Annotated in this window: 55 protein-coding genes and 2 pseudogenes (1 of these 57 cut by a window edge); 24 read left to right on the top strand and 33 right to left on the bottom strand. The window is 73.8% G+C overall.

Annotated elements, in window-relative coordinates; all coding sequences use genetic code 11:
• From QFZ62_RS14905 to QFZ62_RS14940, 8 genes are all read right to left on the bottom strand, one after another.
• A protein-coding gene (locus QFZ62_RS14905) for a phosphotransferase (protein WP_307507307.1) crosses the window boundary here: on the bottom strand, window positions 1-289 show its 5' end (the start). The gene continues 1,181 nt to the left of window position 1, outside the view; 289 of the gene's 1,470 nt are visible here — the first part of the coding sequence; it begins with the start codon at window positions 287-289; its stop codon lies off the left edge, out of view.
• A gap of 3 nt (window positions 290-292) precedes the next feature.
• On the bottom strand, window positions 293-562 hold the full coding sequence (locus QFZ62_RS14910) for a mycoredoxin (protein ID WP_307507310.1): 270 nt from the start codon (window positions 560-562) through the stop codon (window positions 293-295).
• 112 nt (window positions 563-674) lie between these two features.
• A complete protein-coding gene (locus QFZ62_RS14915) occupies window positions 675-1,961 on the bottom strand; it encodes a D-arabinono-1,4-lactone oxidase (protein ID WP_307507313.1) in 1,287 nt (428 codons plus the stop codon).
• A gap of 110 nt (window positions 1,962-2,071) precedes the next feature.
• Window positions 2,072-5,140 (bottom strand): glycoside hydrolase family 2 TIM barrel-domain containing protein, encoded by a 3,069-nt coding sequence (locus QFZ62_RS14920; protein WP_307507315.1) that lies wholly within the window; start codon window positions 5,138-5,140, stop codon window positions 2,072-2,074.
• Between the two features lie 137 nt (window positions 5,141-5,277).
• Complete coding sequence (locus QFZ62_RS14925) at window positions 5,278-6,246, bottom strand: carbohydrate ABC transporter permease (protein ID WP_307507317.1); 969 nt, start codon at window positions 6,244-6,246, stop codon at window positions 5,278-5,280.
• Window positions 6,243-7,262, bottom strand: coding sequence for a carbohydrate ABC transporter permease (locus QFZ62_RS14930; RefSeq protein ID WP_307507320.1), 1,020 nt, complete (start codon window positions 7,260-7,262; stop codon window positions 6,243-6,245). Before QFZ62_RS14930 ends, QFZ62_RS14925 begins: the two co-directional genes overlap by 4 nt.
• On the bottom strand, window positions 7,259-8,611 hold the full coding sequence (locus QFZ62_RS14935) for an ABC transporter substrate-binding protein (protein ID WP_307507325.1): 1,353 nt from the start codon (window positions 8,609-8,611) through the stop codon (window positions 7,259-7,261). The genes QFZ62_RS14930 and QFZ62_RS14935 overlap by 4 nt, the downstream gene beginning before the upstream one ends.
• Window positions 8,612-8,715: 104 nt before the next feature.
• Complete coding sequence (locus QFZ62_RS14940; protein WP_307507327.1) at window positions 8,716-8,976, bottom strand: zinc-ribbon domain-containing protein; 261 nt, start codon at window positions 8,974-8,976, stop codon at window positions 8,716-8,718.
• Between the two features lie 185 nt (window positions 8,977-9,161).
• Between QFZ62_RS14940 and QFZ62_RS14945 the strand changes: the two genes are divergently transcribed.
• The 4 genes and pseudogenes from QFZ62_RS14945 (at window position 9,162) to QFZ62_RS14960 (ending at window position 12,386) form a co-directional block, all read left to right on the top strand.
• Window positions 9,162-9,644, top strand: coding sequence for an NfeD family protein (locus QFZ62_RS14945; RefSeq protein ID WP_307507329.1), 483 nt, complete (start codon window positions 9,162-9,164; stop codon window positions 9,642-9,644).
• Between the two features lie 130 nt (window positions 9,645-9,774).
• Window positions 9,775-10,278, top strand: a pseudogene (locus QFZ62_RS14950) (flotillin family protein); the annotation flags it as partial.
• Between the two features lie 475 nt (window positions 10,279-10,753).
• Window positions 10,754-11,137 carry a flotillin domain-containing protein gene (locus tag QFZ62_RS14955; RefSeq protein WP_307507842.1) on the top strand — a complete coding sequence of 128 codons (384 nt, stop codon included), beginning with the start codon at window positions 10,754-10,756 and terminating at the stop codon, window positions 11,135-11,137.
• A gap of 49 nt (window positions 11,138-11,186) precedes the next feature.
• The gene (locus tag QFZ62_RS14960) at window positions 11,187-12,386 is read left to right on the top strand and encodes an MFS transporter (protein WP_307507333.1); all 1,200 of its coding nucleotides are present in this window, start codon (window positions 11,187-11,189) and stop codon (window positions 12,384-12,386) included.
• Here QFZ62_RS14960 and QFZ62_RS14965 read toward each other — a convergent pair.
• The 9 genes from QFZ62_RS14965 to QFZ62_RS15005 all read right to left on the bottom strand — a co-directional run bounded on the left by QFZ62_RS14965 (window position 12,383) and on the right by QFZ62_RS15005 (window position 17,402).
• On the bottom strand, window positions 12,383-13,264 hold the full coding sequence (locus tag QFZ62_RS14965; protein ID WP_307507335.1) for a Rieske 2Fe-2S domain-containing protein: 882 nt from the start codon (window positions 13,262-13,264) through the stop codon (window positions 12,383-12,385). The genes QFZ62_RS14960 and QFZ62_RS14965 overlap by 4 nt on opposite strands.
• Window positions 13,265-13,386: 122 nt before the next feature.
• A complete protein-coding gene (locus QFZ62_RS14970) occupies window positions 13,387-14,118 on the bottom strand; it encodes a hypothetical protein (protein ID WP_307507338.1) in 732 nt (243 codons plus the stop codon).
• 148 nt (window positions 14,119-14,266) lie between these two features.
• A complete protein-coding gene (locus QFZ62_RS14975) occupies window positions 14,267-15,163 on the bottom strand; it encodes a glucose 1-dehydrogenase (RefSeq protein WP_307507341.1) in 897 nt (298 codons plus the stop codon).
• 58 nt (window positions 15,164-15,221) lie between these two features.
• On the bottom strand, window positions 15,222-15,515 hold the full coding sequence (locus QFZ62_RS14980; protein ID WP_307507343.1) for a hypothetical protein: 294 nt from the start codon (window positions 15,513-15,515) through the stop codon (window positions 15,222-15,224).
• Between the two features lie 4 nt (window positions 15,516-15,519).
• Window positions 15,520-15,795 carry a hypothetical protein gene (locus QFZ62_RS14985; RefSeq protein ID WP_307507346.1) on the bottom strand — a complete coding sequence of 92 codons (276 nt, stop codon included), beginning with the start codon at window positions 15,793-15,795 and terminating at the stop codon, window positions 15,520-15,522.
• Window positions 15,796-15,896: 101 nt separating this feature from the next.
• The gene (locus QFZ62_RS14990) at window positions 15,897-16,052 is read right to left on the bottom strand and encodes a hypothetical protein (protein ID WP_307507349.1); all 156 of its coding nucleotides are present in this window, start codon (window positions 16,050-16,052) and stop codon (window positions 15,897-15,899) included.
• A 1-nt stretch (window position 16,053) separates the two neighbouring features.
• Window positions 16,054-16,371 carry a hypothetical protein gene (locus QFZ62_RS14995; protein ID WP_307507354.1) on the bottom strand — a complete coding sequence of 106 codons (318 nt, stop codon included), beginning with the start codon at window positions 16,369-16,371 and terminating at the stop codon, window positions 16,054-16,056.
• 99 nt (window positions 16,372-16,470) lie between these two features.
• Entirely contained in the window at window positions 16,471-16,929 is a 459-nt protein-coding gene (locus QFZ62_RS15000; RefSeq protein WP_307507357.1) for an Hsp20/alpha crystallin family protein, read from the bottom strand.
• A 122-nt stretch (window positions 16,930-17,051) separates the two neighbouring features.
• Complete coding sequence (locus tag QFZ62_RS15005) at window positions 17,052-17,402, bottom strand: hypothetical protein (protein WP_307507360.1); 351 nt, start codon at window positions 17,400-17,402, stop codon at window positions 17,052-17,054.
• A 163-nt stretch (window positions 17,403-17,565) separates the two neighbouring features.
• Between QFZ62_RS15005 and QFZ62_RS15010 the strand changes: the two genes are divergently transcribed.
• Entirely contained in the window at window positions 17,566-18,258 is a 693-nt protein-coding gene (locus QFZ62_RS15010) for an SDR family oxidoreductase (protein WP_307507363.1), read from the top strand.
• A gap of 18 nt (window positions 18,259-18,276) precedes the next feature.
• Here QFZ62_RS15010 and QFZ62_RS15015 read toward each other — a convergent pair whose 3' ends face one another.
• Entirely contained in the window at window positions 18,277-19,500 is a 1,224-nt protein-coding gene (locus tag QFZ62_RS15015; protein WP_307507366.1) for an epoxide hydrolase family protein, read from the bottom strand.
• A gap of 38 nt (window positions 19,501-19,538) precedes the next feature.
• Between QFZ62_RS15015 and QFZ62_RS15020 the strand changes: the two genes are divergently transcribed.
• From QFZ62_RS15020 to QFZ62_RS15030, 3 genes are all read left to right on the top strand, one after another.
• Entirely contained in the window at window positions 19,539-20,144 is a 606-nt protein-coding gene (locus tag QFZ62_RS15020; RefSeq protein ID WP_307507369.1) for a MarR family winged helix-turn-helix transcriptional regulator, read from the top strand.
• Complete coding sequence (locus QFZ62_RS15025) at window positions 20,141-21,100, top strand: NmrA family NAD(P)-binding protein (RefSeq protein WP_307507372.1); 960 nt, start codon at window positions 20,141-20,143, stop codon at window positions 21,098-21,100. Before QFZ62_RS15020 ends, QFZ62_RS15025 begins: the two co-directional genes overlap by 4 nt.
• 181 nt (window positions 21,101-21,281) lie before the next feature.
• Window positions 21,282-22,301 carry an NADP-dependent oxidoreductase gene (locus tag QFZ62_RS15030; RefSeq protein ID WP_307507374.1) on the top strand — a complete coding sequence of 340 codons (1,020 nt, stop codon included), beginning with the start codon at window positions 21,282-21,284 and terminating at the stop codon, window positions 22,299-22,301.
• On the opposite strand, the gene QFZ62_RS15035 is transcribed toward QFZ62_RS15030, so the two are convergent.
• Window positions 22,246-23,433 carry a YihY/virulence factor BrkB family protein gene (locus QFZ62_RS15035; RefSeq protein ID WP_307507378.1) on the bottom strand — a complete coding sequence of 396 codons (1,188 nt, stop codon included), beginning with the start codon at window positions 23,431-23,433 and terminating at the stop codon, window positions 22,246-22,248. The genes QFZ62_RS15030 and QFZ62_RS15035 overlap by 56 nt on opposite strands.
• 103 nt (window positions 23,434-23,536) lie before the next feature.
• Here QFZ62_RS15035 and QFZ62_RS15040 point away from each other — a divergent pair, with 103 nt between their 5' ends.
• From QFZ62_RS15040 to QFZ62_RS15065, 6 genes are all read left to right on the top strand, one after another.
• Window positions 23,537-25,120 (top strand): CYTH and CHAD domain-containing protein, encoded by a 1,584-nt coding sequence (locus QFZ62_RS15040; protein WP_307507381.1) that lies wholly within the window; start codon window positions 23,537-23,539, stop codon window positions 25,118-25,120.
• Window positions 25,121-25,142: 22 nt separating this feature from the next.
• Window positions 25,143-26,876: a carboxylesterase/lipase family protein gene (locus tag QFZ62_RS15045; protein ID WP_307507385.1), complete on the top strand. Its 1,734-nt coding sequence runs from the start codon at window positions 25,143-25,145 to the stop codon at window positions 26,874-26,876.
• A 117-nt stretch (window positions 26,877-26,993) separates the two neighbouring features.
• Entirely contained in the window at window positions 26,994-28,175 is a 1,182-nt protein-coding gene (locus tag QFZ62_RS15050; protein ID WP_307507388.1) for an inorganic phosphate transporter, read from the top strand.
• Window positions 28,172-28,423, top strand: coding sequence for a hypothetical protein (locus tag QFZ62_RS15055; protein WP_307507391.1), 252 nt, complete (start codon window positions 28,172-28,174; stop codon window positions 28,421-28,423). The genes QFZ62_RS15050 and QFZ62_RS15055 overlap by 4 nt, the downstream gene beginning before the upstream one ends.
• A 122-nt stretch (window positions 28,424-28,545) precedes the next feature.
• Window positions 28,546-30,021: an NCS2 family permease gene (locus QFZ62_RS15060; protein WP_307507394.1), complete on the top strand. Its 1,476-nt coding sequence runs from the start codon at window positions 28,546-28,548 to the stop codon at window positions 30,019-30,021.
• A 94-nt stretch (window positions 30,022-30,115) separates the two neighbouring features.
• Window positions 30,116-31,393, top strand: coding sequence for an Nramp family divalent metal transporter (locus tag QFZ62_RS15065; RefSeq protein ID WP_307507396.1), 1,278 nt, complete (start codon window positions 30,116-30,118; stop codon window positions 31,391-31,393).
• Between the two features lie 35 nt (window positions 31,394-31,428).
• Here QFZ62_RS15065 and QFZ62_RS15070 read toward each other — a convergent pair whose 3' ends face one another.
• Window positions 31,429-31,944: a GtrA family protein gene (locus tag QFZ62_RS15070; protein ID WP_307507397.1), complete on the bottom strand. Its 516-nt coding sequence runs from the start codon at window positions 31,942-31,944 to the stop codon at window positions 31,429-31,431.
• A gap of 192 nt (window positions 31,945-32,136) precedes the next feature.
• On the opposite strand from QFZ62_RS15070, the gene QFZ62_RS15075 reads away from it, so the two are divergent.
• Complete coding sequence (locus QFZ62_RS15075; RefSeq protein ID WP_307507400.1) at window positions 32,137-32,883, top strand: polyprenol monophosphomannose synthase; 747 nt, start codon at window positions 32,137-32,139, stop codon at window positions 32,881-32,883.
• 59 nt (window positions 32,884-32,942) lie between these two features.
• Here QFZ62_RS15075 and QFZ62_RS15080 read toward each other — a convergent pair whose 3' ends face one another.
• Complete coding sequence (locus QFZ62_RS15080; protein ID WP_307507402.1) at window positions 32,943-33,794, bottom strand: DUF429 domain-containing protein; 852 nt, start codon at window positions 33,792-33,794, stop codon at window positions 32,943-32,945.
• 106 nt (window positions 33,795-33,900) lie between these two features.
• Here QFZ62_RS15080 and QFZ62_RS15085 point away from each other — a divergent pair, with 106 nt between their 5' ends.
• Window positions 33,901-35,418, top strand: a complete 1,518-nt coding sequence (locus QFZ62_RS15085) for an aspartate ammonia-lyase (RefSeq protein WP_307507404.1) — start codon at window positions 33,901-33,903, stop codon at window positions 35,416-35,418.
• 73 nt (window positions 35,419-35,491) lie between these two features.
• On the opposite strand, the gene QFZ62_RS15090 is transcribed toward QFZ62_RS15085, so the two are convergent.
• From QFZ62_RS15090 to QFZ62_RS15105, 4 genes are all read right to left on the bottom strand, one after another.
• The gene (locus QFZ62_RS15090) at window positions 35,492-36,550 is read right to left on the bottom strand and encodes a hypothetical protein (protein ID WP_307507406.1); all 1,059 of its coding nucleotides are present in this window, start codon (window positions 36,548-36,550) and stop codon (window positions 35,492-35,494) included.
• A gap of 43 nt (window positions 36,551-36,593) precedes the next feature.
• Window positions 36,594-36,731, bottom strand: a complete 138-nt coding sequence (locus QFZ62_RS15095) for a hypothetical protein (protein ID WP_307507409.1) — start codon at window positions 36,729-36,731, stop codon at window positions 36,594-36,596.
• Window positions 36,732-36,772: 41 nt separating this feature from the next.
• The gene (locus tag QFZ62_RS15100; RefSeq protein WP_307507412.1) at window positions 36,773-37,651 is read right to left on the bottom strand and encodes a fumarylacetoacetate hydrolase family protein; all 879 of its coding nucleotides are present in this window, start codon (window positions 37,649-37,651) and stop codon (window positions 36,773-36,775) included.
• A gap of 110 nt (window positions 37,652-37,761) precedes the next feature.
• Complete coding sequence (locus tag QFZ62_RS15105) at window positions 37,762-40,284, bottom strand: ATP-dependent DNA ligase (RefSeq protein WP_307507416.1); 2,523 nt, start codon at window positions 40,282-40,284, stop codon at window positions 37,762-37,764.
• 37 nt (window positions 40,285-40,321) lie between these two features.
• Here QFZ62_RS15105 and QFZ62_RS15110 point away from each other — a divergent pair, with 37 nt between their 5' ends.
• Window positions 40,322-41,386, top strand: a complete 1,065-nt coding sequence (locus tag QFZ62_RS15110) for a Ku protein (RefSeq protein WP_307507419.1) — start codon at window positions 40,322-40,324, stop codon at window positions 41,384-41,386.
• A gap of 66 nt (window positions 41,387-41,452) precedes the next feature.
• Here QFZ62_RS15110 and QFZ62_RS15115 read toward each other — a convergent pair whose 3' ends face one another.
• The 3 genes and pseudogenes from QFZ62_RS15115 to QFZ62_RS15120 all read right to left on the bottom strand — a co-directional run bounded on the left by QFZ62_RS15115 (window position 41,453) and on the right by QFZ62_RS15120 (window position 43,553).
• Window positions 41,453-41,653 (bottom strand): hypothetical protein, encoded by a 201-nt coding sequence (locus tag QFZ62_RS15115; RefSeq protein ID WP_307507422.1) that lies wholly within the window; start codon window positions 41,651-41,653, stop codon window positions 41,453-41,455.
• A gap of 327 nt (window positions 41,654-41,980) precedes the next feature.
• Window positions 41,981-42,502 (bottom strand): annotated as a pseudogene (locus QFZ62_RS15645) (exodeoxyribonuclease VII large subunit); the annotation flags it as partial.
• 85 nt (window positions 42,503-42,587) lie between these two features.
• Window positions 42,588-43,553, bottom strand: a complete 966-nt coding sequence (locus QFZ62_RS15120) for a DNA-3-methyladenine glycosylase (RefSeq protein WP_307507425.1) — start codon at window positions 43,551-43,553, stop codon at window positions 42,588-42,590.
• A 58-nt stretch (window positions 43,554-43,611) separates the two neighbouring features.
• Here QFZ62_RS15120 and QFZ62_RS15125 point away from each other — a divergent pair, with 58 nt between their 5' ends.
• The 5 genes from QFZ62_RS15125 (at window position 43,612) to QFZ62_RS15145 (ending at window position 48,952) form a co-directional block, all read left to right on the top strand.
• Window positions 43,612-45,039: an FAD-binding oxidoreductase gene (locus QFZ62_RS15125; protein ID WP_307507427.1), complete on the top strand. Its 1,428-nt coding sequence runs from the start codon at window positions 43,612-43,614 to the stop codon at window positions 45,037-45,039.
• Between the two features lie 103 nt (window positions 45,040-45,142).
• Window positions 45,143-46,348 (top strand): PrsW family intramembrane metalloprotease, encoded by a 1,206-nt coding sequence (locus QFZ62_RS15130; protein ID WP_307507430.1) that lies wholly within the window; start codon window positions 45,143-45,145, stop codon window positions 46,346-46,348.
• A 101-nt stretch (window positions 46,349-46,449) separates the two neighbouring features.
• Window positions 46,450-46,728, top strand: coding sequence for a DUF3072 domain-containing protein (locus QFZ62_RS15135; RefSeq protein ID WP_307507432.1), 279 nt, complete (start codon window positions 46,450-46,452; stop codon window positions 46,726-46,728).
• Window positions 46,729-46,817: 89 nt separating this feature from the next.
• Window positions 46,818-47,435, top strand: coding sequence for a recombinase family protein (locus QFZ62_RS15140; RefSeq protein ID WP_307507435.1), 618 nt, complete (start codon window positions 46,818-46,820; stop codon window positions 47,433-47,435).
• Window positions 47,436-47,563: 128 nt separating this feature from the next.
• The gene (locus tag QFZ62_RS15145; protein WP_307507437.1) at window positions 47,564-48,952 is read left to right on the top strand and encodes a D-alanyl-D-alanine carboxypeptidase/D-alanyl-D-alanine-endopeptidase; all 1,389 of its coding nucleotides are present in this window, start codon (window positions 47,564-47,566) and stop codon (window positions 48,950-48,952) included.
• An 8-nt stretch (window positions 48,953-48,960) separates the two neighbouring features.
• On the opposite strand, the gene QFZ62_RS15150 is transcribed toward QFZ62_RS15145, so the two are convergent.
• From QFZ62_RS15150 to QFZ62_RS15170, 5 genes are all read right to left on the bottom strand, one after another.
• Complete coding sequence (locus QFZ62_RS15150; RefSeq protein ID WP_307507438.1) at window positions 48,961-49,623, bottom strand: response regulator transcription factor; 663 nt, start codon at window positions 49,621-49,623, stop codon at window positions 48,961-48,963.
• Window positions 49,620-50,861 (bottom strand): sensor histidine kinase, encoded by a 1,242-nt coding sequence (locus QFZ62_RS15155; protein WP_307507440.1) that lies wholly within the window; start codon window positions 50,859-50,861, stop codon window positions 49,620-49,622. Before QFZ62_RS15155 ends, QFZ62_RS15150 begins: the two co-directional genes overlap by 4 nt.
• A gap of 81 nt (window positions 50,862-50,942) precedes the next feature.
• A complete protein-coding gene (locus tag QFZ62_RS15160) occupies window positions 50,943-51,152 on the bottom strand; it encodes a DUF2945 domain-containing protein (protein ID WP_307507442.1) in 210 nt (69 codons plus the stop codon).
• Window positions 51,152-51,952, bottom strand: a complete 801-nt coding sequence (locus tag QFZ62_RS15165) for an SDR family NAD(P)-dependent oxidoreductase (RefSeq protein WP_307507445.1) — start codon at window positions 51,950-51,952, stop codon at window positions 51,152-51,154. The genes QFZ62_RS15160 and QFZ62_RS15165 overlap by 1 nt, the downstream gene beginning before the upstream one ends.
• Before the next feature lie 114 nt (window positions 51,953-52,066).
• A complete protein-coding gene (locus tag QFZ62_RS15170; RefSeq protein WP_307507448.1) occupies window positions 52,067-52,627 on the bottom strand; it encodes a Dps family protein in 561 nt (186 codons plus the stop codon).
• 244 nt (window positions 52,628-52,871) lie between these two features.
• Here QFZ62_RS15170 and QFZ62_RS15175 point away from each other — a divergent pair, with 244 nt between their 5' ends.
• Window positions 52,872-53,774, top strand: a complete 903-nt coding sequence (locus QFZ62_RS15175; RefSeq protein ID WP_307507450.1) for an SMP-30/gluconolactonase/LRE family protein — start codon at window positions 52,872-52,874, stop codon at window positions 53,772-53,774.
• A 53-nt stretch (window positions 53,775-53,827) separates the two neighbouring features.
• Window positions 53,828-54,394, top strand: coding sequence for a type 1 glutamine amidotransferase domain-containing protein (locus QFZ62_RS15180; RefSeq protein ID WP_307507452.1), 567 nt, complete (start codon window positions 53,828-53,830; stop codon window positions 54,392-54,394).
• Window positions 54,395-54,413: the final 19 nt, after the last annotated feature.

Below are 54,413 nucleotides of genomic sequence, written 5' to 3' on the forward strand. Positions count from 1 at the left end.
CGTGCAGCTCGACGCCGTCGTCCTCGACGATCGAGCCGATGTGGAAGGGCTTCAGCTCCTCCAACGGCGCCTGCCGGTAGGTGAGCGGCACCTGATAGAGGACGGGCTTCGCGCTGCCGTGGTCGATGATCAGGTGCGTCTCGATGCGGGCGAACCAGCCCTCGTCGCTGAAGCTCCAGCCGCCGATGCGCTCGAGGCGCGGCTCGGTGCCCTTCGAGGCGAACCAGCGCTGCTCGCGCATCCACGCGGCGAGGAAGTCGGGGATGACGCTGAGGTCGTGGTGCTGCATGGCTCAGGCCACCTTCGCGGTCACGTCGGCGAGCGACGGGTTGGTGGCGGACGAGCCGTCGGGGAAGAGGACGGTCGGGACGGTCTGGTTGCCGCCGTTGATGGCGGCCACGAGCTCCGCGGTGCCGGGCACCTGCTCGATGTCCACCTCGTCGTAGCCGATGCCCGCTCGATCGAGCTGCGACTTCAGCCGGCGGCAGTAGCCGCACCAGGTGGTGGAGAACATCGTGATCCGCCCGGGGGCGGGCACGTAGGAGGAGGTCTCGGGCGCCATGGTGCTCACCCTACGCGCCGAGCGCGACGCCGACCCGTGATTCCCGCGGCCGGGGGAGAAGCCTCGGCGCGTCGGGATCGCGGGTGCGGTGCCGGTCAGCGGCGGATGCGGCTCAGCCGCGGAGCGAGCGCTCGAACCAGGCGTTGCGGAACTTGCCCGCCGGGTCCAGGCGCTCGGCGAGGGCGAGGAAGTCGCCCGCGCGCGGGTACAGCGGGACGATGTCGGCCGCCGTGGCCGTGAAGACCTTGCCCCAGTGCGGGCGCGCGCCGAACGGGCGGATCGCCGCCTCGAGCTCGACGAGCAGCGCCTCCACGGCCTCCTGCTCGCGCTTCCACGTGAAGTGCAGGCCGATCGTGGCCTGCCCGTGCTGCGGGCTCAGCCACAGCTCGTCGGCGGCGACGGCGCGGAGCTCGCAGACGAGGAGGATCGGACGGATCCGGTCGCCCATCGCGCGGAGCGCCTGCACGGCCTCGACGGCGCGGTCGAGCGGCACGTGGAACTCCGACTGGATCTCCTCGCCGTCGCTCGGCGTGAAGCCCATCTTGAAGTGCGAGAGGCGGTCGGACCAGAGGCCGACGACCCCGAGCTGGGAGGTGCTGTTCACCGGGTCGATCCCGAGGATCGGGTGGCGCTCCTCGGTGGCGGCGGGCGCCCCGAAGTACTCCTCCATGACGACCTCGTCCTCGGGCTGGCCGTCGACGCCCAGCTGCACGCGGCTCTTCAGCCACACCTGGTCGGTGGCCTCGCCGAAGCGCGTGAAGACGCTCACGCTGTAGGCGGCGCTGAAGACGTCCTCGAGGTTCCGGTCGAACGCGTCCCAGGAGAGCCCCTCGAAGACGCGCTGGCGCACGAGGTAGGAGGGCTCGACGTCGAGGGTCACGCGCGTGACCACGCCGAGCGCGCCGAGGCCCACCACGACGCCGTCGAAGTCGTCGTCTCCGCGGCGGTACGTGACCGTCTCGCCGTCAGCCGTGATCAGCTCGAGGGCCGCGACGGCCGTGCCGAGGTTGCCGTTGCCGATGCCGGATCCGTGGGTCGCCGTCGCGATCGCGCCCGCCACCGAGATGTGCGGCAGCGACGCGAGGTTGTGGATCGCGAGGCCCTCCTCGCCGAGGAGCTCCGCGAGCTTCCCGTAGGCGAGGCCCGCGGAGAAGGTGGCGGTGCTCGCGTCGCGGTCGATCACGAGGTCGGCCGGGAGCTCGGCGAGCGAGACCAGCTCCTCGGAGTCGGCGATGTCGTTGAACGAGTGGCGGGATCCCAGCACGCGGATCCTCGACGCGTCGCGGACGATGGTCCGCAGCCCCTCGATGCTCGTCGGTGCGTGCACGGTCCGTGCCCGGTAGGCGTAGTTGCCGGCCCAGTTGGTGCCCGCGGTGCCCTGCTCGATGGTGTCGGTCATGCGTCCTCCTCGCGCCCGCCATCGGACGCCGTCGTCTCCAGCTTGCCCGCCCTCCGGCCGGAGGGCGAGCGACGGGCCGCCGGTGGGGCGGCCCGTCACGTGCTCCGCCGTCAGCGGCTGCGGATGGTGAGCTCCAGCGTCCGGGCCGACGGCCACAGCTGGTGCTCGGGCAGCACGTCGAGGCCGCACGCGCGCGAGCCCAGCCCGTGCTGCGCGGCGTCGATGTAAAGGTGCACCGCCTCGCTCGCGGGCAGCTCGTGCGGGTGCGCCGCGCGGTCGAGCTCCTGCGGCGTGTGGCGCGAGGCCGTGAAGCCGGGGCGGCGGCCCGCGATGTCGGGCAGCGCCTGGATCACGATGCCGCCCTCGCCGTCGAACGTGCCGAGCTCGAGCTCCCGCAGATCGCTGCGGTGCCCGGTCTCCTGCGGCCGCGAGTACACGGCGCCCAGGTCGTCGACGAGGGAGGAGAACCGGCCGACGAGCGCGGCGCGACGCGAGTCCGGGTACGACTCGAGCGGCCCGGTGCCGAACCACTCCGCGTTCGTGACGCTCGCGGGGAGGTCGATGCGGATCCCGACGCGCGGCCAGGTGATCGCCCACCCGGCGCTCGGCACGATGTCGACGCGGAGGCCCAGGTCGCCGTCGGCGCCCTCGGTCCAGCAGTACGTCGTGTCGACCGAGTCGAAGGACTGCGCGGCGCTCGTGCGCACGACGACGGTGAGCGAGCCGGAGCCGGCCTTCACCGAGCGGACCCGGTGCGTCAGCCGGTCGAGGCCCGCCCCGCGCCAGCGCGCCTCGCTCGACGGCCCGGGCACGCCCCTGCCGAAGGTGAGGCGCGGGTCGGCCAGCTCGTAGGAGCCGCTGCTGTCGCTGCGGTCGTTGTCGGTGGGCGCGCGCCACAGCTCGAGGCGCGGGCCGTCGACGTCGAGGCCGCCGAGGCGGACGAGCCGGCCCGTGGCGAGGTCGAACTCGCCGTCGCCCAGGGTGAGGCGCGTGGCGCCGGCGTCCGGGTACGCCTCCTCGTCGGCGTCGACCCAGCGCGCGGGCACGGCGGGGCGGGGCGCGGCCGTGAGGTCGAACTGCTCGACGGCGACCACGTGGCCCGCCTCGGCCCACGGCTCGTCGTCGCGGAGGATCGCCTGCACGGTGAGCCACACCTCGGGCGCGGGGCCGCGCTCGCGGTCGGCCGCAAGGTCGCCCGCGTCGAGCGCGTCGGCGGGCAGCGGGATCCGCACGGTGTCGCCGGCCGCGACGGGCTCGGCGTCGAGGACGCCGGTCGCGATGTCGTCGCCGTCGACCGCGAGCACCCACGCGAGGCTCGTGTGCGCGGTGGAGACGGAGTGGTACCGGCTCTCCACGACGAGGGACGCGGATCCGCCGTCGCGCTCGAGCCGGAACGCGATGGGCTGCACGACGGCCTTGTACTCGGCGAGGCCGGGCGTGGGGGTGTCGTCGGGCAGGACCATGCCGTCCATCACGAAGTTGCCGTCGTGCACGACCTCGCCGAAGTCGCCGCCGTACGCGTAGAAGGCCTCGCCGTCCGCGGTCTCGGTGAGGATCCCGTGGTCGCGCCACTCCCACACGAAGCCGCCGTGGAGGCGCGGGTAGCGGAGCACGAGGTCCTCGTACTCGCCGATCTGGCCGGGGCCGTTGCCCATCGCGTGCACGTACTCGCAGAGGATGAAGGGCTTGGTGCGCTGGCGCATGCCCTCGGCGGGCGAGCAGCCGAGCAGGTCGCCCGGGATCACGTCGCTGCCGATGGACTCGGTCTCCTGCAGGTTCGAGTACATGCGCGAGTAGACGTCCGTGTACTCGCCCGTGTAGTCGCCCTCGTAGTGCACGGGGCGTCCCGGGTCGCGGCGGTGGACCCAGGCCGACATGGCGGCGAGGTTGCGTCCCGTGCCCGCCTCGTTGCCGAGGGACCACATGACGATCGAGGGGTGGTTCTTGTCGCGCTCGACGGTGCGCTCGATGCGGTCGAGGTAGTGGTCGGCGAAGCGCGGGTCGTCGCTGGGGTTGCCGACCCAGCCGCCGAACTCGAAGCCGTGGGTCTCGAGGTCGCACTCGTCGATGACCCAGAAGCCGAGCTCGTCGGCGAGGTCGAGGACGCGGGGGTGCGGCGGGTAGTGGCTCGTGCGGATCGCGTTGACGTTGTGCTGCTTCATCAGCAGCATGTCGGCGCGCGCGTGGTCCTCGTCGAAGACGCGGCCGCGCTCCGGGTGGGCCTCGTGCCGGTTGACGCCGTGGAAGACGACGCGGCGGCCGTTGACGAGGAACCGGTCGCCCTCGATGCGCACGGTGCGGAAGCCGAGGCGGATGGAGAGCGCCTCCACGTTGGTGCGGAGGAAGCCCTGGTACTGCGTGGGGCTCTCGGCGCTCCACGGCTCGACGTGCGCGACGTGGACGGGCGCGACGTCCTCGGGGGTGTCCCAGGTGACGTGGATCCCGAGGTCCTCGACCTCGAGCGTGACGGGGAACGCGGCGGGCTCCGCGTCGACCTCGACGTGCACGGTGCCCGCGCCCGTCACGTGGTCGTACTCCGCGCGGGTCCACGCGTCGTCGATGCCGCCCTCGGGACGGCCGAGGAGGGTGACGTCGCGGAAGATTCCGGGCATCCACCACTGGTCCTGGTCCTCGAGGTAGCTGCCGATCGACCACTGGTGCACGCGCACCGCGAGCACGTTGGCGCCGGGGCGGAGGAACTCGGTGACGTCGAACTCGTGCGAGAGGCGCGACCCCATCGCGGTGCCGACCGCATGGCCGTTCAGCCACACCGCGAACGCCGACTCGACGCCCTCGAAGCGGAGCACGACGCGCTCGAGCGACTGCCAGTCGGTGGGCACGTCAATCTCGACGCGGTAGTCGCCGGTCGGGTTCTCGTCGGGCACGAAGGGCGGCTCGACGGGGAACGGGTACTGCACGTTCGTGTACGCGGGGAGGCCGAAGCGGCCGTCCTGGCCGAGCACCCAGTGGCTCGGCACGGGGATCTCGTCCCAGCCGGAGTCGTCGAACGCCGGGTCGGCCATCTCGTCGGAGAGGCCGCGGGCCGTGGGGGAGAGGCGGAAACGCCAGTCGCCGTTCAGCACGATGCGCGGGGCATCCGAGTGCAGGCAGGAACGGGGGCGGCGGGCCGGGCCCGTCGTGGGGGCGAAGTCCTCGAAGAAGGGGAGGGCGTGCGTCATGGGCTTCCTTGCGCGTGGGCGGGCGCGGCGACGTGCCGCGCTCCCATCATCGTGGGTCGGGGGGCGACGCGCCGAATGCGCGGACGGCCGGGCAGGTCGCCCTGCCCGGCCGTCCGGGTCGTCGCGGAGCGCCCGGGTCAGCCCTTCACCGCGCCGTCGGTGAGGCCCCCGCGCCAGAACCGCTGCAGCACGATCATCGCCGCGATGAGCGGGATGATCGAGACGAGCACGCCGCCCGTGGTCAGCTGGTAGAACTCCGGCAGCCGGTCGACCTGGCTCCGCCAGTTGTTGAGGCCGAGCGTGATCGGGTACAGCTTCGAGTCGGCCAGCATGATCAGCGGCAGGAAGTAGTTGTTCCAGATGCCGACCAGCTGGAAGAGGAACACCGTCACGAGCGCGGGCGTCATCGAGCGGAGCGCGAGCGTGTGGAAGATCCGCAGCTCGCTCGCCCCGTCGATGCGGCCCGACTCGATCACCGCGTCCTCCACCGACGCCTGCGCGTAGATCCGGCAGAGGAACAGGCCGAACGGCGAGACGAGCGACGGGATGAGCACCGACCAGTAGGTGTTCGCGAGCCCCATGCTGCTGAACAGCAGGAACAGCGGCAGCGCGGTCGCCGTGCCGGGCACGAGCACGCCTCCGAGGATGGTGCCGAATACGATGTTCGATCCCCGGAAGCGGTACTTCGCGAGCGCGTAGCCGCCGGCCGCCGCGAAGTACGTGGCGATGAGCGCGCCCACGCCGGCGTAGAGCACCGAGTTGAGGAACCAGCGCACGAAGATGCCGTCGTCGTAGGTGAACACCATCGTGAGGTTCTGCCAGAGGTTCATCTGCGCGAACAGGAACCCGTTGGTGCTGAACAGGTCGGCCGTCGTCTTCGTGGCCGCGACCACGACGTAGTAGACGGGGACGAGGAAGTACAGCGCGACGACCGCGAGGATCGCCGTGACGATGATCCGGGTCGCCGGCTTCGTGCCCGCGCCCGGCGTGCTCCCGGCCCTCGACGGCCGACTCACCTTCGCCTCGGCGGCCTGTGCGGCGCGCTTGTGCTCCGCCTTGTCGGCGGCGGACTCGTCCGTGGTCGGTCTGGCCTCTGTGGCGGTCATGCGCGCGCCCCCTTCTTCCCGGCGGCGGCTTCCCGCTCCTCCTTGGGCTTCCTGTTGGTGATCGCGAGGAAGACGAACGACAGCGCGAACGCGGCCAGGGCGATGATGACCGCCTGCGCCGCGGCGACGCCGTAGTCGTTGTACGCGAACGCGGTGGTGTACGCCGAGAGGTTCGGCGTGTACTGCGAGTCGATCGCGGGGGCGGAGGTGGCGAGCACCTGCGGCTCCGCGAACAGCTGCAGCGTCCCGATGATCGAGAAGACGGTCGCGAGCACGAGCGCCGGGCGGATGAGCGGCAGCTGGATCGACCGGGCCGTCCGCCACGCGCCGGCGCCGTCGATGCGCGCGGCCTCGTAGACGTCGCCGGGGATCGACTTCAGCTGGGCGATGATGATGAGCATGTTGTAGCCCGTGTAGGTCCAGGTCACGATGTTCGCGATGGACCAGAGCACGGTGCCGGCGCCGAGGAAGTCGAGCTGGATGCCGAGCATCTCGCCGATGTCGATGATCGGGGACAGGCCCGGGATGTAGAGGAAGCCCCAGAGGATCGTCGCGATCACGCCCGGCACGCCGTACGGCATGAAGTAGGCCGCCCGGAAGAACTGGGGCCACTTCGCCGACGCCGACTCGAGCAGCAGCGCGAGGATCGTGCAGAGGATGATCATCACCGGCACCTGCACGATGCCGAAGAGCAGCACCCGGCCGATGGAGGCCGTGAAGGCGCCGTTCGCGAGCGCCAGCGCGTAGTTCTCGAACCCGGCGAACGCGGTGGTCACGCCCTGCTCGCCGAACAGGCCCTCCCGTCGCACGGTCGTGAACGACTGGAACACGGCGTAGACGATCGGCAGGACGAAGGTCAGCACGAACACCGCGAGGAACGGCGCGAGCAGCACCCACGGCGCGATGGTCTGCGACCTCTTCAGCTGTCCCTTGCGGACGCCGGAGCGCTCCACGCGGGCGGGGCGGGGCGCGGAGCCGCCGCGGTGCGCGCCCGCGGGCTTCGTGACGGCGCTCATGCGGACGCCGCCTCGACGCGCAGGCCCTTGTTGCGGAAGGCCTCGATCACGGCCTCCTGCGCGATCGGCAGGGACTCGACGAGGGTCTGGCCGCTCGTGAGCTTGCGGCGGAACTCGTCCTGCAGCGTGTTGAGCGTGTACTGCGTGAGCGGCGACCACGTCCACTCGAGGTTCTGCTCCCTCGCGGCCGGCACGAAGACCTCCTCGTTGTAGGACTGGCCGCTGAAGAACGCGCTGGGCTCCTGGCGGGGCGCGCCGATGTAGTCGGGCGAGGGGGACCAGCCGATGCCGGAGTTCGCGATCATCGCGTCGATGCCCTCGGGCGACGTCGTCATCCAGGTCATGAACTTGAGCGCCTCCACGGGGTGCTTGCTGTTCGCGAGCACGGCCGCGGTGGATCCGCCCAGGTAGCTCGACCCGTACGACCCGTCGAAGGACCACGTCTGCATGGGCGCGACGCGCCACTTGCCCTCGCCGCCGGAGACGGACTGGATGAGGGCGTCCCCCCAGCTCGCGCTCGTGCAGCCGAAGATCTTCGCGTCCGCGGCCGCCGCGTACCAGGGCGGCGAGTAGGCGCTGAAGGAGGTGTTCACGATGTCGTCGTCGACCGCCCTGTCGAAGAACGCGGCGACCTCCATCGTGCGGTCGTCGAGCATGTCGATCACCCAGCGCTCGCCGTCCACCTGGAACCAGTTCGCGCCGGCCTGGGTGGCGTACGCGGTGAAGACGCTGGCGTCGGCGACGGGGAAGCAATCGAGGTAGTTGCCCGCGCCCGTCTTCCGCACCTCGGCGCTGAGGGCGGCCCAGTCGTCCCAGGTCGCCGGCGGCTGGCCGCCGACCTGGTCGAGGAGGGCGGGCTGGTAGTAGAAGGCCATGGGGCCCGAGTCCTGCGGGATCCCGAAGACGCCGTCCTGGAAGCTCACCTGCTTCCACAGCGCCTCGTCGTAGCGGTCCCGGTACTCCTCGACGCCGTAGCGGGTGAGGTCGACGAGGCCGTTGGCGAGGAGGAACTCGGGCAGCTGCCGCAGCTCGACCTGGCCGATGTCGGGTCCGCCGCCCGCGGTGATCGCGGAGTACATCTTCTGGTAGCCGCCGGCGTTGCCGCCGGGGATCCAGACGGCCTCGACCTGGATGTCGGGGTTCTCGGCGTTCCAGACGTCGGCGACCTTCTGCAGGTCCTTCAGCCACGCCCAGTACGTGAGCGTGACCTTCTCGCCCGGTGCGGCGGCGGGGAGGACCGGATCGGAGTTGACCAGCCTCCCGCCCGGTGCCGAGCAGGACGCGAGGGCCAGCGTCCCCGCGGCGGCGGCCCCCACCCCCAGCGCCTGTCTCCTGCTGATCGAATGCATCGTCGCATCCCTCCCGTCGTCGTTGATGGCAGTCGGCGCGTGGCGCCGTCTCCACTCTAGACGTCGAGCGAAAATTATCCCGACCTCTGGTCGGGATCACAGGATCAGGGGCGCGCGCCCCGGTTCCGCACGGCCCACTCGAGGCCGTGCATGGCCTGGTCCTTCGTGAGCCGCGTCTCGGCCCCACAGTTCGAGCACTCGACGCGGTAGGTGGAGCGGAGCGGGATGAGCGGGACGAAGAACAGCGTGAAGCGGACGGTGCGGTGCAGGACGCGCTGCGGGGCGGTCACCCCGCACACGAGGCAGGCGAACGTGACGACGACGAGGAGGGCGTCGCGCGCACGCGTGCCGAAGAGGAGGATCACCTCCCGAACCTACGCCGGTCGGCGCGGAGCATACGGGCTCCCGCGGCCCCCGGACGAGGAGGCGACGGGAAGCGGATGACCCGGTACCTTCGGGAGGACACGCACGCGGCAGGGGGCATCCGCATGACCACGCACCACGACGGCGCGCACGTCAGCGCGGTCCCAGCCTGCCCGGGAGGCGCCGCGTGACCGTCTTCGTGATCGTGGGGGCCGTCGGCCTCCTGCTCCTCCTCGCCAGCATCCTGCTCGGCGACCTCCTCGACGCCATCGGCGGCGGCGACGGCCTCGTCTCGGGCGTCGCGCTCGGCGCGGCCCTCGCCATCTACGGCGTCGGCGGCGTGCTCGCCGACCAGGCCGGCATCGGGTCGGGTGGCGCCATCGCGATCGCCGTGGCCCTCGCGCTCGTCGCGCTCGTGGTCGTGCAGCTCGCCGTCCGCTTCGTCGCGAGGCAGGAGAGCGGCGGCTCGTACTCGCCCGTCGGGATGGTGGGCGTCGTCACGTCGCCCACATCGCCCACGGGCGGCGAGGTGCGGCTCGAGCACGTCCGCGAGCTCGAGCGGCGCCTCGCCGTGAGCGACGCGCCCCTCAGCATCGGCACGCGCATCCGCGTCGTGTCGGAGGACGGGTTCCGGGTGCGCGTCGAACCGCAGCCCGGCGATCCGGCCTAGCACCACCCGTCCCAACGAGAGGAACCCTTCCGTGGATCTCATATCCGGCGGCGCGAGCGCGATCGCCGTCATCGTCGTCATCGTCATCCTGGTGGCGCTGGTCGCGTTCATCGCGTCCCGCGTGCGCCGCGTGCCGCCGAACCAGGCGCTCGTCATCGTCGGCCGCAACGCCGAGAAGAGCGAGAGCGGCGCCGGGTTCTCCAGCCCGCAGAAGGTCATCATCGGCGGCCGGACCTTCATCTGGCCGATCTTCCAGGAGGGCTTCACGCTCTCCCTGGAGCAGTACCAGACGAGCGTCACGGCCGAGGCGCGCGACGCGAACTTCATCAACACCGCGGTCGTCGCGACCGTCAACTTCAAGGTCACGGGCACCGAGGACGGCGTGCGCCGCGCCGTGCAGCGCTACCTGCTGCAGCAGGACGCGCTCCCGGAGATCGTGCGGCAGTCGCTCGAGGGCGCCATCCGCGGCCTCATCGGCGACCGGCCCGTGGACGAGCTCGTGAAGAGCTTCTCCGTCGTGGCGCAGGAGGCCGTGAACCAGACGAAGAACGACCTCGCGGAGCTCGGCCTCCAGATCGAGACGCTCAACGTCCGCGAGATCACGACCCCCGGCAGCTCCTACCTCGACGACCGGGCGCGCTCGAACGCCGCCCGCGCCCGCCAGGTGGCCGAGGTCGCGGAGGCCGAGAACAAGCGGATCTCCGCGCTCGCCGCGATCGAGAACGACCAGCAGACCGCCGAGCGCCAGCTCGAGCTCGACCTGCGCCGCGCGGCCATCAAGGCCGACACCGACCGGGCCAACGCCACCGCGCTCGCGGCCGGCGAGCTCGCGAAGGCCGAGCAGGACCGCCTCGTCGCCGACCAGGAGCGCACCGCCGTGGCCGCGCAGGCCGAGGTGTCGAAGGAGCGCCTCCGCATCGACGTGGAGCTCCCCGCCGAGGCGCGCAAGTACGCGACCGTCCAGGACGCGCAGGCCGCGCGCGACGCCGAGAAGGCGAAGGTCGACGTGGAGGTCTACCAGCGCACGCAGAACGCCGAGGCGGCGAAGACCGCGGCCGTGAACGAGGCCGCGTCCATCACCGCGCTCGGGAAGGCGAACCGCCGACGCGATCCAGGCCCGCGGCCAGGCGGAGGCCCAGGCGGCCGCCGCGCTCGCCGAGGCGCAGAACAAGCTGTCGCGCGAGGCCCTGCAGGCGCGCATCATCGCGTCCATGCCGGAGATCGCGCGCGAGATGGCGGCGCCGCTCGCGAACGTGGACAACATGACGATCATCTCGGCGGACGGCGCCAACGCGCTCAACCGCTCGGTGGCCGAGAACATGGCGACGCTGCCGAAGCTGCTGAAGGACACCACGGGCATCGACGTCGCCACGGCGCTGAGCTCGTTCCTCGGCTCGACGGCCGCGGGCACGTCCGCCGGCGGATCCGCGTCCGGTGCGACCGCCACGGACGTGGGCCCGAGGACGGCCGCGTCCGAGGGCGCCGGGATCTGATCCCGGTGCCGGTGCCCGTCGGGACGCGCGGCGTCCCGACGGGCCCGGTGTGAGATCCCCGAGCCCGTTCGCGGCGCTGTGGGGCGCGAACGCGCTCTCCAACCTCGCGGACGGGCTCGTCTTCGTGGCCGTGCCGCTCGTGGCGGCGGACCTCACCGACGACCCGCGCGCGGTGGCGGGGCTCGCCACGACGTACGCGCTCGTGCGGCTGCTGGTCGCGCTGCCCGTGGGCGTCCACGTCGACCGGCTCGACCGGCGCACGCTGCTGGTGGTCGCGAACCTCCTCCGCGGTGCCGCGCTCGTGGCGCTGGCCGCGGCGATCCACGCGGGCGTCGCCTCGCTCGTCCTCCTCTACGCGGTGATGGCCGTGGTCGGCGTGCTCGAGAGCGCGGCCGACGGCGCCGCGGTGGCCGTGCTGCCGTCGCTCGTGCCGCGCGACCGGCTCGACCGGGCCAACGCGCGGATCGCCGGCACGCAGCTCGTCGCCGACGAGTTCGTGGGCCCGCCGCTCGGCGGGATCCTCTTCGCGGTCGCCGCCGCCGTGCCCCTCTACGCGACGGGCGGGCTCTGGGGCGCGGCCGGCGCCGTGGCCCTCGCGCTGCCGCGGCGACCGCCCGCCGCGGACCTCGCGGACGCGCCGCGCGCCTCCGTCGTGCGCGAGGCCGCGGAGGGCGTGCGCTGGCTGGCGGGCCACCGCGTGGTCGGCGCGCTCGCGCTCCTCGGCGGCCTCGCGAGCGTCGGGTACATGCTGCCGTTCTCGGTGCTCGTGCTCTTCGCGCGCGACCGGCTGGGACTCGACGCCGCGGGCTACGGCGTGCTCCTCGCGGCCTCCGCGCTCGGCGGCCTCGCCGGATCCGCGATCGCCGCGCCCCTCCGCGCCCGCCTCGGCGCCCGGTGGACGATCGTCTGCGCCCTCGCGCTCGGCGCCGTGAGCCTCGCGGGGCTGGCCGTCACCCGGGATCCGGTCGTCGCCGGGGTCCTGCTCGCTCTCTACATCCTGCACGCGGTCGTCTGGGGCGTCTGCGCGACTTCGCTCCGGCAGCGCCTGGTGCCGGATCCGCTGCTCGGCCGCGTGGGCGCCGCCGGCCGGGTGCTCAGCCTGCTCGGCCTCGCGGTCGGCTCGGCGCTCGGCGGTGCGCTCGCGACCGTCGGCATCGCGGTGCCGACGATCGCGGGCGCGGCCGTGTTCGCGGGCTGCGCGGTGCTGGCGGTGCTCCGCCTCCACGGGTCCGACGCCGTCGCGGACTAGCCCGCGTTCGGCAGCCGCACCTCCACGAGGCCGGCCGTGACGCGGGTCTCGAAGCGCGGCTGGGGCGCCGTCGCGGGGCCGTGGATGACCTCGCCCGTCTTCAGGCTGAAGACGCTCTGGTGCCACGGGCAGGTGACGCAGGCCTCGCCGGTCTTCGGGTCCTTCCCGAGCTCGCCCTCGTCGAGCGGCGCGGAGAGGTGGCTGCAGGTGTTGCTGAGCGCGTCCACCGTCATGCCGTGGCGGCGGACGAGGACCGGCAGGCCCGCGACGTCGCGCTTCGCGAGGCGGCCGTCGGGCAGGTCGTCGAGCTGGCCGAGCTCCTGCCAGCCGGCGGGGAAGCGGTGCGGCACGTCCTCGGCGTGGTTCGCGCCCGACGCCTGGCGGTACGCGAGGTGACCGCCGAGGAAGCCGCCGGCGGAGACGAGGCCGAGGCCCGCGAGGCCGAGGATCTTGCCGCTCGTCTGCTTGCCGCGGGCGCGCTGGATCCACGACAGCCCGTAGAGGCCGGTGGCGAGCGCGTTGGCGGCGGAGTGCACGATGCCCACCCGGAGCTGCTGCTCGTGCAGCTGCGACCAGTCGGCGTAGCCGGAGACGATCGACGGCGCGGCACTGAGGATCCCGACGCCCACGAGCGCCTGGCTGGCTTTCTCGTTGCCGGGCAGGAGGTCGAGGACCGCGGACGAGATCCACGCGCCCGACGGGATCAGCACGGCGACGGGGTGCAGCGGGTGCCCGAACGGCACGCCGTGCAGCAGGTCGGCCAGCGCACGCGGCTTGAGCAGGGCGACCACGGTGCCGCGCACCTTGGCGACGATCGGGTCGAGCACCTCGGCGTCCTCGATCTTCGTGATGGCCGAGACGAGCTTCAGCTCCCTCATGGGATCTCCGTTCTTCATCGGCGCCGGCGTCGACGCTCTTCCCCCAGGCAACGCCCCTCGGGGCGCGACGGCAAGGCCGGGCGGCCTGATGGCCAGTGCCGCGTAACCGGGAGGGCTCCGGATCAGGCGTCGGGATCGCGCGCCGGGTGCCGCGAGGAGACGGGCGCGCCGTGCCGCGCGTCCCGGTAGGCGGGGGCGCGGAGGCGGCGCGCCCAGGCGTACGTCGTGTCGCCGGGCGGGGCCGCGAGCACCGGGTCGACGCGCGTGGCGGTGTCGAGCGGGCCGGTGGCGTCGTGGGTCAGCTCGATGCGCGCGGCCACGTGCCACAGTCCGCGCGGCGTCGCGTGGACGAGCCGGAGCCCGAGCCGTCGGGTGGCGAGGGCGCGGCCGAGGTCCTCCGCGCCGGCGGGCAGCGGCGGATCCTGGTCCACCAGCACGCCGAGGAGCACCGGCCCGGTGGATCCGCGGTACGGCATCAGCGTCGTCATGCGGGCGCCGGAGAGGGAGCGCCTGGGCTGGAGCAGGAAGCGGCCGGGGAACCCGATGCCGGTCGTGGAGACGAGCACGTCGACGGTCGTGTCGCCGCCGTCGGGGATCCGCAGCGCGAGCCCGAGCACGTCGGGGAGCGCGGCGGGGGTCCCGGCTCCGCGCGAGAAGCGGGCGGTGATCGCGAGCGGCGCGTCGAGCCCGTCGAGCCAGGCGAGGCCGGAGGCCGCGCGACCGGCGACGGGCGTCAGCGTGCCGGCGAGGGCGACCCCGGCCGGGTGGATAGGACGGGGGCGGCGGACCAGCCGCACGGCGCGGATGAGGGCGGCGAGGACGTTCCCGCCGACGCGGGCCGGGATGTCGGTCATCGCTCGACCCTATTCCGATGCGCCTCCGGCGTCCCGGCCGCGGTCGAGGAGGCGCAGACGGCGGGGGACGCGACGACGCCCGGGTCGACCGTGCGGTCGACCCGGGCGTCGGGCGTGCGGGGCGTGCGGCGCCGGGAGGCGCGGTCCGCTACGGCGTGGGCATGCCGCCGTTGACGTGCAGCGTCTCGCCGATGACGTAGCTCGACTCGGGCGAGGCGAGGAACACGAACGCCGGGGCGAGCTCGGCGGGCTGGCCGGGGCGGCCGAGGGGGGTGTCCTCGCCGAACGACGGCAGCGCCTCGGCGGGCTGGCCGCCGGCGGTCTGCAGCGGGGTCCACACGGGGCCGGGCGCGACGACGTTCACGCGGATGCCCTTGGGCGCGAGCTGCTGCGCGAGGCCCTTCGAGAACGCGTTGATCGACGCCTTGGTGGTCGCGTAGTGGATGAGGTTCGGCGACGGCTGGTACGCCTGGATCGACGACGTGTTGATGATCGTGGAGCCGGGCTTCAGGTGCGCGAGGGCCGCCTTCGTGATCCAGAACATCGCGTAGACGTTGGTCTTGAAGGTGACGTCGAACTCCTCGTCCGAGATCTCCTCGAGCGTGTCGAAGTTCTGCTGCTTGCCCGCGTTGTTCACGAGGATGTCGAGGCCGCCGAGGCCCTCGACGGCCTTCGCGACGAGCTCGCGGCTGAACTCGGCCGTGGAGATGTCGCCGGGGATGGTGACGGCCTTCCGGCCGGCCTCCTCGATGAGGGCGACGACCTGCTTCGCGTCCTCCTCCTCCTCGGGGAGGTAGGAGAGGGCGATGTCCGCGCCCTCGCGGGCGAAGGCGATGGCGACGGCCGCGCCGATGCCCGAGTCGGCGCCCGTGATGAGGGCCTTGCGTCCCTCGAGGCGGCCGGATCCGCGGTAGCTCTTCTCGCCGCGGTCCGCGGTCTCCTGGAGGTCGGCGTCGAGGCCGGGTCCGTCCTGCTCCTGGGCGGTCGTGTCGATGCCGCTGTACATCGCGGCGGGGTCCTGGAAGGTGTACTGGTCGTCGCTCATGGGGTCTCCTCGTGCTGGATCTGCGTGGGTGCGTGCGGATGCGGTGCGGGTGCCGGCGTCAGCTCGGCGGGGTGTCGTCCAGGTCGATGTCCTGGCCGGCGAGGTCGTTGGGGGCGAGCGCGGGCTCGGCCTCGCCGTCGACGCCGAGGGAGTCGGCCTCGGGCTCGGCGTTCGCGCCCATCACGGCGTCGTCGTCGTCGACCTGCTCGACGGGCTCGTCCGTGTCGGGGAGGACGGTCTCGCCGGCGACGGCGTCGTTGACGACCGTCTCCTTGTCGATGCCGACCACGTCGAGCGCGGTGTCGTCGCCGGTCGAGTCGTCACCGGGGGTGGTGGAGGTGGCGTCGGTCATCGGGTCACTCACCGGCCTCGGGCTTGGGGTGGCCGGGGATCGAGTCGCCGCTGAGGTTGAGCTCGTCGGGGTCGACGTCGATCTCGCCGACGTCGTCGGGGCCGCCGGAGCCGGGGAGCACCTGCACGTCGTCCTCGGCGTCGGGGGCGTCCGGCGAGACGGCGTCGCTCTCGGAGATCTGCTGCTCCTGCAGCACCTTGGTGTCGTCCTCGCTGGGCGAGGTGAAGTCCCTGTCCGGGAGCGTGTCGGAGGGCTCGAGGTGCGGGTAGTCGGTGTCCATGCGCTCGACGCTACGCTCGCCCTCCAAGGGCGTGGGGTGGCATCCGGCAAACGCCCATGAACGGTCCGCGGACGCCGCCGACCCGCTTCCCGAGGGCCGCGCTACTGGTCGTCCGGGCCCTCGCCGAACGGGTCGGGCTCGTCCTCGCGGGCGTCCTCCTCCTCTGCCTCCGCGCGGGTGGCGACCGAGTCCGCGTCGATCGGCTCGGGCTCGGCGAGCGGGGTCGGGGTGTGCTCGCGCGCGCCGGGATCCGTCACGTCAGCGGCCCTCGGGGTCGACGTGGCCCGCGGCGTCGTCCGCCGGCGCGCCCATGTGCGAGTCGGCGGCGGTGACCGCCCGGTTGTCGGGGACGGCGGGGTACTCGGCGTCGGCGGGATCCGCGTCCTCGACCTCGAGGGTGTCCTCCTCCGCGTGCCCGTACGTCGTGCCGTCGGGTTCGCGGACGGCGTCGCCGGTGCCCGCGGGGGCGTCGTCGCCGGCGGGGGAGACCACGTCGTCCACGGTCACCAGCCCGTCGGGATCGCCGGGGCCGCGCCCGGTGCGGATGCCGTCTGCCTGGTCTTCTCGGTCGCTCATGCTCCCACCCTACGAGCGACCCGTGCACGCGGAGGAGCCGCCGCCCGCTTCCGCGGACGACGGCTCCTCGTCGTGGGGTGCCGGCGGGCACCGGGTGGGTCAGCTCGCGGCGGGCGCGCCCTGCTCCACCGTCAGCGTGCGCGCCTCCTGGCCCTGGGGCTCCTCGGACGTCACCGCGATCTTGCGCGGCTTCGCCCGCTCGCTCACCGGGATGGTGACGCTGAGCACGCCGTTGGCGTAGTGCGCGGAGATGCGCTCGGTGTCGATGCCCTGGCCGAGCGTGAGCTGGCGGAGGAACGTGCCGGCCACGCGCTCGCGGGTGAGCCAGCGGACGCCGGGGTCGCCGGCGAGCGTGCGCTCCGCGCGGATGGTCAGCAGCTGACCGTCCACGTCGATGTCGACGGAGCCCGGGTCGATGCCCGGCAGGTCGGCGGCCAGCACGTAGGTGTCGCCCTCGCGGTGCAGGTCGATGGGCATCGGACGGTTGGCCTGGCGGGTCTCGGCCAGCGCGCCCATGGCGCGGTCCAGCTCGCGGAACGGATCGAAGGTCATGTTCATGCTCGACTCCTCTGATGATCTGTGGGGTTGAGCCCACTCGGCTCAACTACGTCGACATTAGCACTCCGAGCAGGCGAGTGCCAAGCCGTTCGCCGAGGGCGAATGTCACTCTCATCACCGGTTCAGGCGCGTCGACGGAGGTCGCGCTCCATGCGGCCGATGAGGGTCCATACCGCGCGCGAGAGGTCCGGGTGCTCCAGCGCGATCCCGCGCAGCAGCCGGTACTCGAAGCGCGCGACGACGCCCGGCGCGGTCGACGGATGGCGCACGCGCGCGAGCTCCTCCGCCAGCCCCGCGGCCTCGAGCGCGTCCTGGCGGAGGGTCGCCACCACGTGCTCGTCCACGGTGGGCAGCTCGGGGATGACCTCCCACGGGTCGTCCCCGTTCCGGCAGCGGTGCTCGATCACGGCGTCCAGCTCGTCGCGGGCCTCCTGGCGCAGCACCTCGAGGCTGGCGGGGAAGCGGGCGTGCACGGGCGGATCCTCTCGGGCGGTCGGGGTGGGGGACCCCGGCCTCGCGACCGGGTCCCCTTCACGCTACGTCATGCCCCGGACCGCCCCGGACCGCCTCGGACCGCCCCGGACGGGGAGGCGGGACGCCGTGGGTAGCCTGGAGGCCCGGCCACCAGGAGGACCCATGACCGACACCGCCCGCCCCGTCGCCCTCGTCACCGGGGCCACCCGCGGCATCGGCCGGGCGATCGCCGAGGACCTCGGCCGCACCCATCGCGTCATCGTGCACGGGCGCGACCGGGACGCCGTCGACGCGCTCGCCGCCTCCCTCCCGGACGCCGTCGGCTGGGCGGCCGACCTCGCCGCGGGCGGGCTGGACGCATTCGTCCCCGCGCTCGACCGGCTCGACGTCCTCGTGCACTCGGCCGGCGTGATCGGCGGCGACGCCGTCGACCGCACGCCCGTCGAGGAGTGGCGGCGCGTGTTCGAGGTCAACGTCTTCGCGGTCGCCGAGGTCACGCGGATCCTCCTGCCCGCGCTCCGGGCGGCCGGCGGGCAGGTCGTGCTCGTCAACTCCGGATCCGGCTTCACGGCGAACCCCACGGGCGGCGTCTACGCGGGATCCAAGTTCGCCCTCCGCGCGCTCGGCGACGCCCTCCGCGAGGAGGAGCGTCCGCACGGCGTGCGCGTCTCGAGCGTGCACCCGGGCCGCGTCGCCACCGACATGCAGCGCGAGCTCCGCGCCAAGGAGGGCGGCGAGTACGACGCGGCGCGCTACCTCGAGCCCGCGTCCGTCGCGCGCGCCGTGCGCCTGGTCGTCGACCAGACCCGCGACGGCACGCTCGAGTCGGTGTCGCTGCGGCCGTTCGGGGGCTGACCCGCCGGGCCGCGCCGATCAGCGCCCGCGGAACGTCGCCCGGATGTCGTCGACGACGAGCCCCGGCTGCTCGAGCAGCGCGAAGTGCCCGCCGCGCGCGACCTCGCTGAACAGCACGAGGTCGGTGTACCGGCGCTCCGCCCAGCGGCGCGAGCGGCGCACGTACTCGCCCGGCATGATGCTGAGCCCCGTCGGGATGGTGATCGGCGCGTCGATCGTGCCCGGCGTCGCCCAGCCGACCTGCGCCGACTCCCAGTAGAAGCGCGCCGCGGAGGCCGCCGTGCCGGGCAGCCAGTACAGCATCACGTCGTCGATCATCTCGTCGAGCGCGAAGAGCGCCTCGGCGTCGCCGTGCTCGTCGTGGGACCCGCCGACGTCCTGGAACATCGCGTAGATCCACGCGGCGAGACCCGCGGGGGAGTCCTGCAGGCCGTACCCGACGGTCTGCGGCCGGGTCGACATCATCTGCGAGTAGCCGGACAGCTGCTGCCAGTAGTGCCCGGTCTCCGCCATCATCCGCCGCTCCTCGTCGGTGGCGTCGCGCATCTCGTCGTCCGTCGGCATGAAGGGCGCCATGTTGAGGTGGATCGCCCGGAGCCCGATCCCCTCCGCGGCCTCGAGGGCCGCGAGCTCGGACGTGACGGACGCTCCCAGGTCGCCGCCCTGCGCGTACCAGGCGTCGTAGCCGAGGCGGTGCATGAGCTCGGCCCACGCGCGGGCGGTGCGCCCGGCGCCCCAGCCCGTGCCCGTCGGCTTCCCGGAGAAGCCGAATCCGGGGAGGCTCGGGATCACGACGTGGAAGGCGTCCTCCGCGGAGCCGCCGTGCGCCACCGGGTCGGTGAGCGGGCCGATGGCGTGCCGGAACTCCAGCACCGACCCCGGCCAGCCGTGGGTCAGCAGCAGCGGCCGCGCGCCGGGCTCGGGGGAGCGGACGTGCAGGAAGTGGATCCCCAGGCCGTCCACCTCGGTGATGTGCTGGCCCCAGCCGTTCAGCAGCGCCTCGGTCGGGCGCCAGTCGTAGCCGTCGGCCCAGCGCTCGACGAAGCGCCGCATGCGCGCGAGCTGCGGGCCCTGCCCGGTGTCGCCGACGGTCTCGGGCTCGGGCCAGCGGGTGGCGAGGAGGCGGCGGCGGAGGTCGTCGAGGTCGGCCTCGGGGACGTCGAGGCGGAAGGGGGTGATGGCGGACATGCGCGGCTCCGATCGGGTGCTGATGCGCAGCAGGTGCGTGCGCTCAGAGATCATCTTCACATAAGACGATCTGGGCGGGATACGATCTCCCCATGACCTCCTCCGCCGCCCCCGCCCCCCGGGCCGACGACCGCGCCGCCGACGACGCCACCGGCATCGACTGGGGATCGGGCGGCATCGAGACGCAGTTCGGCTGGTCCATCCAGGCCGTCTACCAGGGCTTCGCGCGCACGGCGCAGACCGCCGTGGCCGACGTGCCGGGCGGGCCGCGCGGCTACCAGGTGCTCGTCGCGATCACGACGGAGGAGGCCACCTCGCAGCTCGCGCTGGCGCAGCGCCTCGGCATCGACAAGACGCAGATGACCTACGTCATCGACGCGCTCGCCGACGGCGGCCTCGTCGAGCGGCAGCCGCACCCGCGGGACCGGCGCATCCGCCAGGTCGTGCCCACCGACGCCGGACGCGCCCTGCTCGAGACGGCCCGCGTGGCCCTCGGGGACGTCGAGGACGCCCTCATGCGCGACCTCGACCCCGACGAGCGCACGGCGCTCCGGCGGCTCCTCGCGCGCGTCGCCCTCGGCGCCGGCGACGCCGCCGCCTGCCTCCCCGACGGGCAGCCGATGGAGCAGCCCGTCGCCGCCCCCCACCGCTCGCGCCGACCGGCGCGCCGCACCCCCCGAGACGGAGACCACTCGTGAGCATCCCCACCCCCACCACCCCCGCATCCGGATCCCCGTCCGGCCCCGTCGTCGTCGCCGGCGCCACCGGCGACCTCGGCCGCCGCATCGTCCGCGAGCTCCTCGCCGCGGGCGCCCGCGTCCGCGTGCTCACCCGCCCGGGCAGCTCGGCCGCGGCGGAGGCGTGGGGCGAGGATCCCCGCGTCGAGGTCGTCGAGGCCGCCTACACGGACCGCGCCGCGCTCATCCGCGCGGTCGCCGGCGCCCGCGTCGTCGTCTCCGCCGTGAGCGGCGCCCGCTCCGTGATCGTCGGGGCCCAGCGCGCGCTCCTCGCCGCGACCGTCGCGGCCGGCGTCCCGCGCTTCATCCCGTCCGACTACTCCTCGGACTACCGCCGCGTCACCCCCGGCAGCAACCGCAACTTCGAGCTGCGCCGCGAGTTCGCCGCCGACCTCGACGCCGCTCCCGTGCGCGTCACCTCCGTGCTCAACGGCGCGTTCGCCGACATGCTCACCGGCCAGGCCCCCATCGTCCTGTTCGACCGGCACCGGGTCCTCTACTGGTCGTCCGCCGACCAGGTGCTCGACTTCACGACCAAGGACGACACCGCGCGCGTCACGGCGCTCGTCGCCCTCGACGACGACGCGCCCCGCGTGGTGGAGGTCGCCGGGGACCGGGTCACGGCGCGCGACCTCGCGCGGATCATGACGGAGATCACCGGCACGCCGTTCCAGCTGCAGTGGGCCGGCACCACGGGCGTCCTCGCCGCGGCGAGCAAGGCCATGCGCCGCGTCGCGCGGGACGAGCAGGAGACCTTCCCCGCCTGGCAGGGGATGCAGTACCTCGTGAGCATGTACAGCGGCGAGGCGGAGCTGCGGCACGTCGACCGCGAGCGGTTCGGCGACCTGTCGTGGACGGGCGTGCGCGACGTGCTCGCCGCCCACGTCGCCGAGCGGGGGACCGCGCCGGCCGCGTAGGCGTCGCCGGGGCAGGGAGGGGAAGCGGCCGGGGGTCGCGGACGCGCGACGCGCCCGGCCGCCCCGTCCCGAGGCCACGGCTCGCTGGGTGCCGCGTCCAGGCGGCGGTGGTCGGATGGCTCCGCGCCACGAGCGCCGCGGGCGGCCGTCCGACCGCCCGCACCCCGAGCGAAGGAGACCCATGACCGCACGCAGCATCCAGTGGCAGCTGGCGAGGCGCCCCACCGGCGAGCCGACCCCCGACGACGTCCGCCGCGTCGAGGTCGACCTCCCCGACCTGCGGGACGGCGAGGTCCGGGTCGAGAACGAGTACATCTCCGTCGACCCCTACATGCGCGGCCGCATGAACGACGTCCCCTCCTACATCCCGCCCTTCGGCCTCGACGAGGCCATGACCGGATCCGCGGTGGGCCGCGTCGTCGAGTCCCGCTCCGACGACCTCGCCGTCGGCACGCTCGTCAGCCACAGCCTCGGCTGGCGCGACGTCGCCCAGGGCCAGGCGGGCGCGTTCCGCCCCGTCCCCGAGATCCCCGGCGTGGCGTCGTCTGCCCACCTCGGCGTGCTGGGCCTCACGGGCCTCACCGCCTACGTCGGCCTCGCCCGCATCGCCTCCATCCGCGAGGGCGACGTCGTGTTCGTCTCCGGCGCGGCCGGGGCCGTGGGGTCCATGGTCGGCCAGATCGCCCGGCTCCTCGGCGCCTCGCGCGTCGTCGGCAGCGCCGGATCCGCGGAGAAGGTCGAGCGCCTCACGTCGCACCTCGGCTTCGACGCCGCGTTCGACTACCACGGCGGCGACCTCGAGGGGAAGCTCGCGGAGGCGGCGCCCGACGGCATCGACCTCTACTTCGACAACGTCGGCGGCGACCACCTCTCGGCCGCGCTCGGCGCCCTGCGCGACGGCGGCCGCGTCGCCAACTGCGGCTCGATCTCGACCTACAACTCCACGGGCGAGGAGGTCGCGATCCGCAACACGGGCCGCATCGTCACGCGCGGCCTCACGCTCCGCGGCTTCACCCTCGGCAACCACCAGGACCTCGCGCCGGAGTTCGCCGCGAAGATGGGCCCGTGGCTCGCCGAGGGCCGCATCAGGGCCGACGAGACCGTGATCGACGGCATCGACCGCGCGTTCGACGCCTTCACGGGCCTCATGCGCGGCGAGAACGTCGGGAAGATGGTCGTGCGGACCCGCGCCTCCGCCTGACCCGCACCTCCCGCGCGTCGTCCTCGGGGAGCGTCGGCGGCGCGTCCGCCCGGCGCTCCTCGCGGGCGTCGTCCGCGCTCCCGACCCGCGCCTCGCGCAGCCGCCGCCCCTCGTCCTCGAGGAGGGCCCGGCGGCGCGCGAGCCGCTCGGCCCGCGTCGTGTCGCGCACCGGCAGCCGCAGCGCCTGCTCCGCGGCGATGCCCGCCTGCAGCTGCCGGGCGCGGAGGATCTCCACGTCGAGCTCGCCGCCGAGGACGAGCGACAGGTTCCCGATGTAGAGCCAGAGCAGCAGCACGATCACCGCGCCGAGGACCCCGTAGGTCGACTCGTAGCTCGCGATGGTGGTCACGTACGCGACGAACCCGGCGGTGCCGAGCCCCCACGCGACGATGGCCACGAGGCTGCCCCAGGTGAGCAGGTCCACGCGACGGCGCCGCAGGTTCGGGGTCGCGGCGTACAGGACGCCGATGATCCCCGTGAGCAGCACCACGAGCAGCGGCCACTTGACGACGGCCCACACCACGAGGGTCGTGTCCCCGAGCCCGAGGTGCTGGCCGAGCGCCCGGGCCCCCTCGTCCGTGAGCAGCAGCATGCCCACCATCACGACGCTGACGACGAGCAGCGCGATCGTCACCAGGAGCATCAGCGCCCGGTACTTCACGAGCGGCCGGCCCTCCTCGGTCTCCTGGACGCGGTTCATGGCGCGCCCGAACGCGGTGACGTAGGCGGCCGACGTCCACAGGGCGCCGAGCGCGCTGATGCCGAACGCGAGCCCGGAGCGCGGCCCGTCGGCGAGCTGCTCGACCGGGTCGCGGATCACGTCGACCGCGGGGTCGCCGAGCACGGCCGTGAGGACCCGGAACACGCCCTCGACGCCGGCGCGCGTGTCGCCGACCAGGCCGATGAGGCTGAGCACCGCGACCGCGGCGGGGATGAGCGAGAGCGTGGAGTAGAAGGTGAGGCTCGCGGCCGCGTCGATGCCGCGGTGCTTCATGAAGCCGTAGACCGCGCGTCGACAGGCGTACCAGCCGAGCTCCCGGCCGATGGGCTGGCGCCGGTGGAGGGCCGCCTCGACGAGCGCGTCCTGCGGGTCCGCGTCGTCGGGGTCGGAGCGGGTCGCGCGGTGGGGCATGCCCGCCAGTCTGACCCACGCCCACCGCCCGGCCGCCCCGGCGGCGAGGCGCGCCCGCCCCGACGGCTAGGCGCACCCGCCCGGGTGCGCTACACAGGGAGGCATGGTGCACACGGAGTCCGTCGAGATCGAGCGCAAGTACGACGTCCCCGAGGGGGTGCCCGTCCCGGCCTTCGCCGGCATCGAGGGGATCGCCGAGGCGCGGCCCGCGGAGCCCGTCACCCTGGTGGCCGTGTACCTCGACACCGCGGACCACGCGCTCGCCGCCCGCCGCATGATCCTCCGCCGCCGCGAGGGCGGGCACGACGCGGGCTGGCACGTGAAGCTCCCGGCCGACGGCGGCGAGGGCCGCACGGAGCTCGGCTGGCCCCTCGCGGACGGCGACGACGGCGACGGCGCCGTGCCGCCCGCCGTGCTCGACGCGGTGGCCGTGCACGTGCGCGGCCGCGAGCTCACGCCGCTCGCGCGCCTCGAGACCGTGCGCACCGTCGTCACGCTGCACGACGCGGACGGCCGCGCGGTCGCGGAGTTCGCGGACGACCGGGTCACCGGATCCGACGTGCGCGGCGGCATCGTGCGCGCCTGGCACGAGTGGGAGGTGGAGCTGCTGCCCGACGCGCCCGCGAAGCGCAAGCAGCGCACCGCGCTCCTCGACCGGATCGAGCAGCACGTCCTCGACGCGGGCGGCCGCCCCTCCGACAGCGCGTCCAAGCTCGCCCGCGCGCTCGGTGCCGACGCGCTCGGCCGGCAGGCGCCCGCGGGTCCCGCGCTGCCGGATCCCGCCGCGCTCACGAAGGACGGCCCCGCCTCCGACGTCGCCCGGGCGGTCCTCGCCCGCGGCGTCCGCGACCTCGTCGCCGCCGACCCGCACGTCCGCGCGGACGAGCACGACTCCGTCCACCGGATGCGCGTCGCCGTCCGCCGGCTCCGCAGCGCCCTGCGCACCCACCAGGACGTCATCGACCCCGCGGCCACGGCCCCGATCCGCGCCGAGCTCACGGCGCTCGGCACCGTGCTCGGCGAGGCCCGCGACATGGAGGTGCTGCGCGACCGCGTCGTCTGGTCGGTCGTCGAGCACGACACGGCGACCGTGCCCGACCACGTGGGCGACGCCCTGCACGACGTCCTCGACGAGCGCTACCACCAGGCCCGCGAGCGCGTCGTCCGGGCGCTCTCGTCCGCGCGCTACGTCCAGCTGCTCGACTCCCTCGACGCCCTGGTGCAGGATCCGCCGCTCACGCACGACGCCAGCGCCCCCGCGGGTCCCGCCCTGCACCGCGCGCTCCGCCGCGACGCCGAGCGCGTCGGCCGCCGCGCCGCCATCGCGCAGGAGGCGGTCGGCGAGACCGCGCGCATCGAGGCGCTGCACGAGGTCCGCAAGGCCGCGAAGCGCCTCCGCTACGCGGCCGAGGAGGTCAGCGGGCGCACGGTCGCGGTCCTCGGGCGGAAGACCCTGCGGCTCGCGACGGCCGCCGAGGAGGTGCACGACGAGCTCGGGGAGCACCGCGACGGCATCGCCATGCAGCGCGTCCTCCGCGAGGAGGCGCAGCGCCTGGCGGCCCGCGGCGAGGACTCCTTCGCGCTCGGCGTGCTGCACGAGGCCGAGCGGCTGCGCACCGAGTCCGCCCTGTGGCGGGCGCAGCGCGCGCTCGAGCGCCTGCTCGCCACCGCCGTCCCGGGAGCGTGAGGGCGGCTCGTAGACTCGTCAGGTGACCCCCGACGCCGAACCGCCGACCCCGGCGTACGACCCGTCGGAGCTCGACGTGCGGGTCACGGGCGGCACCGTCCGCGGCGTGCGCGAGCGCGGCGTCGAGGCGTGGCGCGGGATCCCGTTCGCCGCCCCGCCCCGCGGCGACCTCCGCTTCCGGGCCCCGCAGCCCGTCGTCGGCTGGGAGGGCGCGCGCTTCGCGCAGCACTTCGGCAAGGTGGCGCCGCAGGTCAGCGCGGGCGCGTTCCTGGGCGCGCCGCAGGGCACGCCCATGGGCGAGGACTGCCTCACGATCAACGTGATCGCGCCGTCCGGGCTCAGCCCCGACGCCGCGCGCGTGAACCGCGAGTCGCAGCTGCGGCCGGTCATGGTCTTCATCCACGGTGGCGCGTACGTCGTCGGATCATCGCGGGAGAACCCCGTGCAGGGCGAGGGCCTCGTGCGCCAGGGCGGCATCGTCTACGTCAGCTTCAACTACCGCCTCGGCGCGCTCGGCTACCTCGACTTCAGCCGGTACTCCACGCCCGAGCGGCCCATCGAGTCGAACCTCGGCCTCCGCGACCAGGTGCAGGCGCTCCGCTGGGTGCGCGACAACATCCGCGCGTTCGGCGGGGATCCCGACAACGTCACGGTCTTCGGCGAGTCCGCGGGTGGCAACGCCGTCACGACCCTCATGGCGGTGCCGTCGGCGCACGGCCTGTTCGCGCGCGCCATCGCGCAGAGCTCGCCCACCAACGCCATCTACCCGTCGGAGCAGACGGCCAGGTGGGCGGAGCAGTTCGTGCGGATCCTCGCGGACCGGGCGGGCCGCGCGCCGGACGACGCCGAGGCCGTCCGCCTCCTCACCTCCGCCAGCTCCTCCACCCTCGCGACGGCGGCGAACGAGCTCATGGTCCGCACGCCCGACGAGGAGCCCGGCACGATCACGTTCAGCCCGGTGATCGACGGCGACGTGCTGCCCGAGCGCCCCCTCGACGCCTTCAAGCACGGCCGGGCAGCCCGCGTGCCGCTCATCATCGGGACCAACGAGCGCGAGGGGTCGCTGTTCACGGGCCGCCTCGACATCCTCGCGACCACGCCCCGCCGCATCGAGGCGGTGTTCGCCAAGACCGACGAGGAGCACCGTGAGGAGCTGGCGGCGCTCTACCCGGGGCTGCCGAAGCGCCGCGCCGCCCTCGACTTCGGCGGCGACTACGCCTTCTGGTTCCCGTCCGTCAAGGTCGCCGAGCGCCACGCGCGCTACGCGCCCGTGCACTTCTACCGGTTCGACATCGCGCCCCGGCTCGTGCGCCTCATGGGCCTCGACGCCACGCACGGCCTCGAGCTCTTCGCCCTCTTCGACCGGATGGACTCCCTGGTCGGCCGCGGCATGACCCTGCTCGGCGGCCGTCGCGCGTTCGTCGCCGCCGGCGAGCGGATGCGCATCGCCTGGCTCCGGTTCGCGCAGGACGGCTCGGTCGACGAGTCCTGGCCGGCGTACGTGGGCGACGACGAGGACGCGCTGCGCGACCTCGAGGAGGCCGACGACCGCACGGCGGGCACGGGCGCAGCGGGGGAGCGCGGTCCGTCGCGCCCCGGATCCGGCCCCCGCCCCGCGCGCGTGCGCCCGGGCGGCATCCGCGACCGCGGCCCCCGGCGCCGCGCCACCCTGGTCTTCGACGTGGTCGACCGCGTCGAGCACGACCCGCACGCCGACCGCCGGGTCGCCTGGCGCGACTTCGTCCCGCACATCTGACCGGGTCGGCGGCACGCGCTGTTCACCGGCCCGCCACCCGCCCGTCGCCCGGTTCCGCCTGTTCACGAGTAGGCCGTTAGGATCGACGACTGTGATATCCGCTCGAGGGATCCGGTAGTGGATCTCACCCTCATCGTCGTCCTGGTCATCGTCCTGGCTCTGTTCTTCGACTTCACCAACGGCTTCCACGACACGGCGAACGCGATGGCGACCCCCATCGCGACGGGTGCGCTGAAGCCGCGAGTGGCCGTCGCCATCGCCGCGGTCCTCAACCTCGTCGGCGCGTTCCTCAGCACCGAGGTGGCGAAGACCGTCTCCGGCGGCATCATCCGCGAGGGCGACGGCGGCGTGCAGATCACGCCCACCATGATCTTCGCGGGGCTCATGGGCGCCATCGTCTGGAACCTGGTGACCTGGCTCCGCGGCCTCCCCTCGAGCTCCAGCCACGCGCTGTTCGGCGGCCTCATCGGCGCGGCCGTCGTGGGCGCGGGCCTCGGCTCGGTCGACTTCGGCGTCGTCATGTCGAAGGTGATCCTGCCGGCGCTGCTCGCCCCCGTGATCGCGGGCGTCATCGCGTACACGACCACGAAGCTCGCCTACTCGATCACGCGCCGCTCGAGCGGCCCGAACGAGCGCGGCGGATTCCGCTACGGCCAGATCTTCACCTCCTCGCTCGTCGCGCTCGCGCACGGCACCAACGACGCGCAGAAGACCATGGGCATCATCACCCTCACGCTCATCGCGGGCGGCTTCCAGGCGGCGGGCTCAGGCCCCGAGTTCTGGGTCATCGCCGTCTGCGCCGTGGCCATCGCGCTCGGCACCTACATGGGCGGCTGGCGCATCATCCGCACGATGGGATCCGGTCTCACCGAGGTCAAGCCCGCGCAGGGCTTCAGCGCCGAGGCGTCGACCGCGGCCACCATCCTGGCGTCGAGCCACCTCGGCTTCGCGCTCTCCACCACGCAGGTCGCGTCGGGCTCCGTCATCGGCTCGGGCCTCGGCCGCCGGGGCGCGTCCGTCCGCTGGAACACCGTGGGCAAGATCGCGCTCGGCTGGCTCCTGACGCTGCCGTCCGCGGCGATCGTGGGCGCCGTCGCGGCGCTCGTCGCCAGCACGGGCACGGTCGGCTTCGTGATCGACGCGGTGGTCGGCGTCGCGGTCATCGTGTGGATCTTCTGGCGCTCGCGCCGGAACGCCGTGCACGCCCGCAACGCCATCGTCGAGGTCGACGCCGCCGGGTTCGCGGTCCGCGGACGCAAGGCCACCAAGGCCGCGAGGAAGGCCAGGGAGGCCGCATGATCGACTGGAGCGCGTTCCTCATCGTCGCCGTGGCGGCCCTCGTGGGCGCCGTCGCGGTGGTCACCCTCTTCTCCATCGGCGTGCGGCTGCTCGCCGTCGGCACCGAGTACGACGACGAGGGCGACAAGGTGTCCGTCACGGGCATCCGCCCGCAGGCCGCGACCGTCGGCGGCTACGTCTGCTTCGCCCTCAGCGGCCTCGCCGTGCTGTACGGCGTCTACCTCATCGTCCCCGCGCTGCACTCCTGACCGGGCCGCGCGGGACCGGGGTCGCCGGGCCGCGCGCCCGCCCCTAGGCTCGACCCATCCCGACGCCGTCGTCGGCTCCTCCCTCCTCCTGTCGTCCGACCCGACCCCTCGCGGAAGAAGCCATGACCGAAGCGCGCACGTCGTCCCCCGCCCCCGCGACCCCCGGAGCGCGCGGCGCGCTCGACCGGTTCTTCGAGATCACGGCGCGGGGCTCCACGTACGCCCGCGAGATCCGCGGCGGCGTCCTCACGTTCGTGACGATGGCGTACATCGTCGTGCTCAACCCGCTGATCCTCGGCGGCTTCAGCGCCGACGCGGCCACGCTCGACGTCGAGGGCAACTGGCTGCAGGCCACGCAGGTGGGCGCGGCGACGGCCCTCACCGCGGGCGTCATGACCATCCTCTTCGGCCTCGTCGCGCGCCTGCCGTTCGCGTTCGCGGCTGGCCTCGGCATCAACTCGTTCCTCGCGGTGAGCGTGGTCGGCGAGGTCACCTGGCCCGAGGCGATGGGCCTCGTCGTCATCAACGGCCTCGTGATCGTCCTGCTCGCCACCACGGGACTCCGCACACTGATCTTCCGGGCCGTCCCGCGGGAGCTGAAGACAGCCATCACGGTCGGCATCGGGCTCTTCATCGCGTTCATCGGCTTCGTCGACTCCGGGTTCGTGCGCGGCACGGGCGTGCCGGCCTCGCCGCTCGCGCTCGGGATCGACGGCTCCATCGCCTCGCTGCCGACCGTCGTCTTCATCCTCGGCCTCGTGGTCATGGGCGTCCTCATGGCCCGCCGCGTCCCCGGCGCGCTCCTCATCGGCATCGTCGCGACCACGCTCATCGCCATCGTCGTGGAGCAGGTCTTCCGCATCGGCCCGTCGAACACCTCGGGCGCCACCGGCTGGAACCTCAACGCGCCCGTGCTGCCCGCCGCGCCCGTGTCCCTCCCGGACCTCGGGCTCGTCGGCGCCTTCGACCTCGGCGCTTTCGGCCGCATCGGCGTCATCTCCGCGCTCATGCTCGTCTTCACGCTGGTCTTCACGAACTTCTTCGACGCGATGGGCACCATGACGGGCCTCGCGAAGGCCGCGGACCTCTCCGACGAGCGCGGCGACTTCCCCCGCCTCAAGGGCGCCCTGGTCGTCGAGGGCTTCGGCGCGGTCGCGGGCGGGGCCACCTCGAGCTCGTCGAACACGGTGTTCATCGAGTCGGCCTCCGGCATCGGCGAGGGCGCGCGCACGGGCCTCGCGTCGATGGTCACGGGCGTGCTCTTCCTCCTGGCGATGTTCTTCACGCCGCTCACGCAGGTCGTGCCGCTCGAGGTCGCGGCCGCCGCGCTCGTCATCGTCGGCACGCTCATGGCGTCGCAGATCAAGGACATCGTCTGGACCGACTTCTCGGTCGCGCTCCCGGTGTTCCTCACCGTGCTCGTGATGCCGCTCACGTACTCGATCGCGAACGGCATCGGCGTCGGCTTCCTGTCGTGGGTGCTGGTGCGCTCGTTCTCGGGCCGCGTGCGCGAGGTCTCGCCGCTGCTCTGGGTCGTCTCCGCGGGCTTCCTCGTGTTCTTCGCGCGCGGGCCCATCGAGCAGCTGCTCGGCGTCTGACGCGCGCGCGTCGGTCCGCCCGGGTCGGCGCGACGCGCCCAGCCCTGCGTAAGGTGGGTCGGGACCCCCTCCGACGACGCACGGGAGCCCGCACATGACCGACCTCGACACGCGCGGCGACGTCCGCGAGCCCCAGGAGTCCGCGAAGCGCTGGCGCATCGTCGGGCCGGGCCTCGTCGTCGCGGCCACCGGCATCGGGGCGGGCGACCTCGTCGCGACCCTCGTCGCCGGATCCCGCTTCGGCTACGCCCTGCTCTGGGCGGCCGTGCTCGGCGTGGTCATCAAGATCTTCCTCGTGGAGGGCGCCGGCCGGTACTCGCTCGCGACGGGCCGCACGATCTTCGAGGGCTGGCGCAGCGTCGGCCGCTGGACGACCTGGTACTTCGGCCCGTACATCCTCATCTGGGGACTCGTCTACGGCGCCGCCGCCATGAGCTCCTCCGCGCTCCCGCTCGCCGCGCTCTTCCCCGGCGTCGACCTCAAGGTGTTCGCGATCGGCTGCGGCGTCGCGGGCGCCGTGGTGGTCTGGTTCGGCCGCTACTCGGCGTTCGAGAGGATCATCGCGGTCTTCGTCGGCCTGATGTTCGTGACCGTCGTGGGCGCGGCGGTCGTCACCGTCCCGAACGTCCCCGCGCTCCTCACCGGCCTCGTGCCCACGATCCCGGAGGGCGGCCTGGTGGTCGCGCTCAGCATCGCGGGCGGCGTGGGCGGCACGATCACGCTCGCGGCGTACGGCTACTGGCTGCGCGAGAAGGGCTGGGTGGCGCCCGGGTGGATGAAGGTGATGCGCATCGACAACTCCGTCGCCTACGTCATGAGCGGCGTCTTCGTGCTCTCCATGCTCGTCGTGGGAGCCGAGCTGCTCTACTCGGCCGACATCGCGCTGGCCGACGGCGAGGGCGGCCTGGTGCAGCTCGCCGACGTGCTGGGGGAGCGCTACGGCGCATTCATGACGTGGTTCTTCCTGCTCGGCTTCTTCGCCACGTCGTTCTCGTCGATCCTCGGCGTGTGGAACGGCGTCTCGCTCATGTTCGCCGACTTCCTCGGCACGGTCCGCGGCCTCGACGTCGAGGACCCGCGCCGTCGCCTCGGCGGCAGCTACTACAAGGGGTTCATCGTCTGGCTGACGATCCCGCCCATCGGCCTGCTGTTCCTCGACCAGCCGATCGGCCTGATCATCGCCTACGGCGTGCTCGGCGCCCTGTTCATGCCGTTCCTCGCCATCACCCTGCTCGTGCTCCTCAACACCGACCGCACGCCGCGCGCGTGGCGGAACCGCCCGCTCAGCAACACGGTGATGGGCATCTCCGCGCTGCTGTTCGTGGTGCTCGGCGTGCAGCAGCTCGTGACGGAGATCGGGAAGCTCCTGTAGCGGCGGCGATGGCCCGTGGCCCGTGGTCGAGGCCGTCAGTCGGCGGAGGCGGTCGCGCGCACGTCCGAGGTGCCGGGGACGGCACGCTCGCCGGACGCCGGGGCCTCGGGCGCCCGGAACACCACGAGGCGGTAGAGCGTGAAGTTCCAGACGAGGCCGATGAGCACCGCGGTGGCCTTCGCGATGTTGATCTCGACGAACTCCTGCTCGGCGCTCGAGCCGAACGTGATGAGCGAGCGGCCGAACGTCGTGTCGAATCCGCGCTCGAAGAGCCAGATCACGCCGCTCTGCAGGAGCAGCGAGCTGAAGCCCGTCACCGCGAAGAACCGGAGGAAGCGGCCCACGGTCACGGGCCCGCCCTGCCGGAACACGAAGAAGTGGTTCAGGAAGTAGGAGATGGTGATGCCCACGGTCACCGAGACGAGGTTCGCGCCGATCACCGGCATGGCGGCGCCCAGGATCAGCAGGTTGAGCAGCACGAAGTCGAGGCCCGTGTTGAGGAGCCCGGCGAGGAGGAAGCGGACGCGGCGGTCGCCGAGGAGCTTCGTCATGCTGATCCTCCCGGCATCCGGCGCGGAGGCCGTCCGGTCGGCGCGCGCACGGCGTCAGGGCGCCGAGCCACTGGCAGTGTAACAAGCGCGTAACGGGCACGGCGGTGCCCGCGCGGCCGGATCGACGGTCGCTGGCTAGAATCGACGGGGCCCTGATCGGGTCATCCCCGATTCGGAGACGGAACCACCAGCTTGAGCAGTCTCACGATCGTGATCCCCACCTACGAGGAGGCGCGCAACGTCGGGGAGCTGCTGCCCCGCCTCGCCGCCATGTCCGCCGAGAACCCCGACGTCCGCATCACCGCGATGATCGTCGACGACTCCTCGCCCGACGGCACCGCCGACCTCGCCCGGTCGCTCGCGGCCGACGTCGCGACCGACACGTTCGACGTGCGCGTCGAGACCCGCGCGGAGAAGGCCGGCCTCGGCGCCGCGTACATCTGGGCCTTCGAGCGGCTCCTCGAGGCCGACGAGCCGCCCACGCACATCCTGCAGATGGACGCCGACCTCTCGCACGACCCCGCCTACATCACCGAGATGCTGCGCCGGGTGCGCGGCGGCGCGGACCTCGTGGTCGCCTCCCGCTACATCCGCGGCGGCGCGACGCCCGACTGGGACCTCAAGCGCCGCTTCCTCAGCGTGGGCGGCAACCTCTACACGCGGCTGTTCCTCGGGTCCCGCATCACCGACTACACGGGCGGCTTCAACCTGTACGAGACGGGGCTGCTGCGCCGGATCACGCCGTCGACCATCACGACCACCGGCTACGGCTTCCAGATCGAGATGAAGCAGCGGGCGCTCCGGTACGCGAAGCGCCCCACCGAGGTCGCGATCGTGTTCATGGACCGCGCCGAGGGCGAGTCGAAGATCCCGAGCGACACGCTCGTGACGAACCTGCTGCTCGTCCTCCGCCTGCGCTTCGGGGGCCGCCGGCCCTGATCCCGAGCGGACGGCCGCGGCAGCCGACCGCCCTCCTCCGGGCCGCTCCCGCCGCCGGCTCAGCCCGCGGGCGCGTGCAGCGGATCGTGCGGGGCGCGCTGGTGCGGGCGCGCCGGCGCGATGATCGTGCCGCGCCGTCCGAGCCCGTCGACCACGGGATCGGTCGCCCCCAGCACCTGCGAGCGCGCGGTGCCGTGGCGGGCCCAGTACGCCGCCGTCCACGCGCAGATGAGGCCGTCGAGCAGGTCCTCGAGGTGCTTGTGCTGCCGCTCCACGATCGCGGGTCCGTCGGCGACGAGGGCGGCCGCGCGCGGGTGCGTCGCCACGTCGAGCGGCGGATCCGCGTGCGCGAGCCCCGCGACCCGGTCGAGGACGATCCGGAACTCGGCGGCGCGGTGGGGGCGGCGGTCGGCGGTCGCGAGCAGCGGGGCGAGGCGCTTGTACCGCGGCTTCATGGCGTCGAAGCCGAGCTCCGGGGCGCCGACGAGCGTCGTGTACGGGTAGCACTCGATCATCGTGCGGGCGTCGTCGGCGCGGTCGGTGGCGGAGCCGTCGTCGTAGTCCCAGCCCGCCGCCTCGAGCCGCGTGCGGAGCGCGACGGCGCCCTGGGCGGGGCGGCCGGCGTTCGACGGGTAGGCGGAGATGCCGAGCCGGCCGTAGCGCGACGCGACCTCCTTCTCGGCGAGGCGGCTGCCGGTGGCGTTCGCGACGACCAGCGGGCCGTCGACGGCGGCGACCGCGCCGGGACCGCCCCACTCCTCCGTCCAGGCGACCACGGCGTCGATGCCGCGCGCCACCCGGAGGTCGAGCACGCGGCCCTCCTCGTCGATGCAGGCGAGCCCCGTCTCCCGGGCCGGACGGGCCGCCGTGCCCTCCGCCCAGGCGAGGTCGATCCCGAGGAAGCGGCGCATCCGACGAGCCTATCCGCGGGCCCGGGAGCCCCCGGGCGGCCGGAGGGCCGCTAGTAGTGTCGAGGGATCCTCCTGCCACGAGCGACGAGACGATGGAGCCTCCACCATGACCCCTGTGAGCCCGAACGACGACCGCATCCCCACCCCCGACGGCCACCCCGTCCGGACCGAGACCGACAGCCTGGGGAGCCTCGATGTCCCGGCCGACGCCTACTGGGGGATCCACACGGCGCGCGCGCTCGAGAACTTCCCGATCAGCCTCCGGCCGTTGAGCGTCTACCCGGACTTCGTGGTCGCGCTCGCGCAGGTGAAGCAGGCGGCGGCCCGCGCCAACGTGCAGATCGGCGTGCTCGACGCGCGGAAGGCGCGGCAGATCGACGAGGTCTGCTCGGAGATCATCGCGGGGGAGCTGCACGACCAGTTCGTGGTCGGCGTGATCCAGGGCGGCGCCGGCACGAGCACCAACATGAACACCAACGAGGTCATCGCGAACCGCGCCCTCGAGCGGGCCGGCCACGCGCTCGGCGACTACCGGCACATGCACCCGCTGGACGACGTGAACCGCAGCCAGTCCACCAACGACACGTACCCGACCGCGCTCAAGGTGGCGCTCATCCACTCGCTGCGGCAGACGCTCGACGAGCTGGAGCTGCTGCGGATGTCGTTCCTCACCAAGAGCGCGCAGTTCTCGCAGGTGCTGAAGGTCGGCCGCACGCAGCTGCAGGACGCCGTGCCCATGACGCTCGGCCAGGAGTTCCACGGCTTCGCCACCACGCTCGGCGAGGACCACGCGCGCCTCGGCGAGCTCGTGCCGCTGCTGTCGGAGATCAACCTGGGCGCGACGGCGATCGGCACGGGCATCACGGCGGATCCGAACTACGCGGCCGCCGTGCGCGGGCACCTCAGCGCCATCACGGGCTACACGCTCGTGACCGCGAGCGACCTCATCGAGGCGACGAGCGACGCGGGCGTGTTCATGACCCTCTCCTCGACGCTCAAGCGGAGCGCGATCAAGCTCTCGAAGATCTGCAACGACCTCCGGCTGCTGTCGTCGGGTCCGCAGGCGGGGCTCGGCGAGATCAACCTGCCGCCCCGGCAGGCGGGGTCGAGCATCATGCCCGGCAAGGTCAACCCGGTGATCCCCGAGGTCGTCAACCAAGTTGCGTTCTCCATCGCGGGCGCGGACGTGACGGTGACGATGGCGGCCGAGGGCGGGCAGCTGCAGCTCAACGCGTTCGAGCCGGTCATCGCGCACTCACTGCTGCAGTCGCTCAGCTGGCTGCGGAACGCCGCGTGGACGCTGCGGGTGAACTGCATCGACGGGATCACCGCGAACACGGAGCGGCTGGCGGCGCAGGTGGAGTCGTCGGTCGGCGTCGTCACGGCGCTCACGCCGTACATCGGCTACGCCGCCTCCTCCAGCCTCGCGAAGACGGCGCTCATGACGAGCGCGTCGATCCCGGACCTCGTGGTCGAGGCGGGCCTCATGACGCGGTCGCAGGTGGAGAAGATCCTCGCGCCCGACCGGCTATCGGGCCTCGAGCCCGTGACCGCGGCCATGTCCGTGATCACGCCGGAGATGCTCGCCGCCCACGCGGCCGAGCAGGGCGGCGCCCTCAGCTGACAGGCGCCTCGACGACGACAGCGCGCCGCGGCCCGAGGGCTGCGGCGCGCTGTCGTATCCGGCGGATCCGGCGCTAGGCGTCCGGGTCCGCGGCGGTGCGGGCCGGCGTGGTGCCGGACGCGTCGTCCGCGGAGGCGTCGTGCGCGGGCTCCTCGCGGTGCACGGATCCGGCGATGTCGGCCGGGGTGGGGACGTGCGGGGCGCCGGCGGCGGTCGGCTCCGGGGCCGCCTTCCGCTTCGGCGCGGGCGTCCCGGAGGCGGCCGTGGGAGTGGGCGCGGGCGCGGCGGGCACGGTCGGATCCGTCTCGGCGGCGGGCTCCTCGTCGGCGTCGGCCGGCTCGCCCAGGTCGTCGGGGCCGAGGGTGTCGAGGTCCTCGTCCGCGTCGTCCTCGGTGCCGTCCGCGGAGGCGTCGGCCTCGCCGGCGCGCGCGGCGCCGTCCTCGGGGATCGGGACGGGGCCGGTCTCGTCCTCGTCGTCGAAGGACGCGAGCGCCTCGTCGCGCGCCTCGGCGGCCGTGAAGACGGCGCGGCGGCCGGCCTCCTCGCCGCGCTCGCGCAGGTCCTCGGCCGTCGCCTGGACGCGCGTGCGCGCCTCCTCGGCGGTCTCGACGACGCGGCCGCGGACGTCCTCGGCCGTCTCGGCGACGCGGTGGCCGACCTCGGTGGCCTGCTGGCCGACGCGGTCGACGACGTGCTTGGTCTGGTCCGCCGTGCGGGTGCCGAGGTCCTTGGCGGTGTCGCCGACCCGTCCCGCGATGTCCTGGGTGGTGCTGCCGACCCGGCCCGCGATGTCCTGGGTCGTGCTGCCGACGCGACCGGCGACGTCCTGCGTGGTGGTGCCGATGCGCTCGCCCACGGTGTGCGCGGTGCGGCCGACGGCGACGGCGGCGCCCTGGACGGCGTGCCCGACGAAGTCCGCGACCTCGCGCGCCGTCTCGACCGTGCGCTCGACGACGACCGGCCCCTTCTCGTCGAGGACGGCCTGCGCCTCGCGGACGCCCCGCTGCACGGGTGCGCTCGACCAGACGGTGCGCGACGCGCGGGCGATGCCCTCGTAGCGCTTCCGGCCGGCACGTGCGCCGAGGACGTAGCCGGTGCCGAGCCCGGCGAGGAGGAGGAGACGGTTGATCATCCGTCCAGCCTAGACGCGCCGGTCGGGGATCGACCGGGAGGGGCTACGCGTCCCGCCCGCCCTGGGGGCCCGTGGCGTCGTGCACCTCGTCCGCGTCGGGATCCGCCGCGTCGGGCGCGTTGAGGTCGGCGTCCTCCGGGATGGAGTGGTCGTGGATCGGGTCCTGCGGCTGGTCGGTCATGCGGTCGAGCCTACGCGCGGGCGTCGACCGCCCGACCCGGGTCAGAGGATGCGCGTGTGCGTGGTGAGCGAGCCGATGCCCTCGACCGAGACGGTGACCGTGCTGCCGTCCTTCAGGAAGATCTGCGGGTCGCGCGAGTAGCCGGCGCCGCTCGTGGTGCCCGTGGAGATGAGCGTGCCCGGCTGCAGCGTGGAGGAGGTGGAGAGGTAGGAGACGAGGCGCGCGACCGTGCGGACCATGCCGCTCGTGCGTCCGTCCTGCACCGTCTCGCCGTCGAGGACCGTGGTGATGCGGAGGTCCTGCGGATCCGGCACCTCGTCGCGCGTGACGACGACGGGACCCGTGGGGGAGAAGCCGTCGAAGCTCTTGCAGCGGCTCCACTGCTGCTCCGAGAACTGCAGGTTGCGGGCCGTGATGTCGTTGACGACCGTGTAGCCGAAGACGTGGTCGAGGGCGTCCGCCTCCGACACGTCGCGCGCGGCCCGGCCGATGACGACGCCGAGCTCGACCTCGTAGTCGACCTCCTCGCTGAGCGAGCGCGGCCAGCTGGTGGTGCCCTCGTGGCCCGAGAGCGAGTTGGGCCAGAGCGCGAAGACGGTGGGGGCGGAGGCGCTCGTGATGTTGAGCTCCTCGGCGTGCGCGGAGTAGTTGAGGCCCACGGCGTAGACGGCCGGCGGGCGGAGGATCGCGGAGGCGTGCGTGAGGCCGTCCACCGGGGTGGTGCTGGTGCGGCTGGCGACGGCGCGCTCGACGGTGGCGCGGACGCGGGCCATCTCGTCGTCGCCGCGCTCGATGAGGTCCTGCAGGTCGCGAGGGGACTCGTCGAGCACCTCGTCGAGGAAGAGCGCCTGGCCCTCGGAGACGATGGCGGCCAGTCGGGGGGTCACGCCGTCGTCGGCGAGCAGGTGCGCGAACTTCATGCCACCACCGTATCGGGCGGGCGCGGTGGGCCGCGGTTGCGGTCATAACGTGCATGGGGCGTGCATCCCGCGTGCATCCCGCGTGCACGCGCACGCGCGACCGCGGCGGATCAGTCCTCGCGCACGACCTCGTCGGGGGACTTGTCGTGCCGCCAGCCCCGCCACGAGGCCTGGCGGAGGCGGCCGGTCGCGGTCCACTCGGCGAACTCGACCTCGCCGACGAGGCGCGGGGTGATCCAGTGCGCGTCGCGGGCGTCGGCGGCCGGCACGTCGGCGAAGGGGGTCGTCTTCCGCTCGAGCGGCCGGAAGCGTCGGAGGGCGTCGGCCAGGTCGCGCTCCGTGAAGCCCGTGCCGACGCGGCCCGCGTACGCGAGGCCGTCCGGTCCGGGCACGCCGACGAGCAGCGAGCCGACGCCGGAGGAGCGGCTGCCGGATCCGGGGCGCCAGCCGCCCACGACCACCTCCTGCGCCCGGTGGTGCTTGACCTTCACCCACGCGCTCGACCGCCGCCCGGACTCGTAGGGCGCGTCCACGCGCTTGGCGACGACGCCCTCGAGGCCGAGCTCGCGGCTGGTGGCGAGGGCGTCGTCGAGGTCGCCGTCGAACGCGGGCGGGACCTGGATGCGGCCGCGGTCCGGCGCGCGCACGGCGTCGAGGAGGGCGGCGCGGCGCTCCCGGTACGGCGCGTCGACGAGGACGCGGTCGCCGATGGCGAGCGCGTCGAAGAGCATGAGGTGCACGGGCGCGGCCTTCCGGGCCCGGGCGACGTCCTTCTCCGCGGTGAGGCCGAGGCGCGTCTGCAGGAGCCCGAAGTCGGGCCGGCCGTCGGCGCCCAGCACGACGATCTCGCCGTCGAGCACGGCCGCGTCCACGTCGAGCTGGTCCGGCAGCTCGGCGAGCTCGGGGAAGGCGGCCGTGAGGTCGACGCCGTTGCGGCTCGTGATGGTCGCGCGGCCGTCCGCGACGACGGCGATCGCGCGGTAGCCGTCCCACTTCATCTCGACGGCCCACTCCTCGTCGGGGTCGAGGCCGGCGGCGGTCGCGGCGGTCGCGAGCATGGGCGCGGGGGCGGACGCCGCGCCGCCTCGCCGCCGGGCGCCGACGCGCGTGCGTCCGCCCGCCTTCTCGAGCTTCGCGGCGCGCGCGGGCCGTGCGTGCGCCGTCGCGGGCGCGTCGGCGGGCTCCATCAGGTGGATCAGCCAGTTCGCGTCGGCCTTGCCGTGCCCGCCCGTGTGGATGAGCGCGTAGCGGCGCGGCCCGTCGATCCCGGTGCCCGCGCCGCGCCCGTGCAGCGTCGCGATGACCTCCTTCCCGTCGCGCCACTTCTCCAGCTCGTAGGTGCCCGCGTCCCAGATGGCGACCTCGCCGCCGCCGTACTCGCCCGCGGGGATGGTGCCCTCGAAGGAGCCGTACTCGACGGGGTGGTCCTCGGTCTGCACCGCGAGGTGGTTCGTGCCGTGCTCGGTGGGCACGCCCTTGGGGAGGGCCCAGCTCACGAGCACGCCGTCGTGCTCCAGCCGGAAGTCCCAGTGCAGCGCGCGGGCGTGGTGCTCCTGGATCACGAAGGACCGGCCCTCGGACGGCGCGGGCGGCTCCGCGGGGACCGGCTCGCTCGTCTTGGCGGCGTCGCGCTTGGCGCGGTAGGTCGCGAGGCGGTCGGATCCGGGATCGGGCGCGTCGCCCGTGCCCTCCTTCCGCGCGAAGGAGGCCAGGCGCTCGGGCGTGGGCTCCAGGCTCTCCCGGTTGCCCTCCTCGACGGGGGCGAGCGGATCCTCCCGCGTCCGCATGCGGTCGAGGACCTCGTGCATCTCCAGGTGGCGCAGGGCGGGCGACGCGAGCTCGCGCCAGGTGCGCGGCACCGCGACGGTCGGCCGCGAGCGCCCGCGCAGCGAGTACGGCGCCACCGTGGTCTTGTTCGGGTTGTTCTGGCTCCAGTCGACGAGCACCTTGCCCTGCCGGAGCGCCTTCTTCATGTCGCTCACCACGAGGTCCGGGTGGTCGGCCTCGAGCGCGCGGGCGAGCTCGTGCGCGACCTCGGAGATCGCCGCGGCGTCGTGGCTGCCGTCGAGGGCGGCGTAGAGGTGGATGCCCTTGGATCCGCTCGTCACCGGGTAGGGCTCGAGGCCCATGTCGCGGAGGATCGCGCGGGCCGCCTTCGCGACCTCCACGCACTCGGGGAGGCCGGCGCCCGGGCCCGGGTCGAGGTCGAGCACGAGCCGGTCGGGTCGGCGGACGTCGCCCGTGCGGCCGAAGCGCCACTGGGGCACGTGCAGCTCGAGCGCGGCGATCTGCCCGAGCCAGGTGAGGGTCGCGACGTCGTTCGCCAGGGGGTAGTCGTTGGCGTGGTCGCGGTGCTGGATGGCGCGGCGCAGCACCCACTCCGGCGTGTGCGCGTCGAGGTCCTTCTGGAAGAACATCTTCCCCGGGTGCTCGTCGGTGCCGACGCCGTCGACCCAGCGCTTGCGCGTGACGGGCCGGTCGCGCAGGTGCGGGATCATGTGCGGCGCTACGCCTGCGTAGTACGCGATGACGTCGCCCTTGGTGGTGCCCGTCTCCGGGTAGAGCACCTTGTCGAGGTTCGACAGCGTGATCCGCCGCCCCTCGACCTCCACCTGCTGCTTCGCGCCCGCCATCGGTCCAGCATGGCCCGGGCCGGTGTTCACTTGACCCATGAGAGCCATCTGGAAGGGCGCCGTCACCTTCGGCCTCGTCAACGTGCCCGTGAAGGTCTACAGCGCGACGCAGGACCACGACGTGCCGCTGCACCAGGTCCACGACGCCGACGGCGGCCGGATCCGCTACCAGCGCCGCTGCGAGATCTGCGGGAAGATCGTCGACTACGCGCACATCGACAAGGCGTTCGACGACGGCGACCGCACGGTCGTGATCACGGAGGAGGACCTCTCCTCCCTCCCCGAGGAGAAGAGCCGCGAGATCGACGTGGTCGAGTTCGTGCCGAGCGACCAGATCGACCCCGTGATGCTCGACCGCAGCTACTTCCTCGAGCCGGACTCCTCGAGCCCCAAGTCGTACGCGCTCCTCCGCCGGACGCTGCAGGAGACGGACCGTACGGCGATCGTGCACGTGACCCTCCGCCAGCGCACCCGGCTCGCGGCGCTGCGGGTCCGCGGCGACGTGCTCATGCTGCAGACGCTCCTCTGGGACGACGAGGTGCGCGAGGCCGACTTCCCGTCGCTCGACGCCGCCCCGAAGGTGTCGCCGCGGGAGCTGAAGATGTCGGCGCAGCTCGTCGAGGGGTTCGCGGAGGACTTCGACCCGTCGAAGTTCAGCGACGAGTACCAGGAGCAGCTGAAGACCCTCATCGACGCGAAGCTCGCGCAGGGCGACTCGCTCGACACGGACGCGACCTTCGGGGAGTCCGACGACGACGAGGACACCGGCGGCGAGGTGCTCGACCTCATGGACGCGCTGAAGCGCAGCATCGAGCGGAGCAGGGGCGGGGGAGGCGCGAAGCGGAAGGCGCCCGCGCGGAAGCCCGCGGGGGAGGGGAAGGCGGCGGCGTCGGAGGACGCGGAGGACGCGGACGACGCGTCGGCGGAGGCAGCGACCACGACGGCGGCGGCGAAGAAGACGGCGACGAAGAAGACGGCGACGAAGAAGGCGTCGACCGCGAAGGCCGCGGCGACGAAGAAGGCGACGACGACCACGAAGACGACGACGACGACGCGGTCGACGGCCGCGGGGAAGCGGACCGCAGAGAAGAAGAGCGCCTAGGCTTCCGCACGCGGTCGAAGTCGGCGACCGGTCGCTGCGGACCACTGGTGCGCCCGCGCGAGCAGCTCAGAAGGAAGGGGAGCCACCGGGATCCGTTCGGCCGAGACCGAGGACGACCAGGAGGAGGATGAACGCCGCCAGGCCGCAGAGCGCGAGCCCGTTCAGCGCGATCCCCGCCATGGCCACGCCGCGAGGGCGGCGCCGGACGTCGCTGAGGCCGAGGATCACGCCGACGAGCGGCCCGATGCCGAGACCCCCGAGGGTCACGATCGACAGGACCCCGAGGATGAGCGACGCCGTGCCCAACCCGCGGGGAGCGCGCGTGGTCCGAGGGCCAGACGGGACGAGGGAGTCCGGCGCCATCGGGGAGAGGTTGCCGGGATGGGGCGCGGGACCACGTCGCAGTGATGGGGTCGTACGCGGCCGCGGGGCCGCGGCGACCGTTCGCTTCGTCGCAGGCGGCGACGCCTCCTCTGCTCCCTCGAGGGGGACAGCCCGTCCCGCCGTGCTGGTGTCGGTGACGGGAGTCCCCACGCCGCCGGAGCGCTGCAGGCTGAGGACCGCGCTCACCTCCCTGCCGAGGTCACCGGGCACGGGCCGCGACGCGTCCGCGACGAGGTCCGCGACGGTGACGTCCGCCCGGTGTCCGATGGACGTGATGACGGTGCTGCGACAGGCGAGGATCGCACGCACCACATCGGGGTGGTCGAAGGCCCAGAGGCCTCCGTCGCCTGCTCCTCCGCGGACGAGGGCGACGACATGCCCGGGACGGTCGGGGACGGCGGCGATGGCCCGCGCCAGGTCCTGCGGCGTCCGCTCGGTTCCCAGTTCGACGGCGCGTCTCGTCACCACGCGCTTCTGACGGTCCTCCAGCGCACCGCAGAAGTCCTCTGCCGTCTTCGACTGCCACCCGGTGATGAGGAAGACCCGCGTGACGGGATCGGGGAGGGCCGCGATGAACTCCTGCGGAGACGCATAGGGCTCCTCGTGATGGAGCCTCCAGCGCAGGGCCTTGGCGAGACTCCCTGTCTCCGCTTCGGCGCATCTCCGTGACTCGGCGAGGTGGGCGTCGCGCTGCTCCGGTGCAGGTACGTACGGTTCGCTTCGTCGTGTCATGCGTCCCCCAGGTCGTGCCGACGAGGATAGTGCAGGCCTGCTGATGCGACGGGAGCACGTGCTGCCTCCGCGGGCGATGCGGGCCTCAGCCGGCGGCCGGCATCCCGTCGGTCATGACGCGCCAGAGGTGCAGGGTCGCGTAGGAGCGCCACGGCGACCAGGCGGCCGCGCGCGCATCGAGCGCGCGGGCCTCGTCGGGGAGCCCGAGGGCGGCGGCTCCGCGGCGGACGATGAGGTCGCCGGAGAGCAGCACGTCGGGGGATCCGAGGGCGCGCATCGCGACGTAGTCGGCCGTCCAGGGCCCGACGCCGTGGAAGGCGACGAGCGCCGCCCGCAGCTCCGCGCGCGGCATGCCGTGCTCGACCACCAGCTCTCCGGTCGCGAGGGCCTCGGCCAGCCGGATCAGCGTCGCCGTCCGCCGGGCGGGACCGCGGAGCAGCTCGGCGCCGTCCTGCGCGATCCGTGCGGCCGAGGGCATGAGGCGCGTCACGGATCCGTGCGCCACGGACGCGGGCAGGTCCTCGCCGAGGTCCGCCGTCATGCGGCCGTGCGTGGCGCGCGCGGAGGCCACCGAGATCTGCTGCCCGACGACCGTGCGGAAGAGGGTGGAGCGCGGATCCAGCGTGCCGGGGATGCGGAGGCCGGGCGTCGCGCGCACGGCCGCCGCGAGCGCGGGGTCGCGGGCGAGGTCGGCGTCGATGCGCGCGGCGTCGACGTCGAGCCCGAGGAGGCGGCGGGTGCCGGCGAGGAGCTCGGCGGCGTCGTCCGCGTGCTCCACGCGGGTGGTCACCTCGAGGCGGGTCGACGCGCCCGGCTCCTCCCCGACCTCGGCGTCGAGGAGCCGCACGGTCACCGTCCCCGCGCCGTGCGCGAGCCGCGCCGACTGCGTGAAGGACGTGGCGTCGCCCTCCTCGGCCCCCGTCACCGCGTGCCAGGAGAGGAAGCGGATCACGCCGCCGCCGTCGAAGGGCGCGGGCACGTCGAGCACGGTGCGGGCGACGTGCGCGCCGGCGGGCGCGGCGACGTGCGCGGCGGCGCCGGGGGAGTCCATGCGCCCAGCCTGCCCGACGCCCCCGACCCCCGCGGGCGCGCGACCTAGGGTGGACCGCATGATCGACGACGACGTGGTCCGCACCTCCCCGACGCCCGCCTCCGCCGACGCCGTCCGCGCGGAGCTCGTGGCGGCCCTCGGCGACGTGGTCGCCACCGACCCCGCCTCCCTCGAGGACGCGCGCTCCGACCGGTCCGGCTACCGCAGCCCCGCGGACCCGATCGCCGTCGTGCGCGCGACCGAGGTGGCGCACGTCGTCGCGACCCTGCGCATCGCGAGCGCGACCGGCACCCCCGTGGTCACGCGCGGCGCGGGCACGGGCCTCGCGGGCGGCGCGACGGCGACCGCGGGCGAGATCGTGCTGTCGGTCCGCGGCATGGACCGGATCCTCGAGGTCAGCGAGGACGACGAGCTCGCGGTCGTCGAGCCCGGCGTCCTCAACGACGACCTCAACGCGGCGCTCGCGCCCCTCGGGCTCTGGTACTCGCCGGATCCCGCGAGCAAGGCCATCTCCACCATCGGCGGCAACATCGCCACCAACGCGGGCGGCCTCCTCTGCGCCAAGTACGGCGTTACCCGCGAGGCCGTCCTCGCGCTCACGGTCGTGCTCGCCGACGGCCGCGTGGTCGACACGGGCCACCGCACCGTGAAGGGCGTCACGGGCTACGACCTGACCGCGCTGATGATCGGCTCGGAGGGCACGCTCGGGGTCATCGTCCGCGCGACCGTGCGCCTCCGCCCGCTGCCGACCGCGACCCCGTCGACCGTGGCCGCGTCCTTCCCCGACTCCACCGCGGCCGCCGCGGCGGCGTCCGCGATCACGGCCGCGCGCATCCGGCCCGCCGCCATGGAGCTGCTCGACGCGGGCGCGCTCGCCGCCATCGACGCGCACCTCGGGACCGACCACTCCTCCCGCGGATCCGCGCACCTCCTGATCCGCTCCGACGGGCCGGACGCCGCCGCGGAGGCCGCGCGCGTGGTGGCTGTCGTCGTCGCGGGCGGCGGCACGGCCGAGGTCACCGACGACGCCGACGAGGGGGAGCGCCTCCTCGCGGTCCGCCGCGCGTTCCATCCGGCGCTCGCCGCCCGGGGGCGCGTGCTCATCGAGGACGTCGCCGTGCCGCGCTCGCGCCTCGCCGAGATGCTCACGCGGATCCGGGAGATCGAGCGGGAGACGGGCCTCGCCATCCCGACCGTCGCGCACGCGGGCGACGGCAACCTCCACCCGAACTTCTGCATCCCGGAGGACCCGACCACGCCGGACGGCGACGCGACCGGCATCCCCGACGCGGTCTGGCACGCGGCCGACCTCCTCTTCCGCGCGGCCGTCGACCTCGGCGGCACGCTCACGGGCGAGCACGGCGTGGGCCTGCTCAAGCGGCGCTGGCTGGCCGACGAGCTGGGCGACGACGTGATGGGGCTGGCCGCGGGGATCCGCCGCGTGTTCGACCCGCAGGGGATCCTCAACCCCGGCAAGGCGGCCTGACGGACCGCCGCCCCATCTGCGTGTCCGCGCGCGACGCGACCCCGGACGGCCGCCGATCCCGCCAGTAGGCTGGCGACGCCGATCCGCCGAAGAGAGGGCCGTCGTGACCGACCCGTCCGTCCCCGTGACCGTCCACCGTCCCTCGCCGGCGTCGCCGCCGCCGGCCATGGAGCTGCCGACGCCGCACCCGCCGTCGCGCATCACCGCGTCGGCCGTGCTCGGCGTCGCGGGCGTCGCCGTCCTGCTGCTCGTCGGCCTCGTCGTCGCCGCGTACCTCGTGCTCAGCCTCGGGATCCAGGCGGTCGCGATCTGCGCCGTACTCGCCCTCATCCCGCTCGGCTTCGTGCTCCTCGCGATCCGCTGGGTCGACCGCTGGGAGCCCGAGCCGCGGCTCGCGCTCCTGTTCGCCCTCCTCTGGGGCGCGGCCGCGTCCGTGGCCATCGCCCTCCTCTTCGACCTCGTCGTGCAGTACGCGCGCCTGGCCGTGGGCGTGCCCACCCGGTACACCGAGTTCCTGCAGCTCGCCGTCCAGGCGCCCGTGGTGGAGGAGTCGGCGAAAGCCATCGGCCTGCTCCTCGTCTTCTGGGTGGCCCGCCGCCACTTCGACGGGCCCGTCGACGGCGTCGTCTACGGCGCGACCATCGCGGCCGGCTTCGCCTTCACGGAGAACATCGTCTACTTCGGCGGCCCGCTCGTCTCGGGCACGGAGGGCGCGCTCGTCACGACGTTCGTGCTCCGCGGCCTCTTCTCGCCGTTCGCGCACGTGACCTTCACGATGATCACCGGCATCGCCATCGGGTACGGCGCGCGGCGCGGTCCGGGTTCGGCCCTGGGCTTCGGCGCCATCGGTCTCGTCGGCGCGATCGTGCTGCACGCGCTCTGGAACACCGGCGTGACCATCACGGGCGACTTCCTCAGCTTCTACGTGCTGCTGCAGGTGCCGATCTTCGCGTTCCTCGTCACGGTCGTGATCCTGCTGCGCCGGTACGAGATCCACCTCACGCGCCGCCGCCTCCGCGAGTACGCGGCCGTCGGCTGGTTCACGCCCGCCGAGGTCGAGATGCTGAGCACGTGGCAGGGCCGGCGCCGCGCGCGGCTCTGGGCGCGCACGCGCGGCGGCGACGCGGGCCGGGCGATGGTCCTGTTCACGCGCGACGCCACGCGCCTGGCCTTCGCGCGGCAGCGGATGCTGTCCGAGCGGCCCGCCGCGTCCGGCCGCTCCGAGGCCGGGCACCTCGACGACGAGCGCCGCCTGCTGCAGGCCGTCACCGACCACCGCGACGCGCTGCTCCGCGGCGGACGACGCTGACCCGGACGCGCTAGCCGGGCAGCGTCCGGCCCGCCCCGGCACCCCCGCCGCTGTCGGCGGTCGCGAGTAGCGTCAAGGGACACCACGAGGAAGGCACCACCATGAGCGATGCGAACCAGGACACCACCGGCGGCGACGACAGGGAGATGCTCGGATCCTCCACGCCCACGCCGCCCCAGAGCGCCGAGAAGGACCCGAGCACGTGGGTCACGGGCGACGAGCCGATGACAGGCGCGCAGCGCAGCTACCTCGACTCCCTCGCCACCCAGGCCGGCGAGGAGATCCCCGCCGACCTCAACAAGGCGGAGGCGAGCGAGCAGATCGAGCGCCTGCAGGAGAAGAAGGACACGGCGTCGCCGCAGTCCGACGACGCGAGCTGATCCGCCGCCATGCAGCGGACGGGCGGGTGCCGGGACGGCGCCCGCCCGTCGTCGCGTGACGCGGGGGCGCACGCAGGGAGGGAGGGCGCATGACCACGCTCGTCGGGTACGCCCGCGTCGCGCGCGCGGAGGAGTCCTACCAGGACCAGGTCGACGCGCTCGACGCCGCGGGCTGCGAGCGGATCTTCGTCGACGTCGCCGGGGGACCGAAGGCCGCGCGCCCCGGCCTCCAGGACGCGCTCGACTACCTCCGCGAGAACGACGAGCTCCTCGTCGTGAGCCTCGACCGGCTGGGTCCCGGGACGACCGACGTGGTGCGGATCCTCAACGACCTGGAGGCGCGCGGCGTCGCGTTCCGCGCCATCCGCGACGGCCTGGAGGCCGGCACCGAAGCCGGCCGCGGGCTCTTCGCCGTCACGCTCGCGCTCGCCACGGTCGAGTCGACGACCGAGGCGGAACGCCGCCGCCGCCGATCCGCGGAGCCGAGCGCCCGGGAGGCGGCCGCCGCGTCCGCGGCGCCCGCCGCGCCCGCGCTTCCGTCGCTGCCCAAGGGCATCACCCGGCGGAAGCTGCAGATCGCCGTCGAGGAGCGCTCGAAGGGCCGCGACACCGCCGAGATCGCGCGCGTGCTCGACGTGAGCGAGCGGACGGTCACGCGCGCGCTGGCCTGGGCCGAGTCGGGCCGCACCGGCGGCCTGCTCCGCTGACCCGCGTCCGCCGGTCGTGCAGATCCGCCGGTCAGGTGCCTCCCGTCCGGCTCCCTTCGTCCCCCCGGAGGAGCGCGTCGGCACCCGCGGCCGAGGTGCCGGCACCGCGCATTTCCTAGCCTGAGGACATGGCCCCCTCCCGTCCTGCGCCCGCCCGTCGCCCCGCGGCGCGCTCCGGAGCGGCGATCCGCCGGCGGCGATCCGCACTGCTGGCGGCCGTCGTGGCGACCGCCGTGGTCGGCGCCGGGCTCGCCACGGGGATCCTCCCGTCGCCCGTCGGCGGCGCGTCCGCGGATCCCGCGTCCTGCACCGTCGACGCGCTCACGGCCGACTGGTCCACGGGCACGCTGCACCTCTCCGCGGCCGAGGTCGACGGCGCGGCGGACGAGGCCGTGCTCGACGTGCGCGCCGACGAGCCCGCGGCCACGGCCAGCACCATGAAGGTCCTCACCGCCGCGGCCGCGGTCGAGGCGCTCGGGCCCGACCGGCGGATCGCGACCCGGGTCGTGCAGGGCGCGCGCGCCGACACGGTCATCCTCGTCGGCGGCGGCGACCCGACGCTCAGCCGCCTCCCGACCGGCACCGACGGCGTCTACCCCGACGCCCCGCACCTCGACGACCTCGCGCGCCAGGTGCGCGAGGCCCGGCGCCTCGATCCCGACCTCGCCGACGTCCCGATCCGCCGCCTCCAGGTGGACAGCAGCCTGTTCACGGGTCCGGCCTGGCTGCCCGAGTGGCCGATCGCGGCCCGGCGCGGCGGGTCCATGTCGAACATCACGGCGCTCATGGTCGACGGCGACCGCGACGACCCCGCCGTCGCGTACTCGCGCCGCGGCGAGGCGGCGGTCGCGCGCGCCGCCGAGGCCTTCGCGCCCCTGCTGGGCGACGACGTCGCGACCGACGGGCCGCTCGTCACCGCCGCCCCCGGATCCGCCGTGCTCGGCGCCGTCGAGTCCGCGCCGGTCCGCGAGCTGGTCGGCCACATGCTCACCCACTCCGACGACACGCTCGCGGAGACCCTCGCGCGCCTCGTCGCCATCGAGACGGGCGCCGGTAGCGCGGCGGCCGACATCCAGCGCGGCACGCCCGCGGCGCTCGCGGCGCTCGACCTGCCGGTGGAGGGGATCCGGCTGGTCGACGGCTCGGGCCTCTCCGACGCGAACCGCGTGCCCGCGGAGCTCCTCACCCGGCTCATGGTCCGCGTGGCCGAGCACGCCGGCGACCTCGAGGTCGTCGACGCCGGGCTCGCGGTCGCCGGACGCACGGGCACGCTCGCGGAGGAGGGCCGCTTCGCGGGCGAGTCGGGCCGGGCGGCCGGTCGCATCCGCGGCAAGACGGGGACGCTCGAGCGGATGCACGGCCTCACCGGCATCGTGGACGCGTCCGACGGCACCGGGGTCGCCTTCACCATCTGGGCAGAGGACGTGGATCCGGCCACCCCCGCGACTGCCGCGCGCGCCGAGATCGACGCGCTGGCGACCGAGCTGCACCGCTGCGGCGGCGCGCTCGGCGGCTGACGCCCGTCCTAGGCGCCGGAGCGCTCCACGAGCCGGTGGTCGTGCGCGTACACGACGAGCTGCACGCGGTCCCGGAGGGCGAGCTTCGCGAGGATGCTGCTCACGTGCGTCTTCACGGTCGACTCGCTCACGAACTCGAGCGACGCGACCTCCGCGTTCGAGAGGCCGCGCGCGACGTGCCCGAAGACGTCCTTCTCGCGGGCGCTCAGCGACCGGAACGCGGGCGGCGCCGGGGGAGCGGGCGCGAGGCTCGCATCGGAGGTGAACAGCTGCGTGAGCTCGTCGGGCGCGAGGACGGCGCTGCCCGCGTGCACGGCCCGGATCGCCGCGGCCAGGAACGCGGGCGTCGCGTCCTTGAGGAGGAATCCGCTCGCGCCGCCGCGGATCGCCGTCGCGGACGCCCGGTCGAGCGCGAACGTCGTCAGCACGACGACGCGCGGCGGATCCGCGCGGCTCCCGTCGAACAGGGCCCGCACGGTCTCGAGCCCGTCCATCACGGGCATGCGCATGTCGAGCAGCACGACGTCGGGCCGCGTCGCGTCGATCACGGCGAGCCCCTCGCGCCCGTCGCCGGCCTCGCCGACCACCTCGAGGTCGGGCTGGGCGTCGAGCGCGACGCGCACGCCGCCGCGGAACAGCTCCTGGTCGTCGACGAGCACGATGCGGATCACGGGCGGCCTCCCGGCACGGTGAGGGGGCGCGCTCCCGGGAGCGGGATGCGCGCGCGGGCGGTGAACAGGTCGTCGACGGCCTCGGCCTCGAGGTCGCCGCCGACCGCGGCGAGCCGGGTGCGCATCCCCTCGACGCCGGTGCCGACGCGCGGCGGTGCGGCGTCGAGGTGCCCGGTCCCGGCGGCGGCGTCGTCGTGGGCGGCGACCGGGTTCTCGACCTCGAGCACGACGTCGGCCGCGCGCCAGGTCTCCCAGAAGCGGATCCGGCCGCCGGGCGCGCCGTGGCGCATGGCGTTGGTGGTCATCTCCTGCGCGACGCGGCGGATCACGACCTGGCGCGCGGGGTCGACCGCGCGTCGCGTGCCGCGCACCTCGTGCCCGAGGTCGACGCCCGCGGCCCGCACCTGCGCGACGACCGCGTCGAGGTCCTCGGGCCCGTCGTCGGCCTCGGCCGGGCTCGTGCCGCTCAGCACCTCGCGCACCTCGGCGAGCGAGCGCCTTGCGGTGTCGGCGATGGTGGCGGAGACCCCGCGGATCCGCTCCTCGTCGTCGAGGAACTGCACGGAGTCGGCCTGCGCGATGATCACCGCGAGCGAGTGGCCCACGATGTCGTGCACGTCGCGCGCCATGCTGGCCCGCAGCGTCTCGGCCTGCGCGAGGTCGACGGCCTTCACGGCCGTGTCCTCGGCCTGGACCCGCAGCTGCGACTCGGCGGTGCGCGAGCGGGTCACACGGACGACGAGCCCGGACAGCCACGCGACGAGGAGGATGAGGACGGGCGCGGCCGCGAAGATCACGCCGCTCGGGCCGCTCGCCTGCGTGAGCACGGAGAACCGGGCGCCGGTCTGCAGGAGGTAGGCCGTGGCCGCGGCGCCGCCGAGGAGCGCGGACGCGGCACCGAGCGCGGCGGTGGGGCGCGATCCCCGCCGCGCCGTGGAGTACAGCACGAGGAGGAGGGCCAGGTCCGCGAAGCCGGGCCGCTCGCCCACCGCCCACTGCGTCAGGGCCATCGCCCAGGCCAGCACCAGGGCCGCGCCGGGGAGGGCCGAGCGCGCGATCACGGCGACCAGCGCCAGCAGCGCGACGAGGGCGCCCGCCTCCTGCACGTCGACGGGCGGCGTCAGGGCGAGGCCCGCGATGACCAGGCCGAGGAGCGCGTCCCCTAGGACCTCGAGCCCGCGGCGGCGGGACGGCCGGGCGCGCGTCGCGCGCGCGGCGGCGGTGGTCCCGGTGTCCATCGGCCACAGCCTAGGTGCCGGGCATCGCGCGGGTCGCCCCCCGCGGGTACCGGTCGCCGGTACCCGCGGGGGAGGCGCGCGCTACTTCTTCTTCGTCAGCGCGGAGCCCTTGTGCGCCGCGGTCTTCCCCGACTTGTCGCTCTCCACGATGTACGCGGGCTCGTCCTGCGACGCGCGGAAGTGCTGCCCGTCGTGCTGGAAGTCCTTCGTCCGCTCCTCGAGGACCTTGCCGTGCGTCTCGCCCTGGGGCGTGTTCCAGGTGACGTGGTCGCCCTTCTTCAAGCTCGCCATCAGATCGTCGCCACCGATCCGGAGTCGACGCGGTAGTTGGATCCGTTCACGAACGACGCGAGGTCGGAGCAGAGGAACGCGACGACGTTCGCGACCTCGGTCGGCTCGCCGCGGCGCTTCAGCTCCATGTAGGGGCGCTCCTCGTCGAGGAACGAGTCGATCGCCTCCTCCTTCGAGGTGCCGAGCTGCCCGGCGCGCTTGTCCATCATCGCGTCCGTCATCGGCGTGTGGATGAAGGCGGGCGACACCGCGTTCACGAGCAGCCCCTCCTTCGCGTAGCTGCGCGACAGGCCCTTCGACAGCGCGAGCACCCCGGCCTTCGCGGCGCAGTAGGGGAGCTCGTCGTCGTACGGCTGCACGGCGTCCTCGGAGGCGAGGAACACGATCCGGCCCCAGCCGCCCGTCCGGAGCGACGGCAGGAACGCCTTGACGAGCCGCACCGGTCCGAGGAGGTCGACCTCGAGGGTGTCCGTCCAGCCCGCGTCGTCGATCTCGTGGAAGAGGCCCTGCGCGCCGGTGATCCCGGACGACTGCACGAGGATGTCGATGTCGCCGACGGCCTCCTGCACGCGCCGGTGCAGCGCGTCGAGCGAGGAGACGCTCGTGACGTCGGCCGCGAACGCGTGCAGTCGTCCCTCCGGCGCGTCGAGCCGTGCGGCCGCGTCGTCGAGCAGCCCCTGCTCCTTGTCGCTGATGACGACGGTCGCGCCCTCCGCGAGGAGGACGCGGGCCGTCTCCCACCCGATGCCCGAGTCGGCGCCCGTGACGAGCGCGGTCTTCCCTGTGATCCCGAGATCCATCCCGGTCTCCTTCCTGTGCCCGCGAGGGGCGGTAGAGGCGTGAGCGTCGTCGTGCCCGCGGACACGACGAGGGCCGCACCTGGTGGTGCGGCCCTCGGTGGTGGTGCGGTGCCGCTACTCGGCGGCGGAGCCGACGCGGCGGTTCTCCGCGGAGACCATCCACGCGTACTGCTCGAGCGCGGTGATGAAGCCGTGGAGGAGGTCCGCGGTGGTCGGGTCCTCCTCGTCGACGTCGTCGTGGACCTCGCGCATGGTGTGCACGGCGGCCTCGAGGCGCTGGGTCACGAGATCCACGGTCTCGGCCGTGTCGACCTCGCCCTGCGGGTACTCGGGGAGCGTCGTGTTCTCGGCGACGGTGTCGCTGCGGCCGTCGGGCGTCGCGTGCAGGGCGCGCATGCGCTCGGCCAGGTCGTCGCTGAACTCGCGCGCCGACTCGATGATCTCGTCGAGCTGCAGGTGGAGGTCGCGGAAGTTCTTGCCGACGACGTTCCAGTGGGCCTGCTTGCCCTGGATGTGGAGCTCGATCAGGTCGACGAGCACCTTCTGCATGTTCTCGTGCAGCTGCTGCGACGCCTTGAAGCCGCGCTCCGCGTTCTGGCGCTTGGTGGGCTTGGAGCCCTCGGGCTGCGTGGCCTTGTCGGAGGTGCTGGTGGGGCGTTCGACGGTCGTGGTCATGTGCGACTCCTCGGTTCTTCGTTCTCGTGGGGTCGGGGTCTCCCGATCCGTGCGGTGCGGCATCCGGTGGGATGGGCCCGCGTGGGCCGGGCGCGCGTTCGCGCGACGTCCGGCCTGCCTCCGACGGTACGCCCGCCTCATGCGCGTCGCACGGACGGTGAGTTCGCTCACAGTCCGCGCCCAGGGACGGAGGTCGCGCCTTCGCTCTCCGGACGGGCGGCGGCTCCGGTGCTTGGCTGGATGCATGAGCGTCCTCACCTCGGACATCCGCGTCCTGCGCGACGCCCGCGCGATCCTCGTCGAGAGCCTCTGGTGGGATCCCGCCGGCGACGTGATGTGGAACGACATCACCGCGGGCACCCTGCACCGGAGCCCGTGGACCGGCGCCGCCGACGGATCCGACGACACCGTGCTCGAGCTGCCGCCGCCCCTCGCGTCCTTCCAGCCGGCCGACGACGGCGGCTTCGTGGCCGCCCTCGGCGACCGGATCGTGCTCGTCGACGCCGCCGGACGGATCACGCGGGAGCTGGCGCGGGTCGCGCACACGCACGACGGCATGCGCCTCAACGAGGGCAAGTGCGATCCCGCGGGCCGCTTCGTCGTCGGCTCGATGGACCTGACCGAGGGCGACCCCGACGCGGCCGTGTACGCGGTGGACGGAGCCGGGACCCTGCGCACGCTCGTCGGCGGGTTCGGCACGACCAACGGCTTCGAGTGGACGGACGGCGGCCGCACGATGGTCCTCACCGACACCGCGACCACCACGGTCTTCCGCGCGCCCTACTCGGAGGACGGCGAGCTGGGCGAGCTGGAGCCCTGGATCCACGGCGAGATGAGCGACGGCCTCACCCTCGACGCGGACGGGTACGCATGGAACGGGATCTACGGCGCCGGCAAGGTCGTCCGCTGGGCGCCGGACGGCTCGAAGGACCTGGAGATCGAGGTGCCGGCCCCGAACGTCACGTCCGTCGCCTTCGCCGGCCCGGACCTCCGCACCCTCGTCATCGGCACCGCGCGCGAGAACATGACCGAGGAGCAGCTCGAGGAGCACCCGCTGTCGGGCGGCGTGTTCGCGATCGACACCGCCGTCTCCGGCCGCCCGGTCCACGTCTTCCGCACCGCGGTCGGCGGCGGCGCACGCGCGTAGCGTCGGAGGCGCCGTCCGACCGGGCGGCACCACTCTCACGAGGAGGAACGCACATGACCGGAGAGAGCATCCAGGGCCGCACGGTGGCCTTCCTGCTGACGGACGGCTTCGAGCAGGTCGAGCTGACGGAGCCGTGGAAGGCCGTCCAGGAGGCTGGCGGCACGCCCGTGCTCGTGTCCCCGAAGGCGGACACCGTGCAGGGCCTCGACCACATCGACAAGGCCGACACGTTCGACGTGGACGTCCAGGTGAAGGACGCCGACGCGGTCGACTACGACGCCCTCGTGCTGCCGGGCGGCGTCGTGAACGCCGACGACATCCGCGTGGACGCCGACGCGGTCGCCTTCGCGAAGGCCTTCTTCACGGCGGGCAAGCCCGTCGCGGCCATCTGCCACGCGCCGTGGCTCCTCATCGAGGCCGGCGTGGTCGACGGCCGCCGCATGACCTCGTTCCCGACCCTCGCCACCGACCTCCGCAACGCCGGAGCCGAGTGGGTCGACGAGGAGGTCGTGGTCGACAGCGGGTTCGTCACGAGCCGCAACCCCGGCGACCTGCCCGCGTTCAACGCGAAGCTGATCGAGGAGATCGCCGAGGGCGAGCACGACGAGCAGCACGCCTGACCCGTCGTCCACCCGGCGC

Source organism: Clavibacter sp. B3I6, from assembly GCF_030816895.1.
Lineage (GTDB): Bacteria > Actinomycetota > Actinomycetes > Actinomycetales > Microbacteriaceae > Clavibacter.

Excerpts from the sequence above, each read along its gene's own strand:
- QFZ62_RS14980 (WP_307507343.1), bottom strand. The coding sequence starts at position 15,515 with ATGACCGACGCCACCTCCACCACCCCCGGTGACGACTCGACCGGCGAC.
- QFZ62_RS14915 (WP_307507313.1), bottom strand. The coding sequence starts at position 1,961 with ATGACCGACACCATCGAGCAGGGCACCGCGGGCACCAACTGGGCCGGC.
- QFZ62_RS15120 (WP_307507425.1), bottom strand. The coding sequence starts at position 43,553 with ATGGACTCCCCCGGCGCCGCCGCGCACGTCGCCGCGCCCGCCGGCGCG.
- QFZ62_RS15090 (WP_307507406.1), bottom strand. The coding sequence starts at position 36,550 with ATGATCAACCGTCTCCTCCTCCTCGCCGGGCTCGGCACCGGCTACGTC.
- QFZ62_RS15085 (WP_307507404.1), top strand. The coding sequence starts at position 33,901 with ATGACCCCTGTGAGCCCGAACGACGACCGCATCCCCACCCCCGACGGC.
- QFZ62_RS14935 (WP_307507325.1), bottom strand. The coding sequence starts at position 8,611 with ATGCATTCGATCAGCAGGAGACAGGCGCTGGGGGTGGGGGCCGCCGCC.
- QFZ62_RS15020 (WP_307507369.1), top strand. The coding sequence starts at position 19,539 with ATGACCTCCTCCGCCGCCCCCGCCCCCCGGGCCGACGACCGCGCCGCC.
- QFZ62_RS15095 (WP_307507409.1), bottom strand. The coding sequence starts at position 36,731 with ATGACCGACCAGCCGCAGGACCCGATCCACGACCACTCCATCCCGGAG.
- QFZ62_RS15180 (WP_307507452.1), top strand. The coding sequence starts at position 53,828 with ATGACCGGAGAGAGCATCCAGGGCCGCACGGTGGCCTTCCTGCTGACG.
- QFZ62_RS15010 (WP_307507363.1), top strand. The coding sequence starts at position 17,566 with ATGACCGACACCGCCCGCCCCGTCGCCCTCGTCACCGGGGCCACCCGC.
- QFZ62_RS15170 (WP_307507448.1), bottom strand. The coding sequence starts at position 52,627 with ATGACCACGACCGTCGAACGCCCCACCAGCACCTCCGACAAGGCCACG.
- QFZ62_RS15165 (WP_307507445.1), bottom strand. The coding sequence starts at position 51,952 with ATGGATCTCGGGATCACAGGGAAGACCGCGCTCGTCACGGGCGCCGAC.
- QFZ62_RS15160 (WP_307507442.1), bottom strand. The coding sequence starts at position 51,152 with ATGGCGAGCTTGAAGAAGGGCGACCACGTCACCTGGAACACGCCCCAG.
- QFZ62_RS15140 (WP_307507435.1), top strand. The coding sequence starts at position 46,818 with ATGACCACGCTCGTCGGGTACGCCCGCGTCGCGCGCGCGGAGGAGTCC.
- QFZ62_RS15055 (WP_307507391.1), top strand. The coding sequence starts at position 28,172 with ATGATCGACTGGAGCGCGTTCCTCATCGTCGCCGTGGCGGCCCTCGTG.
- QFZ62_RS14970 (WP_307507338.1), bottom strand. The coding sequence starts at position 14,118 with ATGACCGACATCCCGGCCCGCGTCGGCGGGAACGTCCTCGCCGCCCTC.
- QFZ62_RS15175 (WP_307507450.1), top strand. The coding sequence starts at position 52,872 with ATGAGCGTCCTCACCTCGGACATCCGCGTCCTGCGCGACGCCCGCGCG.
- QFZ62_RS14930 (WP_307507320.1), bottom strand. The coding sequence starts at position 7,262 with ATGAGCGCCGTCACGAAGCCCGCGGGCGCGCACCGCGGCGGCTCCGCG.
- QFZ62_RS15155 (WP_307507440.1), bottom strand. The coding sequence starts at position 50,861 with ATGGACACCGGGACCACCGCCGCCGCGCGCGCGACGCGCGCCCGGCCG.
- QFZ62_RS15100 (WP_307507412.1), bottom strand. The coding sequence starts at position 37,651 with ATGAAGTTCGCGCACCTGCTCGCCGACGACGGCGTGACCCCCCGACTG.
- QFZ62_RS15110 (WP_307507419.1), top strand. The coding sequence starts at position 40,322 with ATGAGAGCCATCTGGAAGGGCGCCGTCACCTTCGGCCTCGTCAACGTG.
- QFZ62_RS14995 (WP_307507354.1), bottom strand. The coding sequence starts at position 16,371 with ATGAGCGACCGAGAAGACCAGGCAGACGGCATCCGCACCGGGCGCGGC.
- QFZ62_RS15065 (WP_307507396.1), top strand. The coding sequence starts at position 30,116 with ATGACCGACCTCGACACGCGCGGCGACGTCCGCGAGCCCCAGGAGTCC.
- QFZ62_RS14985 (WP_307507346.1), bottom strand. The coding sequence starts at position 15,795 with ATGGACACCGACTACCCGCACCTCGAGCCCTCCGACACGCTCCCGGAC.
- QFZ62_RS15030 (WP_307507374.1), top strand. The coding sequence starts at position 21,282 with ATGACCGCACGCAGCATCCAGTGGCAGCTGGCGAGGCGCCCCACCGGC.
- QFZ62_RS15035 (WP_307507378.1), bottom strand. The coding sequence starts at position 23,433 with ATGCCCCACCGCGCGACCCGCTCCGACCCCGACGACGCGGACCCGCAG.
- QFZ62_RS14975 (WP_307507341.1), bottom strand. The coding sequence starts at position 15,163 with ATGAGCGACGACCAGTACACCTTCCAGGACCCCGCCGCGATGTACAGC.
- QFZ62_RS14925 (WP_307507317.1), bottom strand. The coding sequence starts at position 6,246 with ATGACCGCCACAGAGGCCAGACCGACCACGGACGAGTCCGCCGCCGAC.
- QFZ62_RS14910 (WP_307507310.1), bottom strand. The coding sequence starts at position 562 with ATGGCGCCCGAGACCTCCTCCTACGTGCCCGCCCCCGGGCGGATCACG.
- QFZ62_RS14920 (WP_307507315.1), bottom strand. The coding sequence starts at position 5,140 with ATGACGCACGCCCTCCCCTTCTTCGAGGACTTCGCCCCCACGACGGGC.
- QFZ62_RS15040 (WP_307507381.1), top strand. The coding sequence starts at position 23,537 with ATGGTGCACACGGAGTCCGTCGAGATCGAGCGCAAGTACGACGTCCCC.
- QFZ62_RS15105 (WP_307507416.1), bottom strand. The coding sequence starts at position 40,284 with ATGGCGGGCGCGAAGCAGCAGGTGGAGGTCGAGGGGCGGCGGATCACG.
- QFZ62_RS15070 (WP_307507397.1), bottom strand. The coding sequence starts at position 31,944 with ATGACGAAGCTCCTCGGCGACCGCCGCGTCCGCTTCCTCCTCGCCGGG.
- QFZ62_RS15135 (WP_307507432.1), top strand. The coding sequence starts at position 46,450 with ATGAGCGATGCGAACCAGGACACCACCGGCGGCGACGACAGGGAGATG.
- QFZ62_RS15015 (WP_307507366.1), bottom strand. The coding sequence starts at position 19,500 with ATGATCTCTGAGCGCACGCACCTGCTGCGCATCAGCACCCGATCGGAG.
- QFZ62_RS15000 (WP_307507357.1), bottom strand. The coding sequence starts at position 16,929 with ATGAACATGACCTTCGATCCGTTCCGCGAGCTGGACCGCGCCATGGGC.
- QFZ62_RS15145 (WP_307507437.1), top strand. The coding sequence starts at position 47,564 with ATGGCCCCCTCCCGTCCTGCGCCCGCCCGTCGCCCCGCGGCGCGCTCC.
- QFZ62_RS15125 (WP_307507427.1), top strand. The coding sequence starts at position 43,612 with ATGATCGACGACGACGTGGTCCGCACCTCCCCGACGCCCGCCTCCGCC.
- QFZ62_RS15060 (WP_307507394.1), top strand. The coding sequence starts at position 28,546 with ATGACCGAAGCGCGCACGTCGTCCCCCGCCCCCGCGACCCCCGGAGCG.
- QFZ62_RS14965 (WP_307507335.1), bottom strand. The coding sequence starts at position 13,264 with ATGAGGGAGCTGAAGCTCGTCTCGGCCATCACGAAGATCGAGGACGCC.
- QFZ62_RS15080 (WP_307507402.1), bottom strand. The coding sequence starts at position 33,794 with ATGCGCCGCTTCCTCGGGATCGACCTCGCCTGGGCGGAGGGCACGGCG.